Origin of the sequence: Actinomyces sp. HMSC075C01 (assembly GCF_001812965.1) — a bacterium.
Lineage (GTDB): Bacteria > Actinomycetota > Actinomycetes > Actinomycetales > Actinomycetaceae > Actinomyces > Actinomyces acetigenes.
The window spans coordinates 31240-85742 of the sequence record NZ_KV811010.1 but is presented as its reverse complement, the minus strand read 5'-3'; the positions used below and the strand labels follow the sequence as shown (position 1 = coordinate 85742).

At 68.8% G+C, this 54503-nt stretch carries 47 protein-coding genes; 22 read left to right on the top strand and 25 right to left on the bottom strand.

What is annotated here, in order from left to right; translation table 11 throughout:
- The first annotated feature begins 147 nt into the window (after positions 1-147).
- Both HMPREF2883_RS09105 and HMPREF2883_RS09100 read left to right on the top strand, forming a co-directional pair.
- Positions 148-1272 (top strand): GuaB3 family IMP dehydrogenase-related protein, encoded by a 1125-nt coding sequence (locus HMPREF2883_RS09105; RefSeq protein ID WP_070661344.1) that lies wholly within the window; start codon positions 148-150, stop codon positions 1270-1272.
- A gap of 166 nt (positions 1273-1438) precedes the next feature.
- Positions 1439-1705, top strand: coding sequence for an HPr family phosphocarrier protein (locus HMPREF2883_RS09100; RefSeq protein WP_010614584.1), 267 nt, complete (start codon positions 1439-1441; stop codon positions 1703-1705).
- Positions 1706-1863: 158 nt separating this feature from the next.
- On the opposite strand, the gene HMPREF2883_RS09095 is transcribed toward HMPREF2883_RS09100, so the two are convergent.
- The 3 genes from HMPREF2883_RS09095 to HMPREF2883_RS09085 all read right to left on the bottom strand — a co-directional run bounded on the left by HMPREF2883_RS09095 (position 1864) and on the right by HMPREF2883_RS09085 (position 4546).
- A complete protein-coding gene (locus HMPREF2883_RS09095; protein WP_070661341.1) occupies positions 1864-2553 on the bottom strand; it encodes a DUF6891 domain-containing protein in 690 nt (229 codons plus the stop codon).
- A 178-nt stretch (positions 2554-2731) separates the two neighbouring features.
- Positions 2732-2962 (bottom strand): hypothetical protein, encoded by a 231-nt coding sequence (locus HMPREF2883_RS09090; RefSeq protein WP_070661339.1) that lies wholly within the window; start codon positions 2960-2962, stop codon positions 2732-2734.
- Positions 2963-2992: 30 nt separating this feature from the next.
- Positions 2993-4546 carry a sodium:solute symporter family protein gene (locus HMPREF2883_RS09085; RefSeq protein WP_256277407.1) on the bottom strand — a complete coding sequence of 518 codons (1554 nt, stop codon included), beginning with the start codon at positions 4544-4546 and terminating at the stop codon, positions 2993-2995.
- A 324-nt stretch (positions 4547-4870) separates the two neighbouring features.
- Between HMPREF2883_RS09085 and HMPREF2883_RS09080 the strand changes: the two genes are divergently transcribed.
- On the top strand, positions 4871-5437 hold the full coding sequence (locus tag HMPREF2883_RS09080; RefSeq protein WP_070661542.1) for a ribonuclease H family protein: 567 nt from the start codon (positions 4871-4873) through the stop codon (positions 5435-5437).
- 109 nt (positions 5438-5546) lie between these two features.
- The gene (locus tag HMPREF2883_RS09075) at positions 5547-6029 is read left to right on the top strand and encodes a GtrA family protein (protein ID WP_070661338.1); all 483 of its coding nucleotides are present in this window, start codon (positions 5547-5549) and stop codon (positions 6027-6029) included.
- An 18-nt stretch (positions 6030-6047) separates the two neighbouring features.
- Here HMPREF2883_RS09075 and HMPREF2883_RS09070 read toward each other — a convergent pair whose 3' ends face one another.
- The 14 genes from HMPREF2883_RS09070 to HMPREF2883_RS09005 form a co-directional block, all read right to left on the bottom strand.
- Positions 6048-6797, bottom strand: a complete 750-nt coding sequence (locus HMPREF2883_RS09070) for a response regulator transcription factor (protein WP_176747186.1) — start codon at positions 6795-6797, stop codon at positions 6048-6050.
- Entirely contained in the window at positions 6794-8119 is a 1326-nt protein-coding gene (locus HMPREF2883_RS09065) for a sensor histidine kinase (RefSeq protein WP_070661335.1), read from the bottom strand. The genes HMPREF2883_RS09070 and HMPREF2883_RS09065 overlap by 4 nt, the downstream gene beginning before the upstream one ends.
- A complete protein-coding gene (locus HMPREF2883_RS09060; protein ID WP_070661334.1) occupies positions 8116-9006 on the bottom strand; it encodes an ABC transporter permease in 891 nt (296 codons plus the stop codon). Before HMPREF2883_RS09060 ends, HMPREF2883_RS09065 begins: the two co-directional genes overlap by 4 nt.
- Positions 9003-9824 carry an ABC transporter permease gene (locus HMPREF2883_RS09055; protein ID WP_256277406.1) on the bottom strand — a complete coding sequence of 274 codons (822 nt, stop codon included), beginning with the start codon at positions 9822-9824 and terminating at the stop codon, positions 9003-9005. Before HMPREF2883_RS09055 ends, HMPREF2883_RS09060 begins: the two co-directional genes overlap by 4 nt.
- Before the next feature lie 98 nt (positions 9825-9922).
- On the bottom strand, positions 9923-10849 hold the full coding sequence (locus tag HMPREF2883_RS09050; RefSeq protein ID WP_070661540.1) for an ABC transporter ATP-binding protein: 927 nt from the start codon (positions 10847-10849) through the stop codon (positions 9923-9925).
- Between the two features lie 524 nt (positions 10850-11373).
- Positions 11374-12558 carry an acetate/propionate family kinase gene (locus tag HMPREF2883_RS09045; RefSeq protein WP_070661328.1) on the bottom strand — a complete coding sequence of 395 codons (1185 nt, stop codon included), beginning with the start codon at positions 12556-12558 and terminating at the stop codon, positions 11374-11376.
- A gap of 117 nt (positions 12559-12675) precedes the next feature.
- Positions 12676-14730, bottom strand: a complete 2055-nt coding sequence (pta, locus tag HMPREF2883_RS09040) for a phosphate acetyltransferase (protein WP_070661325.1) — start codon at positions 14728-14730, stop codon at positions 12676-12678.
- 164 nt (positions 14731-14894) lie between these two features.
- Positions 14895-15938: a PepSY-associated TM helix domain-containing protein gene (locus HMPREF2883_RS09035; RefSeq protein WP_070661320.1), complete on the bottom strand. Its 1044-nt coding sequence runs from the start codon at positions 15936-15938 to the stop codon at positions 14895-14897.
- 21 nt (positions 15939-15959) lie between these two features.
- The gene (locus HMPREF2883_RS09030; protein ID WP_070661317.1) at positions 15960-16361 is read right to left on the bottom strand and encodes a hypothetical protein; all 402 of its coding nucleotides are present in this window, start codon (positions 16359-16361) and stop codon (positions 15960-15962) included.
- A gap of 179 nt (positions 16362-16540) precedes the next feature.
- Positions 16541-17314: a sulfite exporter TauE/SafE family protein gene (locus tag HMPREF2883_RS09025; RefSeq protein ID WP_070661314.1), complete on the bottom strand. Its 774-nt coding sequence runs from the start codon at positions 17312-17314 to the stop codon at positions 16541-16543.
- A gap of 207 nt (positions 17315-17521) precedes the next feature.
- Positions 17522-17719, bottom strand: a complete 198-nt coding sequence (locus HMPREF2883_RS09020) for a hypothetical protein (RefSeq protein ID WP_256277405.1) — start codon at positions 17717-17719, stop codon at positions 17522-17524.
- A gap of 127 nt (positions 17720-17846) precedes the next feature.
- Positions 17847-18773, bottom strand: a complete 927-nt coding sequence (gene iolE / locus HMPREF2883_RS09015) for a myo-inosose-2 dehydratase (protein WP_070661311.1) — start codon at positions 18771-18773, stop codon at positions 17847-17849.
- 243 nt (positions 18774-19016) lie between these two features.
- Positions 19017-20672 (bottom strand): MFS transporter, encoded by a 1656-nt coding sequence (locus HMPREF2883_RS09010; protein ID WP_070661308.1) that lies wholly within the window; start codon positions 20670-20672, stop codon positions 19017-19019.
- A 95-nt stretch (positions 20673-20767) separates the two neighbouring features.
- Positions 20768-21964 (bottom strand): Gfo/Idh/MocA family protein, encoded by a 1197-nt coding sequence (locus HMPREF2883_RS09005; RefSeq protein ID WP_070661305.1) that lies wholly within the window; start codon positions 21962-21964, stop codon positions 20768-20770.
- A gap of 277 nt (positions 21965-22241) precedes the next feature.
- Between HMPREF2883_RS09005 and HMPREF2883_RS09000 the strand changes: the two genes are divergently transcribed.
- On the top strand, positions 22242-23321 hold the full coding sequence (locus HMPREF2883_RS09000) for a LacI family DNA-binding transcriptional regulator (RefSeq protein WP_070661303.1): 1080 nt from the start codon (positions 22242-22244) through the stop codon (positions 23319-23321).
- Positions 23322-23401: 80 nt separating this feature from the next.
- Positions 23402-24364 carry an aldose 1-epimerase family protein gene (locus HMPREF2883_RS08995; protein ID WP_070661300.1) on the top strand — a complete coding sequence of 321 codons (963 nt, stop codon included), beginning with the start codon at positions 23402-23404 and terminating at the stop codon, positions 24362-24364.
- A gap of 768 nt (positions 24365-25132) precedes the next feature.
- Here HMPREF2883_RS08995 and iolG read toward each other — a convergent pair.
- The 3 genes from iolG to HMPREF2883_RS08980 all read right to left on the bottom strand — a co-directional run bounded on the left by iolG (position 25133) and on the right by HMPREF2883_RS08980 (position 28292).
- On the bottom strand, positions 25133-26122 hold the full coding sequence (gene iolG, locus HMPREF2883_RS08990; RefSeq protein WP_070661297.1) for an inositol 2-dehydrogenase: 990 nt from the start codon (positions 26120-26122) through the stop codon (positions 25133-25135).
- A gap of 188 nt (positions 26123-26310) precedes the next feature.
- Complete coding sequence (locus HMPREF2883_RS08985) at positions 26311-27387, bottom strand: transaldolase family protein (protein WP_070661294.1); 1077 nt, start codon at positions 27385-27387, stop codon at positions 26311-26313.
- Positions 27388-27539: 152 nt separating this feature from the next.
- The gene (locus tag HMPREF2883_RS08980; protein WP_070661291.1) at positions 27540-28292 is read right to left on the bottom strand and encodes a GntR family transcriptional regulator; all 753 of its coding nucleotides are present in this window, start codon (positions 28290-28292) and stop codon (positions 27540-27542) included.
- A gap of 252 nt (positions 28293-28544) precedes the next feature.
- Between HMPREF2883_RS08980 and iolC the strand changes: the two genes are divergently transcribed.
- The 8 genes from iolC to HMPREF2883_RS08940 all read left to right on the top strand — a co-directional run bounded on the left by iolC (position 28545) and on the right by HMPREF2883_RS08940 (position 40211).
- On the top strand, positions 28545-29582 hold the full coding sequence (gene iolC, locus HMPREF2883_RS08975; protein ID WP_070661288.1) for a 5-dehydro-2-deoxygluconokinase: 1038 nt from the start codon (positions 28545-28547) through the stop codon (positions 29580-29582).
- Positions 29583-29592: 10 nt separating this feature from the next.
- Entirely contained in the window at positions 29593-30507 is a 915-nt protein-coding gene (locus HMPREF2883_RS08970) for a Cgl0159 family (beta/alpha)8-fold protein (RefSeq protein WP_070661285.1), read from the top strand.
- Positions 30508-30632: 125 nt separating this feature from the next.
- Complete coding sequence (gene iolB, locus HMPREF2883_RS08965; protein WP_070661282.1) at positions 30633-31547, top strand: 5-deoxy-glucuronate isomerase; 915 nt, start codon at positions 30633-30635, stop codon at positions 31545-31547.
- Between the two features lie 53 nt (positions 31548-31600).
- On the top strand, positions 31601-33508 hold the full coding sequence (gene iolD / locus HMPREF2883_RS08960) for a 3D-(3,5/4)-trihydroxycyclohexane-1,2-dione acylhydrolase (decyclizing) (protein WP_070661279.1): 1908 nt from the start codon (positions 31601-31603) through the stop codon (positions 33506-33508).
- 290 nt (positions 33509-33798) lie between these two features.
- Positions 33799-35292: a CoA-acylating methylmalonate-semialdehyde dehydrogenase gene (locus HMPREF2883_RS08955; RefSeq protein ID WP_070661276.1), complete on the top strand. Its 1494-nt coding sequence runs from the start codon at positions 33799-33801 to the stop codon at positions 35290-35292.
- A 519-nt stretch (positions 35293-35811) separates the two neighbouring features.
- Complete coding sequence (locus HMPREF2883_RS08950) at positions 35812-37428, top strand: MFS transporter (RefSeq protein ID WP_070661273.1); 1617 nt, start codon at positions 35812-35814, stop codon at positions 37426-37428.
- A gap of 181 nt (positions 37429-37609) precedes the next feature.
- The gene (locus HMPREF2883_RS08945; RefSeq protein WP_070661271.1) at positions 37610-38887 is read left to right on the top strand and encodes an MFS transporter; all 1278 of its coding nucleotides are present in this window, start codon (positions 37610-37612) and stop codon (positions 38885-38887) included.
- A 157-nt stretch (positions 38888-39044) separates the two neighbouring features.
- Positions 39045-40211 carry a zinc-binding dehydrogenase gene (locus HMPREF2883_RS08940; RefSeq protein WP_070661268.1) on the top strand — a complete coding sequence of 389 codons (1167 nt, stop codon included), beginning with the start codon at positions 39045-39047 and terminating at the stop codon, positions 40209-40211.
- A 545-nt stretch (positions 40212-40756) separates the two neighbouring features.
- On the opposite strand, the gene HMPREF2883_RS08935 is transcribed toward HMPREF2883_RS08940, so the two are convergent.
- The gene (locus HMPREF2883_RS08935) at positions 40757-41026 is read right to left on the bottom strand and encodes a hypothetical protein (protein WP_070661265.1); all 270 of its coding nucleotides are present in this window, start codon (positions 41024-41026) and stop codon (positions 40757-40759) included.
- 447 nt (positions 41027-41473) lie between these two features.
- Between HMPREF2883_RS08935 and guaA the strand changes: the two genes are divergently transcribed.
- The gene (gene guaA, locus HMPREF2883_RS08930) at positions 41474-43060 is read left to right on the top strand and encodes a glutamine-hydrolyzing GMP synthase (protein ID WP_070661262.1); all 1587 of its coding nucleotides are present in this window, start codon (positions 41474-41476) and stop codon (positions 43058-43060) included.
- A 367-nt stretch (positions 43061-43427) separates the two neighbouring features.
- Here guaA and HMPREF2883_RS08925 read toward each other — a convergent pair whose 3' ends face one another.
- Genes HMPREF2883_RS08925 through HMPREF2883_RS08915 form a run of 3 tightly spaced genes read right to left on the bottom strand, consistent with a single transcriptional unit; the run spans position 43428 to position 46726 of the window.
- Entirely contained in the window at positions 43428-44612 is a 1185-nt protein-coding gene (locus HMPREF2883_RS08925; protein ID WP_256277404.1) for an ABC transporter permease, read from the bottom strand.
- Positions 44599-45741 (bottom strand): ABC transporter permease, encoded by a 1143-nt coding sequence (locus tag HMPREF2883_RS08920; protein ID WP_070661259.1) that lies wholly within the window; start codon positions 45739-45741, stop codon positions 44599-44601. The genes HMPREF2883_RS08925 and HMPREF2883_RS08920 overlap by 14 nt, the downstream gene beginning before the upstream one ends.
- Position 45742: 1 nt before the next feature.
- Entirely contained in the window at positions 45743-46726 is a 984-nt protein-coding gene (locus tag HMPREF2883_RS08915; protein WP_003789479.1) for an ABC transporter ATP-binding protein, read from the bottom strand.
- A 193-nt stretch (positions 46727-46919) separates the two neighbouring features.
- On the opposite strand from HMPREF2883_RS08915, the gene HMPREF2883_RS08910 reads away from it, so the two are divergent.
- The 5 genes from HMPREF2883_RS08910 to HMPREF2883_RS15550 all read left to right on the top strand — a co-directional run bounded on the left by HMPREF2883_RS08910 (position 46920) and on the right by HMPREF2883_RS15550 (position 50562).
- Positions 46920-48056, top strand: a complete 1137-nt coding sequence (locus HMPREF2883_RS08910) for a sensor histidine kinase (protein WP_070661255.1) — start codon at positions 46920-46922, stop codon at positions 48054-48056.
- Positions 48053-48733: a response regulator transcription factor gene (locus HMPREF2883_RS08905; RefSeq protein WP_070661252.1), complete on the top strand. Its 681-nt coding sequence runs from the start codon at positions 48053-48055 to the stop codon at positions 48731-48733. Before HMPREF2883_RS08910 ends, HMPREF2883_RS08905 begins: the two co-directional genes overlap by 4 nt.
- Before the next feature lie 66 nt (positions 48734-48799).
- A complete protein-coding gene (locus HMPREF2883_RS08900; RefSeq protein WP_070661249.1) occupies positions 48800-49081 on the top strand; it encodes a type II toxin-antitoxin system RelB/DinJ family antitoxin in 282 nt (93 codons plus the stop codon).
- Positions 49078-49356 carry a type II toxin-antitoxin system YafQ family toxin gene (locus HMPREF2883_RS08895; protein ID WP_010614629.1) on the top strand — a complete coding sequence of 93 codons (279 nt, stop codon included), beginning with the start codon at positions 49078-49080 and terminating at the stop codon, positions 49354-49356. The genes HMPREF2883_RS08900 and HMPREF2883_RS08895 overlap by 4 nt, the downstream gene beginning before the upstream one ends.
- A gap of 240 nt (positions 49357-49596) precedes the next feature.
- Complete coding sequence (locus HMPREF2883_RS15550; RefSeq protein ID WP_256277403.1) at positions 49597-50562, top strand: DUF6199 family natural product biosynthesis protein; 966 nt, start codon at positions 49597-49599, stop codon at positions 50560-50562.
- Here the strand turns inward: HMPREF2883_RS15550 and HMPREF2883_RS08885 are convergent.
- Positions 50559-51581: an alpha/beta hydrolase gene (locus HMPREF2883_RS08885; protein ID WP_070661243.1), complete on the bottom strand. Its 1023-nt coding sequence runs from the start codon at positions 51579-51581 to the stop codon at positions 50559-50561. The genes HMPREF2883_RS15550 and HMPREF2883_RS08885 overlap by 4 nt on opposite strands.
- A 178-nt stretch (positions 51582-51759) precedes the next feature.
- Here HMPREF2883_RS08885 and HMPREF2883_RS08880 point away from each other — a divergent pair, with 178 nt between their 5' ends.
- Together HMPREF2883_RS08880 and HMPREF2883_RS15545 are read left to right on the top strand one after the other, a co-directional pair.
- Positions 51760-54273, top strand: coding sequence for a glycoside hydrolase family 3 N-terminal domain-containing protein (locus HMPREF2883_RS08880; protein WP_176747185.1), 2514 nt, complete (start codon positions 51760-51762; stop codon positions 54271-54273).
- 47 nt (positions 54274-54320) lie between these two features.
- A partial coding sequence (locus HMPREF2883_RS15545; RefSeq protein WP_070661240.1) for a type II toxin-antitoxin system prevent-host-death family antitoxin occupies positions 54321-54503 on the top strand: 183 nt, incomplete at its 3' end.

Below are 54503 nucleotides of genomic sequence, written 5' to 3'. Positions count from 1 at the left end.
GTACGAACGCGCGACCTACCCTACGAACGCGAGGGTGGGGCTGAGATGGTTCAGAAGTCATGAGATGACTCAGAGGGCCCTACCTACCTGGAGTACCCCCGCCGGTCGCTCCGGTGGATACCGGGCCGGCCCCACTAGGATCGGGCCATGAGCACAGAGGTCGAGATCGGACGCTCCAAGCGTGCCCTGCGCGCCTACTCCTTCGACGACATCGCCCTGGTGCCGGCGCGTCGCACTCGGGACACCTCCGAGGTGCGCGTGGGCTGGCAGATTGACGCCTACCACGTGGACCTGCCGGTCATGGCCTCCCCCATGGACTCGGTGATGAGCCCCGAGACCGCCATCATGGTGGGACGTCTGGGCGGAATCGGCGTGCTGGACCTGGAGGGGCTGTGGACCCGCTACGAGGACCCCACCGAGGCCCTCGAGCGCATCCGCCAGGCCGATCCGTCCCGGGCCACCAGTGTCCTGCAGGAGGTCTACCGTGCTCCGGTCAGGCCCGAGCTCATCACTGAGCGGCTCACCCAGATCCGTGCCTCCGGCGTCGTCGTCGCCGGGCGGCTCAGCCCCGCCCAGACGCAGCGCCACTGGCGCACCGTGGTCGAGGCGGGTGTGGACCTCATGGTCATCCGTGGCTCCTTCGTGTCGGCCGAGCACGTGTCGGGATCCGTCGAGCCCCTCAACCTCAAGCGCTTCATCTACGAGCTCGACGTGCCCGTGGTCGTCGGCGGGGTCACCACCTACACCGCCGCCCTCCACCTCATGCGCACCGGCGCGGCCGGGGTCCTCGTGGGGCAGGGCGGCGGCGCCTCCTCCTCGGTGCGCCAGGTCCTGGGGCTGCACATGCCCATGGCCACCGCCGTGGCCGACGTCGCCGGGGCCCGGCGCGACTACCTCGACGAGTCCGGGGGCCGCTACGTCCACGTCATCGCCGACGGCTCGGTGGGCAACTCCGGCGACGTCGTCAAGGCCATCGCCTGCGGCGCGGACGCCGTCATGCTGGGGGCCGCCCTGGCTCGGGCCGAGGAGGCTCCCGGCGGCGGCTACCACTGGGGCGCTGAGGCCCGCCATGAGCGCCTGCCGCGGGGCTTCCGCAGCCACGTGGGCACGGTCGGCACCATGGCCGAGATCCTCAACGGTCCCTCCGACCGCGCCGACGGCACGCTCAACCTCATGGGCGCCCTGCGTCGCACCCTGGCCACCACCGGTTATGCGGACGTCAAGGAGCTCCAGCGGGTCGAGGTCGTCCTGGCGCCCTACACCGGTTCTTAAGAGTGTCTCCACGACAAACCGTGGTTTTGAGGGGTGGAACAGTGCAACTGAGCCGTGATCTCGGGTAGTCTCAGCCGGGACGGCAGCCATCGCGCTGCTCAGACCGGTGCGGGGGCACGATCCGGTTCCCGCACCGTTAGACCCCACATGTCACAAGGAGCTTCACATGGCCCAGGTCACCGCCACCATCGCTTCCAAGGTCGGTCTGCACGCCCGTCCGGCCGCTACCTTCGTCAAGGCCGTCGCCGAGAAGGGCGTCCCGGTCACCATCGCGAAAGAGGGTGGCGCTGCGGTTGACGCCTCCTCCATCCTCGGTGTGATGACCCTGGGTGCCGGCTTCGGAGACGTTGTCACCCTGGCCTCCGACGCCGACGGCGCCGAGGCGGCCCTCGAGGACCTCAAGGCCCTCCTGGAGACCGACCTGGACGCCTGAGAACAAGTCCAGCCGACGGGGCGCGCTCCACTGTGGGGCGCGCCCCGTTGTTCCTTCGCGGACAACGACGTCACCGGTGCACCACCCGGCCGCCGGCTCTGCCGCAGAAGCCTCGCCCCGAGCCCGTGGGCCCCTTCCCGGGCTGAGCGGTCCCGTCCTCAGCCCTGTCCCGCCGGGGGCAGCGGGACGTACCACTCGACGCCGGTCAGGAGGATACGGGTGTCCACGTCTCCCTCCCAGCTGACTCCGATGCCGTGTTCCTGGAGGATCGGGATGACGACGGTCTTCATCAGCGTGGCGGTCGTGGCGTCGTAGAGCTCCTCGCGCCGGGAGTCGTCCAGGGCCTTGTACGCCTTCCCGCTGAAGTGAGCGGGCCAGAAGATGCCGTAGCTGAGGTAGGTGCTGCCGCTCTCCACGAGGCGCTCGGTGTCCTGCTGGTGGAAGAACACGTACCCCAGGTCGTCCTGGCCGCCCTTGATCTCCGCGTGTCCGCAGTTGTTGCAGCAGGCGAAATCCTGCTCCGCGACGACGTGGGCCCTCCGCAGCGCCTCGAAGGCGCGGTCCAGCCTGGTGGCGGGCACGTCCCCGAATCCCGCCTGCTGGGCGCGGCGCGCATCGATGAGGTACTGGGCGATGGCGCGGCACTGCTCGTCGGACAGGGTGCCGTCACCCTCGTCCTCCACCGCGCAGGCGATCTCGAAGGCGTGGTCGTTGAGACAGTCGTTCCCGCGCACGAGCTGCATCCAGATGAGGTCGCGGATGTACTCCTCGAGCTCGGGGCCAACCACACCCCCGAGCATCTCATCGGGGATTCTCAGCCCGTCGGGCTGGGCGTTCAGATCGAGCATGGTCGAGACCCTAGCAACCACCACCGACGACAAGGGGCCTGGCGGCACTGCCCGGCCCTGGATGCGAGCGTGACGACGGCGCCGTCGCAGGAGGAGGCCGCGGCGACGCCGTCGATCGGATGGGATGTGATGGGCGGGATGCCCTCACTGGTGCGGGCCCAGTGCGGCCACGCCAGTCTCAGTCCTGCTCGCCCCCGGAGGGGTTCGGCTTGATCCACCACCACAGGCCCATGCCCGCGGCGATGGCCAGCAGGCCCAGGCCCGACCACAGGTTGGCGTTGATGCCACCGGTCTTGTCCATCTCCTCGGCACTGTTGAACAGGACCGAGCACACCACCAGGTAGAGGCCGATGAGCCCCAGAGCACCGGTGATGACCGCCCGGATGTCCGTGAGTGAACGATTGCTCATGAGTGTTCTCCTTCGTGTGTCCGGGCGGAACTAGTGGAAGATGCTGTTGAGGGCGATGACCAGGGCCCCGGCGATGATCCCCAGCGGGATCGGACGGCGGAACCAGGGCAGCTCGTGCAGATGCGGGTCGGTGCGCTCGCTCTTGGGGGTCAGGGCGTAGACGAAGCCCTTGAGCTCGGAGTCGGGCTTCGGCTTCGTGGCCAGGGAGACCAGCACCGTGATGACGACGTCGACGGTGAAGGCCACGCCCGCCGCCAGGAAGGCACCGCCCTGTCCTGGCATGACCAGGCGCTCGGTCCAGATGAGGATGTTGACCCCCAGGGCGCCCAGGGTTCCGCTGATGAGGCCGATCCAACCGGCGTGCGGGGTGGCCCGCTTCCAGAACATCCCGATGATGAAGGTCGCGAACAGCGGCGCGTTGAACATCGAGAACAGCGTCTGGAGGTAGTCCATGAGGTTGGAGTAGCTTGACGCGATGATCGCGGTGAGGATCGCGACCACGGAGGCCGTCAGGGTCGAGAGCTTGCCGACCATGAGGTAGTGGGCGTCGTCGGCGTCCTTCTTGAGGTAGTGCTGGTAGATGTCCACGCCCCACACGGTGTTGAAGGCGGAGATGTTCGCCGCCATACCCGCCATGAAGGAGGCCAGCAGACCCGTGATCGCCAGCCCCAGCAGACCGTTGGGCAGCAGGTCGCGCATGAGGTAGAGGACCGCGTCGTTGAACTGGTACCCAGCCCCGGAATCTGCCTTGAGCTGTTGGATCTCCGAGACCATGACACCGGCGACCATGCCCGGGACGATGACGAGGAAGGGCACGAACATCTTGACGAAGGTGCCGATGATCGGAGTCGACTGGGCCGAGGAGATCGAGTCCGAGGCCATGGCCCGCTGCACCTCGACGAAGTTCGTCGTCCAGTAGCCGAAGGACAGCACGAAGCCCAGACCGAAGACCAGGCCGATGACGGACAGCAGGTTGGAGTCGAAGCCGGAGATCGAGTTGCCGGGCCAGGAGTGCAGCTGCTGAGCCGCGACCTTGGCGGCCTCGGTGGCGTCGTTGGGGTGAGCGGCCGTCGCGGCTTCGGTGATCTTGCTGGTCAGGCCGTGCCAGCCGCCCACGCGGTGCAGGCCGATGAGGGTCAGGGGCAGCAGGGCCGCCACGATGACGAAGAACTGGAGGACCTCGTTGTAGATCGCTGCGGAGAGCCCGCCCATGGTGATGTAGGAGAAGACGATGACGGCGGCCACGATGAGCCCCACCCACAGGGGCCAGCCCAGCAGCCAGTTCATGATCTTGCCCAGCAGGTACAGGTTGATGCCGGCGATGAGCAGCTGGGCCAGGGCGAAGCTGAGCGCGTTGACCAGGTGCGCGGCGGTGCCGTAGCGCTTGAGCATGAACTCGGGCACCGAGCGCACCTTGGAGCCGTAGTAGAAGGGCATCATGACCAGACCCAGGAAGATCATGGCTGGGACCGCGCCGATCCAGAAGTAGTGGAAGGTCGGCATGCCGTACTGGGCTCCGTTGGCCGACATTCCCATGATCTCGACGGCGCCGAGGTTCGCCGAGACGAAGGCGATACCCGTCACCCAGGCAGGCAGGGACCGACCCGAGGTGAGGAAGCCGTCGGACGTGGCCGCCTTGGCGCGGGCGATGAGCCCGACGCCGATGACGAGGCGAAGTAGATCGCGATGGGGATGTAGTCGTACCAGCGTGCGGCGATGAGTGTGCCGGATGACGCTGACGAGGCTGACAAAGCGTTCAGCGTGGAGGACATCGGTGTACCTCTCAGGGGATATGTTCCAGGTGGCAAGATCATTCTTGCTGTGCGGCAGGTTAGCATGGCGCCGATCACGGCACGGGAGGTTGAACCTGTCCGGGGTGCACCGGGGAGGCTGGGTAGAGTGCCCTCCATGACGCTGACTGCTGCTGCCGACGGCTCCTCCCTGGGCAACCCGGGACCGGCCGGCTGGGCCTGGTACGTGGATGACGACTGCTGGGCCGCCGGAGGCTGGGAGAGCTCGACCAACAACCGCGGCGAGCTCACCGCCGTCCTGGAGCTCCTGCGGGCCACCGAGGCCGCCGGGCTCGCCGGCGAGGAGCTCCTCATCCAGTGCGACTCCCAGTACGTCATCAACTCCCTGACCAAGTGGCGTCACGGCTGGAAGAAGCGCGGCTGGCGCAAGGCCGACGGCAAACCCGTCCTCAACGCCGACCTCGTCAAGGACCTCGACGCCGCGCTCGCGGGTCGCACCGTGCGCTTCGAGTGGGTGCGCGGGCACGTCGGCCACCCCATGAACGAGGCCGCCGACTCCCGGGCCCGCGGCGCCGCCACCGCCTTCCAGCAGGGCCGCCCGGTGCCCGCAGGACCGGGCTGGACCCGCGGCGGCCTGGCACCGGGGAACCGGGAGGCGCAGCAGGCGCCGAGTGCGGCGTCGTCGAGCGCACCCGCCGAGCCACAGACCGACGCCCTGTTCTAAACGCCGAGGAACGGGCGCACAGCCCGCAGGGCCCCGGTGACCGTCTCTCACAGAAACGGCACAGGTCCGTCAAACACGTGGCATAAGGCCTCCGGCGAGGCTTGCTGCCATGACGACGACGAGCCCCGCCCTCCCCGCTGCCCGCCCGACGATCCTGGGCCGCCTGGCCTGCCTGCGCCGCCGGGTTCCCACGGTCGTCCTCTTCGCCGCCGTGTCCTTCACCGGCTGGAGCGTCGACTACGCGCTGGTCCTCATCCTCAACTCGTTGACCGGCTCGGTCCTCTACGCCGTCGTCGGAGCCCGGATCGTCTCCTGCACCCTGGGCTTTCTGCTCAACCGGCGTCTGTTCGGGGCCGCCCCGGAGACCTTCTGGCGCTCGGCCGGCGGCTACGCGACCGTCCAGGGCGGGGTCGCGGCGACCTCCTACGCCGGCATCTCAGTCCTCACCGGCGCCGGCGCTCCCCTGTGGCTGGCCAAGGGGCTGGGGGACTCCACGCTCTTTATCGTCAACTACCTGGCCCAGTCCCGCCTCGTCTACCGGGCCCCGGCGCCGCAGCCGGCTCTGGCCCCGGCCCTGGCCACTGCGGCCTGAGGAGGCGAGCGCGCAGGCTCAGGACTGGGCGTCGCGCATGAGGATGACGAGCTGGACTCGGTCACGCAGGTCCAGCTTGGTCAGGATCCGGGTGACGTTCTTCTTGACCGAGTCCGGGGCCAGGACGAGGCGCTGAGCGATCTCCGCGTTCGTCAGCCCCTGGGCCACCAGGTCGGCCACCTCGCGCTCGCGGGGGCTGAGATCGTCGAGGCGCTGGCGTGCCGCGCGCTGACGGGGTGAGGCCACGGGGCTGAGCATGTGCCGGTTGAGCAGCTCGCGGGTGATGCGCGGAGTGAGGATCGCGTCCCCGGAGCTGACCGCCCGCAGCGCCTGGTGGAGCTCGGCCGTGCGGGTGTCCTTGAGCAGGAAGCCGGAGGCGCCGGCCGACAGCGCCCCGAAGGCGAACTCGTCCTGGTCGTAGGTGGTCAGCACCAGAACCCGGATCGAGGGGTAGAGCTGGGAGATGCGGGCGGTGGCATCGATCCCGTTGAGTACCGGCATGCGCACGTCCATGAGGACGACGTCGGGAAGCGGCCGGCGTTCCTCAAGCAGGGCGGCGAGCTGGTCGAGGGCGTCCTGGCCGTGGACGGCCTCAGCTGTGACCTGCAGGTCGTCGGCCCGGTTGATGATGAGGGACAGGCCCATGCGGGTGGCTCGCTGGTCATCGACGATCATCACCGTGATCGGCCTGAGGGCGCTCGATGAGCTTCCGGCGTCCGGCCTGGAGGCGGTGGGGGAGGACGCGGGGCCGGAGGTGGACGGGCTCATCGCGGCGCGCCTTCCGGGAAGGGGACGAGGGCGCGCAGCACCCAGCCGGATGCGCCCTCATCGGTCGTGGGGCCGGCGGACAGTGTGCCGCCGTGCTCACCGACCGCGGCAGCCAGGTTGGCCAGTCCGTGGCCGGCCGCCGGCGGCGCCTGAGACGAGCCCGGGGAGCCGTCTGCGCGGCCTGGCTGAGCGCCGCGACCGTCGTCGGACACGGTGATCCGGGTGGCGGCCTGGTCGTGGTCCAGGGAGACGACGACGCGCGTGGCGCCCTCGGCGTGGCGCATGACGTTGGTCAGGGCCTCCCGGACGACGACATAGACGACCTCCCCGAGGGCCCGACTGCTTGCTGCGTCGAGGGGGCGCCTGCCGGTCTCGGTGAGGGCCGCACTGATGCCGGTGGCTCTCACCGTGGTCAGCAGGTCGGTGAGTCGGTCCCATCCGGGTGCGCCCCCGGGGGACTGCGGGTGTGCTGCGACCTGGCTGGTTGGGGGCTCGGTGGCGTCAACGGCGTCGTCGGGGGAGGGGCCCGGTGCCGTCTGAAGCGAGGCGACGGCGCGTCGGGTGTCGGCCAGACCCTCACGGGCCAGGGTGTTCATCATGTCGATGGCCTCATCGGTCTGCGGGCTGCCGCCGGCCCCCTGCATCCCCTCGGACAGGGCGATGATCGCGGTCAGGGCGTGGCCCACGGAGTCGTGGAGCTCGGCCGCCACCCGGGCCTGGTGGCGGGCGGCGTCGCGCTGAGCGACCAGCCGCTGCTCGGCGGACTGCGCCGCCAGCTGGGCGTCCCCGTGCTCCAGGGCCTCCCGGCGTGAGCGGGAGATCGAGGCCATCGCGAGCACGAGGACCAGGGCGAGGAAATCAGGGGTCAACGCGCTCACCTGCGGCCACTTGGCCAGTGCCGTGGGGACGAGGGTGCACAGCGCGCAGATACCGAAGCCGATGAGTCGGTCACGGGTGGGGGCGATCACGAGCAGGGCGTAGAGGGCCAGCATGGACAGCAGGTTGAGTCCACCGCGCGGCCCCCACAGGTCGACGGCGGCCGAGGCCAGGCTCGTGGCGGTGACGACGGCCAGGGGCCAGCGGCGTCGGGCCAGCAGCGATCCGGCGAGCAGCAGGGAGGCGATGACCCAGCCTCGCATAGGGAGGTACGGGTAGGTGTACGAGGCCACGTTGAGCACCATCAGCTGGAAGAGGCCCGCGGCCCCGGCCACCGCCCACAGGGTCAGGGTACTGGTGCGCCACCACTGAGCCACCCGGTCCAGGAGGGTTCGTGGGACCCGGGAGACGTGTGCCGGGTCGGGCGCTGCGGGAACCTGGCTCATGACTGGCGCCTCACTGCTCGGCGCAGAGCCAGGGCCAGCAGGACCACCCACACCAGGCAGATGACGCCCTCGAATGCTACGGCGCCCGGTGAGGTCACGTAGCCCGGGCTCAGGGCCGACGTGGCTCGGGTCAGTGAGGCTGCGGGGTTGAGGACGCTCAGCGGCCGTGCCACGAGAAGCATCGCCATCCCCGCGATGGTGCTCAGCAGCACCGTGGTCATCGTGGTGGCGAAGGACCTCATGATCGTACCCAGCCAGGTGACGAAGGTGAGGATGACCCACATTCCCAGCGCGACGACGGCGAAGCGCGGCAGGTAGGCGACCAGGCCCACCAGGCTGAAGCCCGAGGCGAGGCCCGCCACCGCGATGGTCAGGACCAGGACCGCGGTGGTGAGGACCGCGACCTGGAGGCCGTGCAGCAGCTTGCCCGCGACCATGGTGGTCTCCAGGCCGGTGGCGCTCATCCGCTGCCAGTTCTTTCCCTGGTGCTCACTGCTGGCGATCTGTGCGGCGAAGGCACCCAGCGCCAGCGGCATGAACACCATCGAGAGCAGGAGCGTGGACTGGGACCACGTGATCTCCCAGGTGACGCCCTGGGCCTCGAACTGGCTGCGGTAGGTGCGGTACTGCAGGTAGCCGGACAGAGAGCCCAGGGAGCACAGGATGGTGACGGCGACCCAGTACCACCGGTTGGGGGACTTGCGGTTCTCCCAGTACCAGGCGGCTCGCACCGACGGGCGGGACCGGGGAGCGGGCGGAGCAGACCGGCTCAGGCCGGCCGGCTGCGGCGTCGTGGACGGGCCGGAGGGGCCGGGGAGCGCTGACAGGTGCTGAGCGGGCCGGAGGGGCCGGCCTGCAGCGGGGCGTGCGGGGGCGGTGGTGCTCATCGGTGATTCTCCTGGTGGACGATAACGAGGTGGGCGGCGACGGTCCACCCGACCGCGACCAGCGCGGCGAGCGCCGCCAGGGTCCACGGGTGGGACACGAGCGTCATGTCGCCGTTCTCCCGCATGGACGTGCGGGAGGCGACCGTGTCAATGGGGGTGGCTGCGGGAACGATGCCCCAGGGCAGCAGCCATGAGAACTTCCCGAGGTAGGCGTAGGGCAGGCTCTCGGCGATGAGGCCGCCGATGGCTGCCGCACCCAGGCTGACGCTCTGCTTGTCGAAGCAGGTGGACAGCGTCAGCTGGACCGCGGAGATGGCCAGCGTTGAGCACGCCGCCACCGCGAGGGCGGGAGGCAGTGTGCTCCAGTAGGAGCCGGTGACGGTCAGCCCGATCGGGCCGGCCAGCACGGTGACAAGTGCGAAGAGGGTCATCTCTATGCACAGGACCGTGAGGATCACGACCACCAGCTTGCCTCGGTAGCGGGTCAGGGGGCTTTGCCCCAGCGCCGTCATCAGCTGGCCCATGCGCTCCTCGGTGTCCACGGTGACGATGCGTGAGGCCAGGATCGCGGTGATGAGGGGCATGAGGAAGGCGATGATCTGGATGAACTCGTCCAGGGCAAGCGTGGCGTGGCGTGCGCCAACCGGGCCGCTCGCCCGCTGGGTGATGAGCATACTGGACCATGCCAGGCACACGGCGGTGGCGCTGGCGGCGATGAGCCAGTAGCGCTTGCGGCGCAGCTTGCCCAGCTCGAGGGTCAGAGTGGTCCACGCCCGGCGGAGCGGGGAGAGGGGGAGTGTGCGCGGCTGTGCCGACATCGTCGGAGACTGTGTCGGGTGCTGCGTCAGGTGCTGTGTCGGTAGTGCTGGCTGCGCGACCATGGTGGCCGCCGGGCCGGCTGTGCTCACGGGGGTGCTCATCGGTTCATCTCCTGGGAGGCGAAGGGAGGCTGGGCGGCCAGGACCGGCTCGGTCAGCTCCAGGAAGGCCTGCTCGAGGGTCTTGCGCACGGTCTGGACCCGGTAGACGGTTGTCCCGGAGGAGACGATGCGGGTGATGAGCTCGCCGACGACGTCGTCGGGCATCATGGGGGTGCGCACGGCGCCGTCCCGCACCTCGTGGGCCACCCCGAGGGAGGTCAGGAGCGCGGCGACGGCCGTGGGCGAGGAGACGAGCAGCTCGATGACCCCCTCGTCGCGCAGCCCGGCCAGGGTGCCCTGATAGCGCAGGCGTCCGGCGCAGATGATGCCGACGGTGTCGGCCATCTGCTCGATCTCGGACAGGATGTGGGAGGAGACGATGATCGTCACGCCCTCCTGGCGGGCCAGGGTGACGATGAGCTGGCGGATCTCGGCCACCCCGGCGGGGTCGAGCCCGTTGGTCGGCTCGTCCAGGAGCATGAGGGCCGGGTTCGACAACAGCGCCATGGCCAGTCCCAGGCGCTGCTTCATGCCCATGGAGTAGTGCTTGACCTGCTTGTTCTCCTGCCCGATGAGGTTAACGGTGGCCAGGGCGTGCTGGACGCGGTTGGAGGCCAGCCCCAGGTAGGAGGCCACCATGGCCAGGTTCTCCTTGCCGGTCAGGCTCGGGTAGTAGGAGGGGCCCTCGATGAGGGAGCCGATGGTTCCCGGCGGCAGGGGGTGGCGCTGGCTGACCGGGCGTCCCAGGACGCTCATGCTGCCTGACGTCGGGCGGGTCAGTCCCAGCAGGAGCTTCATCGTGGTGGACTTGCCGGCGCCGTTGGGGCCCAGAAAGCCGTAGATACCGCCGGCGGGCACGGACAGGTTCAAGCCGTCGACGGCGTTGACGCCGTTGTAGGTGCGGGTCAGCCCCTCAGTGACCACGACGAGCCCCTCGGCGGGAGAGGGGACGGCTGGGGCGGGCACGGCGCCGGGCGCAGCTGGGGCGGGCACGGCGCCGGGGGCTGCCGGGGCCGGAACGAAGGGCGCGGCCGGCTGCTGAGCCGGTACGAGGATCGGCGCGCCCCCGTTCATGGCTGCGGTCTGGGGCAGGGGTGTTGTTGGTGGGGCGGAGGGCCTTGGTGTGCTGGTGACAGGTGCGTTGCTCATGACTCCATGGAAGCCCCCGGTAGGAGGCGCGCGCACCGCCGTCGGCCCGTTTGTCCCCCCTGGGGGACGGTCTCCCGTGTCTGCCCGCTTCGGAAGCGCCGAGGGGGGGCCGGAGCTGGGGCCGGCGTTGAACGATGGCCTCCGGGCTCGCCCTTGGGTGAGCGCCTCGCGTTCGTAGGGTAGCCCTCGCGTTCGTACCCTGAACCCCCGAACGCGCGGCACAAGGTACGAACTCGACGACGGTGTCCGGGTCCGGCAGTGCTGGGCGTCAGACTCTTGTGCGCACTACCGGGAGCGGCTCAGATGAGGGTGAGTGCCTGGCGCGCGATGGCGAGCTCCTCGTTGGTGGGCACCACGAGCACCGTGACCTTCGAGTCCGGGGTGGAGATGACGCGCGGCTCGCGGGAGCGGGTCTCGTTGACCCCCTGGTCGATCTTGACACCCATGAAGCTCAGGCGCTCGCCGAGCTCACGGCGCAGGTCGGCGTCGTTCTCACCGATACCTGCGGTGAAGGTCAGGGCGTCCAGGCCGCCCATGACGGCGGTGTAGGCGCCCACGTACTTCACGAGGCGGTGCAGGTAGATGTCCATGGCCTCGCGGGCCTCCTGCTCACCGGCACCGATGCGCTTCCACACCTCGCGCATGTCGTTGTCCCCGGCCAGGCCCTTCATGCCCGAGCCGCGGTTGAACAGGTGGTCGATCTCGTCGATGGACATGCCGGCCACCCGCGCCAGGTGGAAGACGGCGGCCGGGTCGATGTCGCCGGTGCGCCCACCCATGACCAGGCCCTCCAGCGGGGTCAGGCCCATGGAGGTGTCCACGGCGTGCCCGGCCACGACCGCCGAGGCCGAGGCCCCGTTGCCCAGGTGCAGGACGACCTGCTTGAGGTCATCGCGCCCCAGGAGCTGCGAGACCGCCCCGGAGACGAACTGGTGGCTGGTGCCGTGAGCCCCGTAGCGGCGGATGGAGTAGGTGTCGGCGACCTCGCGGTCCAGGGCGTAGCGGGCGGCCTCCTCGGGCAGGTCCTGGAAGAAGGCGGTGTCGAAGACGGCCACGTGCGGCACGTCGGACAGGAGGCGGCGCCCCACCTCGATGCCCTTGAGGTGGGCGGGGTTGTGCAGCGGGCCCAGCGGTACGAGCTGCTCGATACGGGCCACGACCTCGTCGTCGATGAGGGCCGGGCCGGAGAAGTAGCGCCCGCCCTGGACGACCCGGTGGCCCACGGCCACGATGTGGGCGTCGGCCAGCGAGGGGCCCTGCTCCTCGAACAGGCGCAGCACCTCGGACAGGCCGAAGCCGTGGTCGGGGACCGGCTCGGTGATCTCGGTGCGTTCCTCGCCGTGCTTGTGGGTGATGGCGCCGGTCTCCTCACCGATGCGCTCCACCAGGCCGGAGGCGAGCGAGGCGCCCGAGTCGGGGTCAACCAGCTGGTACTTGATGGAGGAGGAGCCGGAGTTGATAACGAGGACGGTGCGCTGAGTCACGGGGTGCCTTTCAAGAACGGTCGGGGATGAACGCGGGGACGACTGGATGACTGATGCCGGTCTCGGGTGAGCCTCGGCGGCGTGGGACCGGGTCCCGGTCCCACGCCGCTGGAGGGCTCAGCCCTGGGCCTGGACGGCGGTGATGGCGACGGTGTTGATGATGTCCTCCACCAGGGCGCCGCGCGAGAGGTCGTTGACCGGCTTGTTGAGACCCTGGAGGACCGGGCCGATGGCGATGGCGCCCGAGGAGCGCTGGACCGCCTTGTAGCCGATGTTGCCGCTGGACAGGTCCGGGAAGATGAAGACGTTGGCCCGCCCGGCCACGAGCGAGTCCGGGGCCTTCTTGGCGGCCACGGTCGGGTCGATGGCGGCGTCGTACTGGATGGGGCCCTCGACGGCGAGGTCGGGCTCCTTGGCCCGCACCAGCTCGGTGGCCTCACGGACCTTGTCCACGTCCGCGCCCTTGCCGGAGGTCCCGGTGGAGAAGGACAGCATCGCCACGCGCGGCTCGACGCCGAACTGGCGGGCCGTGGCGGCCGAGGAGATGGCGATGTCGGCCAGCTCGGCGGCGTTGGGCTCGGGGTTGACGGCGCAGTCGCCGTAGACGAGCACCCGGTCCTGCAGGAGCATGAGGAAGACCGAGGAGACGATGGAGGTCCCCGGCTTGGTCTTGATGATCTGGAAGGAGGGGACGATCGTGTGGGCGGTGGTGTGGGCGGCGCCCGAGACCATGCCGTCGGCGTCTCCCATGTGGACCATCATCGTGCCGAAGTAGGACACGTCCTGGACCTTCTCGCGGGCCTGCTCCAGGGTGACGCCCTTCTTGGCGCGCAGACGGGCGAACTCCTCGGCGTACTTCTCCAGCAGCTCGGGGTCGTCCGTGGCGACAACCCGGGCGGCGGCGATGTCCAGGCCCAGCTCGGTGGCGCGGGCCCGCACCGTGGTCTCGTCGCCCAGCAGCACCAGGTCGGCGATGCCGCGGCGCAGGATGGCGTCGGCGGCCCGCAGGACCCGGTCGTCGTCGGGCTCGGGCAGGACGATCGTCTTGCGGTTGGCGCGCGAGCGCTCCACCAGCTCGGCCTGGAACATGATGGGGGTGACGACCTCGGAGGGCTCGACCTCCAGGGCCGACAGGAGGGCCTCGACGTCGGCCTCCTGCTCGAAGGTGGTCACGGCGACGTCGATCTTGCGCTCGGAGCCGTGGGCGAGCAGGCCCTGCAGGGAGCCGGCCGCGGAGGCGGCGGTGAAGGTGTCCAGCGGGGAGGTGATGACCGGGATGTTGACGTCCAGCCCCTCCAGGAGGCGCAGCGCGTGGGGCGCCACCTCGAAGCCGCCGTTGAGGATGAGACCCGACAGGATCGGGAAGCTCGAGGAGGCCTGGGCCGCCATGAGGGAGATGAGCATGGCGGAGCGGTCGGCCGGGACGATGGCGAGCTGGCCCGCGGTCAGGCGCTCCAGGACGTGGGAGACGTCCATGGCGCACACGAGGACGGACTCGGCCTCGCGGTCGAGCAGCGTCTCGTCACCGGCGATGAGAGTGCCCTCGACGGCGTCGAGCACCTCGCGCACCACCGGGGCCGCCAGCAGCGGCACCTCGGGCAGGGTAGTGGAGGTGATGCCCTCGATGGCGGTCAGTGCCTCGCTGACGGCCTGGCGGGTCTCGGGCAGGCACTTGTTGGCCACGACCGCGACGGTGCGGGCGTGGTTGTCGGCGATCTCGGCCATGGAGACCTCCACGGAGGCGACGACGTCCTCCACGTCATTCTGCCCGGAGACCACCAGCAGCACCGGGACGCCGATGTTGGCGGCCACCCGGGCGTTGAGGGCCAGCTCGGGGTTGCCGGCGACGTCGGTGAAGTCCGAGCCGTCGATGATGACGACGTCGTGCTCGCGCGCCAGGGCCCGGTAGGCGTCGACGATGCGTGCCAGGGCCTCCTCGGGGTCGGCGTGGAACTCGTCCCAGGTCGCGCCGACGCACTGTTCGGGGGGCGTGGCGGAGCCGGCACGGTTCAGCAGGAGGCTGAGGAAGGCATCGCCCTCACGGCTCTCCACGAAGGGGCGGAAGACGCCGACCTTGGCGACCACCTTGGTCAGGCAGGAGACCAGCCCGAGGGCCACCGTTGACTTCCCGGTTCCGGCGTTGGGTGAGGCGATGTAGATACTGCGCGCCACGTTAGGTCCTTCTCGCGTTGTCTTGGAGTCAGGGGCGCCGGCTCATTCCGGTGCCGTACGGGTCCGATTGTGCCCCCACCTGCGGGTCATCTGCGACTAAAGGCCCGATCTCAGTGTGTCTTGTGATGTGGGAACGGGCACATACTCAGAGGCTGGTACGGGTGTCATAGGTACTTGCCCGTCCGAGCGGTCGGCCGGCGGCCGGGCGTGGAGGGGACCGTCGCCCGCCCGGTGCCGGGGTCGACGGTTACCGTGACGTTGCTGTGGGACTGTCGGGGGGTGAGCCCCTCTTCCTGCGAGACCCAGATCGTGTAGGTCGACGACGGGTCTCCCGGCTGGGGAAGGAACAGGGCGACGGCCTGCCCGCCACCGGCCTCCTGAGCGGCGGCGATGGCGCGCTGCGGCCCGATGTCCTGAGCCCGGCCCGTGCTGGTCGGCTCCGCCGGGAACTGGTATCCGCTCATGGGCACGGAGGCGGCCGGTTGGGTGGGGCGGATGCTGAACACGCTGGCGTAGTAACCCCACAGGAACAGCAGGGGAAGGAGGACCAGCCCAGCCGCCTTGAGCAGATCGGTGTCCCTGGAGAGGCGCCGGGCGCGCCAACGGGCGGACAGGGCGGTGCGCCGATGGCGCTGCAACGGCCACCACGTGCGCAGCCCGCTGACGGTCAGGACCGCGAGGACCACGCCAGAGGTGGCCACGACCAGCCCCCCGACGGTCAGACCCCGGCGGCCGGCCCACCAGCTGGTGTGGGGGATCTCCTGGGACATCCAGTGCACGTGGCCGGGACCCTGGCAGGACAGCAGGCAGTGGTGCAGATTGTCCAGGACGGAGACCCAGGTCGGGGTCGCCGACGCCTTGCTGATCTCGTGCCCGGTGGAGGAATCGACCGCGTAGATGGCCTGCTCGGTCCGCACCTCGACGACGTCGGTGTTCTGCGTCGCCGACAGGACGGGCTCGTCGGGATGGCCGTTCTTGATCGTCTCGACCGCCTGGGGCAACGAGACCTGGCCGGGACTGGCGTTGGGGGTGGAGGCGGTTGGGTTCAACGAGCGCAGGATCTCCGCCTGGTGCGGCAGGAGTACACCGCTGAGAGTAATGACCAGCATCCCCAGGCCGGTTGCCGCTGACAGCCAACGGCGCACGAGCGCCATCGCCCGGCAGGTGCGGGAGGGTGGGGAGGGGAGGGGGTCGGCCGTGGGATCCATGGCAGTCTTCATCGGGGTGGGTTAGGACCCCGCGGGGGCCAGCAGGGCGGCCACGGCGCACAGGCAGGCGAGGACCGCGATGAGGGCGTAGACGCAGTATCCACGCTCGCGCCGCCGCCACAGGGAACGGGCGCCGCTGACGCTGATGGCGGCGCCGGCGACCTGAATGACCAGGGCGGTGCCGACGGCGAGGGGGCTGGCGGCGCCTATGGCGGGAGCCAGGGCGTAGACGATGACGCACCTGAGGCCCGAGGCCCACAGTCCCAGCATGACGGCGTGGATATCGGCGCTGACCAGGAGGGGAGAGGCTGCGTCGTCCTGAACGAGAGGGGCGGGCGTTGCGGGTGCGACAGTGTCGACGTCGTCTCCGGTCTCCCCACCGGACGAAACGTCAACATAATCAATACTCGCAGTACTCTTCATACTGACCAATACGGTAACGGTCAGGATAAATTACGTCAACGCTCCGTCGTAGGCGGGTGATGTGATGTCAGACAGGCGCCTTTGAAGGAAATAACTGCTGGGAGGGCCCTGTACTGTAGGTCGGAGAAATAGATGGCTGCTTGGCTGTGTGCCGGACGCGGCCTGGCAGCCGGACCGGGCTAGCGCAGCAGGGGCAGTGCGGAGATGATGGTCAGGACGACGATGATCGGCTCGAAGACCCGCTGATCCATGTGCTCGGCGAGGCGTCGACCGGCCAGGGCCGAGGCGATGACGACCGGGGCGGCGGCCGCCGCCAGTGACAGAGTCGTGGGGTTGACCAGGCCGGCTGAGACGGAGAAGGGCAGCTTGACCAGGTTGACCAGGAAGAAGAACCAGGCCGTCGTCCCCAGGAAGGCCTTGACCGGATAGCGGCAGGCCAGGAAGTACATGGAGGTCACCGGGCCGCCGGCGTTGGCAACCATCGTGGTGAAGCCGGCCAGGCTGCCGTAGACCAGGCGGGCCAGGCGGCTGCCGGCTGGGGGAGGGAGGGCCGCCTCGGGCGTGCCGGCGGACCTGTTCCTGGCGGCCGAGCGGCGCTGGTACAGCGTGATGGCGGCCAGGATCAGCAGGATGGCGCCGATGAGGCGGCGAGTGGAGTCGTTGGAGGCCAGGTGCAGGAACAGGGCGCCGGCGCCGACGCCGGCCAGCACCGCCGGGACGAGCCTGCGCAGCATGCGGAAGTCCGCGTCGCTGCGATAGCTCCACACGGCCAGCAGGTCGCCGGTCATGAGCATGAGCAGGATGGCGCCGGTGGACTCCTTGGCGGGCAGCGCCGCGGTGCACAGGGCCACGGCGATGGTGGCCGCCCCGGGCAGGGCGGTCTTGGCGATGCCGCACAGGGCCGCCACGACCACGAGCAGGATCCAGGCAGTGGCGGTCAAGGTGGGGAGCACGGGACCTCTCAGCGGTGAGAAGAGTCGGGGGTCTGGTGTGAACTTTGTCCAGACTAATGCATGGCCGTCGACGGCGAGGACCGATGGGGTCTGCTCAGAGCCGAGTGGCGGCGAAGCGGGAGGACTTCACTGCTTCGGGGCTGTCCAGCTGGGGCGTGCTCGCATCGGTGCCCGAGTACCGCGCAGGCTACAGGTTGACCGGCAGTGTCAACGGTGCGTCGCAGGGGTGCGCAGCAGTGCGGCGAGCCCGACGATGCCGAGGACGATGAGCCCCGCCGCGGGCAGGGTCGCGGTGAGCAGGTGGTCCGCAAACGCGGTGCGCTGGGTCGTCAGTCCGATCCCGTGAAGCAGCCCCAGGGCCGCGGCTCCGGTGCCAAACGACAGGATCGAGACCGCGGCTCGCACCGGCCGGTGTCCTTCGGCACCCCGAGAACGACTACGCTCCCAACCATCACTGGTCGGGAGCGTCGAGGTGAGGCGTCAGTTGGTGGGGCCCGCACGGAGGGGGAGTCCGTGCGAGCCCCGTGACGTCTCAGGCTTTGAAGAGGGTTCCCTCAAGGTAGGCGCGCGCCTTGCGGGCGTACTCCAGCGGGTTGGCGATGGCCGGGTCCTGCTCGGCCTCCACCAGGATCCAGTCGGAGTAGCCGTGGTCCACGAGGAACTTGTAGGGGACGGTGAAGTCGATCGTGCCGTCACCGGGGACGGTGAACATGCCGGCCAAGAAGGAGTCGAGGAAGGAGCGCTCGGCGGCCTTGGACTCCGCCATCTTCTCGGGGCGCACGTCCTTGAAGTGGACGTGCTTGACGCGGTCGATAGTGGCCTCCAGCAGGCCCATGACGTCGCCGTCGCCCACGTAGGCGTGGCCGGTGTCGAACAGGAGGGAGACCTTGGCCGGGTCGGTCAGCTCCATGAGGCGGATGGTCTCCTCCTTGGTCTGGATGACCGTGCCCAGGTGGTGGTGGTAGACGAGCTCCAGGCCGTGGGCGTGGGCGACGTCGCCCAGGCGGTTCAGGCCCTCGGCCAGCACCGGCCACTGTTCCTCGGTGAGCACCGGCTTGTTGGTGAAGATGCAGACGTCGCGGATGCCCTGGACCGAGCCGGTCTGCTCGGAGACGACGACGCGAGTGGCACCCAGGTACTCCAGGTAGGCGCAGGTGGCCTCGAAGTCGGGGATGACGGCCTCGACGCCGTCACGCAGGATGAAGGAGGAGAACCACTGGGCGACGATCTTGATGCCGCGGGCCTCGGCGGAGGCCTTGACCTCCTCCTTGGGCGGGAAGAAGCCGGCGCACTCGGTGCCCGCGTAGCCGGTGTCGGCCAGGTCCAGGAGCATGTCCTCCAGGGTGTTGAAGGCGCCGACCTCGGGGATGTCGTCGTTGCGCCAGGTGATCGGGTGCATGCCCCAGGAGATGCCGTGGGGGTCGGAGATGGCGGTTGCGGGGTCGAGGGTGAAGGGCATCGTTGCTCCGTGTTCTCGCTCGGGTGGTGGTGGGCGGTGGTCAGTGGAATGAGTGCGGTGAGACGGCGGTGAAGTGCTGGCGGCTGCTGCGCCGTCGGCTGGGGTCCGCCAGTGGTGCGCTCCCGGGAGGAGGGTGCCGGCGTCGGTGCCGGGCGGTGGGCCCGTGCCTCGAACCTAGCAACAGGACTTTGTCCTGACAAGTCCTTCTCGGGTCCTCCCGGGAGCGCGTGTGGTGGGGAGGGGTCAGGAGTAGAGCTTCTCCATCTCGACCTCGATCTCCTCCAGGGACTTGTCCTTGGTCTCCGGCATGATCTTGAACAGGACGACGGCGACGACCAGGTTGAGCACGCCGTAGATGGTGTAGGTGATGCCGCCGCCCAGGGTCTCCATCATGGGCGGGAAGGTCCAGGTGATGATGGCGTTGGCGGTCCACATGCAGAAGATCGCCGTGCCGTTCATGATGCCGCGGACGTTGGCCGGGAAGATCTCACCCATCATCGTCCACACGATCGTGCCGTTGGAGGACTGCACGATGAGCATGAAGACCGACATGAGCCCCAGGATGAGGTAGGCGGCCCAGGCGGGCGGAGTGGTGTGGTTGGCCATGTGCGGGGCGATGAAGAACTGGAAGGTCGCCGCGATGCCCAGCAGGGTGACGCCCACGCCGATGACGTCGCCGATGAGGACCTGGCGGCGCCGGAACTTCAGGATGAGCCAGATGCCGATGGCCGAGCCGATGACCGACATGACGCCGTTGGCCACCTGTGCGGTGATGGAGGCCGAGGTGGACATGCCGGCGTACTCCAGTACCTTGGGGGCGTAGTACATGACGGTGTTGACGCCGGTGGTCTGGTTGACCACGGCCAGGAAGATGCCGACCAGCAGCAGCTTGCGCAGCCAGGGCGTGGCCATGACGTGGCTGAAGCCCTTGCGCTGGGACTCCTCGTCCTTCTCGTGCTGGCGAGCCTCGACCATCTCCATGATCTCGTCCTCGATGGCGCCGTCCTTCTCCGGGACGCGCACGCGCTTGAGGGCGCCGATGGCGTCGTAGAGACGCTCCTTGGCCAGGTACCAGCGTGAGGACTCGGGCATGAGGCGGATACCGATCCACAGGGCCACCGCCGGGATGGAGCACAGGACCAGCATGTAGCGCCAGGCCTCGCCGTTACCGGCGCTGATGCTGAGCTGGTCGAGGAAGGCGTGGTACTGCTCCGCGTTCATCGGGCCGCCCTTGGAGGACTGGAGCTTGGCGATCTCGTCGAAGACGTACTGGCCCGGGGTGAAGTGCCCGCTGGGGTCCTCGGCGATGGTGATCCTTGGGCCGCCCTGGAGGGAGTTGATGATGGCGTTCATCGAGAAGGCGAGCAGCTGGCCGGTGACGATCATGAGCTGGTCGATGGCCACGATGGAGCCGCGGATGCGTTTGGGGGCAGTCTCCGCCAGGTAGACGGGGACCGTTGCGGAGGCGGCTCCGACGGCGAAGCCCAGGACGATACGGAAGGGGTACATGACCCAGACGTTGGGGGCGATGGTGGTGCCGATCGCGCCGGCGAAGAACAGGAAGGCCAGGACGGTGATGTTGTGGCGCCGGCCCCAGCGGTCCGACATGAGACCGCCCAGCAGTGCGCCCAGCGCGGCACCGGCCAGCAGGGTTCCGCCGATGGCGCCCTCCTGGAAGGAGGTCAGCTGGAGGCCCCTGGCGTCGAAGGGCATGTACATGTACGGCAGGGCGCCGGAGATGACGCCGGTGTCGTAGCCGAAGAGCAGTGAGCCGAGCGTGGCCACGGCGGCGATGGCGACGACGCCGCGGTGCTTGCCCGAAGGCGGCGTCTCGGCCACCGCCTTGGTGAGCTCTTCCCTGGTGAGTCCACGCAGGGACGTCGTGACTCCCTGAGACATAGGGGGTCTCCTCTCAGTCCTGCGGCAACGATGCCGCAGGGATCATTGTGGTGGGTGGGTGGTGGAGTGAAGAGAAAAGTGAGGTGTGAGACGGCTCAGGCGTCGAAGGTGGTGCGTCCCTCGACGCGGGGGACCTCGTGCCACTGGCCGTCGGCCGCTGAGGCGACGACGGCCTCGTCGACCTCCGCGGCGCACCAGGCGTCGGCGGCCGAGGGGGCCACCTGCTTGCCGGTGAGGATCGACTCGATGAACTGCGCGGCCTCAATGGCCTTCATGTCGTCAAAGCCCATGGAGGTGCCGATGGCGGGCTGGAAGCGCTGCCACTGACCCCACTGGGGGCCGGCCATGGCGCGGGTGTAGCCGTGGGAGGCACCGCCGTCGAGCACGGGGCAGATCTCCAGCTCGTTGAGGCGCTCGAAGTTCCAGCGGGCCGAGCCCTTCGTACCGTAGACCTCGACGACGTACTCGGCGCGCGGTCCCACGCTGACGCGGGAGGACTCCATGGTGCCCACGGTGCCGTTCTCGAAGCGCACGAGCATGGAGACGTAGTCCTCGTTCTCCACCGGGCCGACCTCGTCTCCGATCTCGAAGCCCGAGTGGCCGATGCCCATCTTGGTGGGGATGGGGCGCTCGGTGATGAAGGTGTCGGTGATCGCGGTGACCGAGGCGATGCGCCCCACGATGTACTGGGCCAGGTCCGCCCCGTGGCTCATGAGATCGGGCACAACGCCGGCCCCGGCCTTCTCCTTCGAGGCCCGCCAGGTCAGGGGCCCCATGGGGGAGGAGTTGTAGTCGGCGATGAACCACACGCGCACGTTCGTGATCCGGCCCAGCTCGCCTCCGCGCACCAGGGAGCGCAGGTACTCGATGGCCGGGGTATGGCGGTAGTTGAAGCCGACGGCGGTGACGAGGTCCGCCTTCTCGGCGGCCTGGGCGATCTGCCGGGACTGCTCGGCGCTGACCCCCATGGGCTTCTCGATCCAGAAGGGTTTGCCGGCCTCGACGGCCGCCAGGGCCATCTCGTGGTGGAGGAAGTTGGGGGCACAGATGGAGACGGCCTCCACCTCGGGGTCGGCCAGCAGGTCGCGGTAGTCGGCGTAGGCGCGCTCGAAGCTCAGGTTGTCCACTGCCTCCTGGCGCACCTCGTCCACGGGGTCCGCGGCCGCGACCAGGCGCGGAGCCACGCCCAGCTCGGGGAAGCGCTCAGCGATGGCACGGTAGCTGCGGGCATGAAGCCGTCCCATCCACCCCAGGGAGATGACTCCGATACCCAGTACTTTCTTGTCGGTCATTACGGTCCTTTCCGACGACACTGTCGGCTGCTGCGTGTGTGGAGGTGTGTCCGGAAGCCCCGGGATACACTCGTCGCTAATGACGTCACAGGAAGATAGCAGAGCAACTTTGTCCTGACAAGAGGAGGTGAGGTCAGATGACCGCAGTGGCCGGGTCTACATGCTCACCGGTGTGGTCGGATAGGATGCGCTCAACCGGTGTCCAAGGATGGACTCCGGCTCCCGCGGATCATACCGGTCCGTGAGGCACAACGGTGTGGAAAGGGAGACGTCTGCCGTGAAAGGAGCTCGAGGACGAGGCGGGCGGGTCACGATCAGGACTGTCGCCGAGCGCGCCGGCCGCTCCATCTCCACCGTATCGGCGGCTCTCAACGGCTCCGACGGCGTCGCCGAGAAGACCCGTGGCGAGATCCTGAGCATCGCCACCGAGCTCGGCTACCAGGCGGATCCGCGTGCCCAGTTCCTGCGCCGCAGCCACACCGGGCTCATCGGCGCCAGCTTCGCCATCGGGCAGGCCTACCAGGGGCTCATCGTGGACGGGCTCTTCCAGGCGGCCTCCGCCCTGGATCACGCGCTGGTGCTGGCCACCTCCACCCCGCACCGCGATGTGGCCGACGGGCTGCGCTCGCTGCTGCTCCAGCGCTGCGAGGGCCTCATCCTGGTCGACCCCGACCTCTCCGTGGGCGCCCTGGCCGGAATCGCGGACCGTCCCCCGGCGGTCCTCATCGGCACCAGTACCGATCTGGGGGACGTTGATGAGGTCCACTCCCGTGACGACGTCGGCTTCCAGCTGCTCGTCGATCACCTGGTCGACACCGGGCGCCGTCGCATCACCCATGTGGACGGCGGAGGAGAGACCGCCGCAGGGCGACGGATTGAGCGCTTCGGTCAGGCCATGGAGCGGCGCGGGCTGACGGACAGTGCCCGGGTGGTGCCCGGGGGAGGCGACGAGGACAGCGGGGCCAGGGCGGTCCACCGCCTCATCGAGGCCGACGAGCTGCCCGAGGCGCTCCTGTGCTTCAACGACCACTGCGCCGTCGGAGCCCTCATGGAGCTGCGCCGCCAGGGGCTGAGGGTGCCGCAGGACCTGGCCGTCACCGGTTACGACGACATCCCGGTCACGGCGGCCTCGGCCTTCTCCCTGACCACGGTGCGCCAGAACGCCGGCCTCATCGCCGAGGTCGCGGTACGGGCGCTGCTGGCCCGGATGCACCCGGACCAGGACGGCCATATCCCGGCGGAGGTCGCCGGTGAGGACCGGCCTCTGGGAGGCCGTCTCTACCGGGTGGTCCCCGAGCTTGTCGTCCGCGACACAACGGCCCCGCCGGGCGAGCGCCGGGACACGGCCCGGGCCTGATGCGGCGCGAGGCCTACGGTGAACCTCACCGAGGAAGCCACAACCGAGGGGCGCACGCCCCGCACACTGGGACAGGAACCATGATTAACGGAGAACTCATCGACCTGGTCGCCGGCGACTACGAGGCGCGTATCGCCTCGTCGGGCGCCATGCTCGTCCACCTGCGCCGCCAGGGGCGTGACCTCATCATGCCCTTCGACGCCGAGGCGACGCTGCCCGCCGGCTGGCAGGGCAAGACCCTGCTGCCGTGGGCCAACCGCATCGCCGGGTCCCGCTACGATTACGCGGGCACCGAGTTCCTCGTGGGCTGCAACGAGCCGGCCAGCGGCTCGGCCCTCCACGGCCTGGCCGGTTGGATGGATTGGCAGGTCGCTGATGACGACCCCTCCGGCCCCGACGACGGCGCCCCCCGCCGCCGGGTCGTCCTGGAGCTGAGCCTGCTGGCCTCCTACGGCTACCCCTGGAGCCTGGAGGCCAGTGCCTGCTTCGAGCTCGACGCCGAGCGCGGGCTGAGCGTCACGGTGACTGCCACCAACGTCGGTGCGGCCCGGCCCGCCCCGCCGGTGCCCGGTGCGCCGGAGGTCGAGGGTGAGCCCGCCCCCGCTCCCTACGGCGTGTCCTGCCACCCCTACCTGACGCGCTCGGTGCCCCTGGACGACTGCGTCCTGACGATCCCGGCTGCCGAGGTCCTCGACGTCGACGAGCACATGGCGCCCACGCGCCGGCGCAGCGTGGAGGGCACCGACTGGGACTGGCGGGGCGGTCGGCTCGTCGGGGCCATCCAGACGGATAACGCCTACACCGCCCTGCCCGGGGGCACCTGGGAGGTGAGCCTGCGCGGCGGGCAGGGCAACCGCGCCGTCGTCATGAGCTCGGACGTCCCCTGGGTGCAGGCCTACACCGCCGATGAGCTCTCCCGGCCCGGCGTGGCCATTGAGCCCATGACCTGCCCGCCCAACGCCTTCAACAGCGGGGAGGACCTCATCGCCCTGGCAGTGGGGCAGTCCCACTCCTTCACCTACCGCCTCTACGAGCAGGACTGAGCACGCAAGCGTTCTGGGCCGAGGACGCCTTGTCTCTCCTCACGTCTGAGGCGCTCGCTCAGGTGGGAGCGCGGGGCCGGGACGGTTGTCCCGGAGCTGACGGCGGGCCGAAGGGGTCTGGTGGGGTTGGGGGTGTCCATGGTGCTGACATCAACCCCGCGCCGCCGCCGCACGCCGAGGAGAAATCGCAGTATTCCAACGATCTCCGCTGGGCGCGTCGACGTCGGGCTCGTTAATGTCAGCGCTGTGGACACTGGGCTGCCGGCGCGGGGCCTTGGCGGTCGTGCCGAACGCTCTCACCCCGATGCTGGCTTCACCTTCCCCAGCCAGACCTCTTCCGACTCCCGTCCGGGGGCCGGTGGCGCCGACGCACACCGGCTCCGGCCTGCACCCGCCCTGAGCCGGTCTACTCCACGAGGGTCGGGATCTACTGGTCGGGGGTTGTGCGTACTGCACGAAGGCCCCACCTACCTGGAGTGCCCCCGACCCTCCTCCAGTGGATCCCGACCCTCGTGCAGTACAGGCCGGGCGCCAGTCCAGCGACTGTGAGCAGCCGAACCAGCCCGGCCAGCACGGTGAGCAACGGTCATCGGGCCCGCCGCGCCGGTGTCGTGAGGTGTCATGGCCCCGAGGCTCTCGGAGACCATGAGACAACACAGCGGCCTGCCGGGCCCGCAACGGCCCTGCAGGCGCTGAGAACGCAGGTGGGTGTCGTCGAGGCGGAATGCTCGACGACGCCCACCGCGTGTCAGAGTGGTGAACCGGCGCTCAACTCAGGCGCACCGGCTGCCCGGAGTGGGCCGACTCCGTGGCGGCCTCGGCCAGGCGCAGAGCCGCGATGGCGTCCCCGATACCGGTGGGAGGCGTGGTGCCGGCCTCGACGGCCTCGATGAAGGCGCTCAGCTCGATGCGGTAGGCGTCGGCGTAGCGCTCCAGGAAGAAGTCGAGGTAGGGCTCCTGGGCGTCGGTGACCTCGCTGTTGGACAGGCGCACCGTGGTGGCGCGGATGTTCTCGGCGAACAGGGCGCCCTCGCGGCCCGAGGCCTCGAGGCGCTGGTCGTAGCCGGAGGAGCAGTGACGGTTGTTGATGATCGTGGCCACGGCGCCCGAGGCGGCCTTGAGGGTGACGACGGCGGCGTCGAAGTCGCCGGTGTCCTTCAGGGCCGGGTCGAGGTTCTGCCCGGCGGCGTAGACCTCCTCGATCTCACCCAGGAAGAAGCGGGCGGTGTCGAAGTCGTGAATGGTCATGTCGCGGAAGATGCCGCCGGAGACCTTGATGTACTCCGCAGGCGGGGCCGCCGGGTCGCGGCTGATAATGGTCAGCTGCTCGATGTCACCGATCTTGCCGGCCTCGACCGCGGCGCGGGCGGCAGCGAAGCTGGGGTCGAAACGGCGGTTGAAGCCGAACATGACGGGGACCTTGACGGCGTCGAGCTCGGCCTGGGCGGCCTCGACGTCCTTCATGTCCAGGGCGATCGGCTTCTCGCACAGCACCGCCTTGCCCGCCTTGGCGGCGGCCAGCAGGTGGGGGATGTGCAGCGGCGTGGGGGAGCCGACGATGACGGCGTCGATCTCGGGGTCGGCGAAGACCTCCTCGGCGTCCTTGCAGGACCGGGCGCCGTAGGTGGCGGCGAGCTTCTCGGCCGCGTCCTCGAAGGGGTCGCAGACCAGGGCGAGCTCGGCCTGGGGGTGGGCGGCGATGGTCTTGGCGTGGACGTGGCCGATGCGGCCGGCGCCGATGACGGCGATGGAGAGCATCCTTGCTCCTTCTGCGTGTGAGTGGGGGTGTGAATCGGTGTCTGAACTGCGGAAAGTGGTGGGGTGGGCGGCTCGACAACGCGGAACGTGTAGACGTGTCCGAACATGCCGTGGACCCGCCCGGCGGCGGGTGCCGCCGCGGGCGTCCGGGCCCCCACCGGGACCCGGACGGGCCTGAGCGGAGCCGATCAGGGCTGGGGCATGATGACGTCGCGCACCAGGGCGTCCAGGTCGGCGTCGGCCTGGAGGAAGCCGCGCAGGGTGCGGCGGGTCGCACCGAAGGTGTCGAACTCCTCGGGCGTCATGCCATCGGGCTCGTAGGCGCGTACGAACTCCGGGATCGACAGGAGCGTCTCCATGATCTCAGGGGCCACGGGCTCGTTGATGCGCTCGACGACCTTGTAGCCGGAGTCGTTGATGAGCTTCTGCCAGGCGAAGGGCGGGGAGACGACCAGGTCGCCGCCGACCAGCTCGGACCACTGCAGCACGTTGCGGAAGGCGGCCGACAGCACGCGGGCGCGCAGGCCGCGGGCCTGGAACTCCTGGTAGGCGCGCTTGAGGGCGGCCACGCCACCCCACTCCAGGTGGCCGGGGTCGATGAAGAGCTTGTCCCGCTTGGCCACGATCTTGAGCCAGTCGTCCAGGCGGCCGCCCATGAGGGTGACGACCGGGCCCATGGTGGAGACGTCCTTGCCCTCGGCCTCGCGGCGCTTGAGACCGCGCTCGATGGCCTCACCGGTGGCCACGGCCTGGGGCACGGAGAAGGAGACGGTGACGTTGACCGACACGCCCCGGTAGGTGGCGTCCTCAATGGCCTTGACGCCCACCGAGGTGGCGGGGATCTTGACGATGATGTTCTTGGCCAGGTTGGAGAACTCCTCGGCCTGGTCGGCCAGGGCCTTGGCGCTGCGGACCAGGCGCGGGTCGGTCTGCATCGACAGGCGGCCGTTGCGCCCCTTGTGCTCCTCGAAGATGGGCTCGAGCAGCTTGGCGGCCTCGACGCTCATCTCTCGCACGACCTGCCAGCCAATCTCGGACTCGGTGGCCTCGGGCATCTCCTCAGCCAGCTCGGCGATGCGGGGGAGCCACACGTCCTTGCGCTGGTTGATGCAGGTGTAGGCGATGGTGGGGTTGCAGGTGGCGCCCACACCGCCGAAGGAGATGGACTGACGCAGCTCGTCGGGGTCGGCCGAGTCGTTCCACAGTGCGGTGGGCGTGTTACGGGCGGCGTCGAGGAGGGGGCCGGGGGTGTAGTCGATGCTCATCGGTTCTGTGCTCTCTTTCGGGTTCATCCGCGCAGGCGTCCTTGCAGCCGCGGTCCGGTAGCCCCTATTGAAGTGTGCTCGACGGCATCTGTCAATAAAATGTCAGGACAAAGATTCCTGGGAACGGTGGTGACCCCGTGCCGGGGCGAGGGCTAGCTGGAGAACAGCGAGGTCTCGAAGGTGTAGCGCGAGGCGCGGTAGATGTGCTGCCCGTACTCGATGACGCGGCCCGACTGGTCGTAGGTGATACGGGTGGCGGTCATGAGGGCGGCGCGGCGTCGCTCGTGGAGGAGCTCGGCCTCGCGGGCGGTGGCGTTGCGGGCCCCGATGGTCTGCTTGGCCGTGGTGGGGACGGCGTCCTGGGCGCGCAGCAGGTCGTAAAGGCCCCCGGACTCCAGCTCCTCGCGGGTGGGGGCGATGGTCGCCGGCATGAGGTTGGACAGCACTGCGATCGGCTCGCCGTCGGCACAGCGAATGCGGGTGCAGGTCACGACAGCGGTGCCCTCCTCGACCTCGAGGTGCTCGGCGTCGTCGGCGTCGGCCTCGTGCTCGACGTAGTCCAGCACGCTCGTGGAGGTCGTGTGGCCGGCCGCGGACAGGTCCGACAGCAGGCTGGTCAGCTGCATCGGTCGGTGGACGTGCATGGGCGAGACGATCGTGCCCACGCCCCGACGGCGCTTGACCAGGCCGCGGTCCACCAGGTACTGAAGGGCCTGGCGTGCCGTGGGGCGGGAGACCTTCAGTCGCTTGGCCATCGAGAGCTCGTCCTCCAGGCGGCTGCCGGCAGGCAGTGTGCCGTCAAGGATGAGTGCGGCCAGCGGCTCGGAAATTTGCGTGTGCAGCGGCGTCTTGGAATCGCGGTCGATCGTGATGTCGAGGGCGAAAGGGGCTGGTGAATCGGGCATGAGGTGAGCCTGTGTCGGACGTGATAATGCCTTGAGCATACGGATGCTGTGTGCCGATGTCACGTACTGTCGTCATCCTGGCGCCGATCTGCGGAGGGGTGGGCCCTCAAATGTTCTGACAAATGCTTGACCTGGAGCGGTCCTGTGGGGCAGGCTTCGCAGTGACGTCCGACGCAGACCGCACTCCCGCAGGCCTGCAGGCCCCAAGGATGTGGAGACGCGATCACCGTGACGACAGCAACGACAGCAACGATGGCAACGACTAAGACGTCTGAGGCGGTTGCGCCCGAGAGCCTGCCCGCAGACGCCGGAGACACCGATCGGCTCGACGTGCTCACCATCGGGCGCTGCGGCATCGACATCTACCCCCTCCAGGTCGGCGTCGGGCTGGAGGACGTGGAGAGCTTCGGCAAGTTCCTGGGCGGCAGCCCCACCAACGTGGCCGTCGCCGCCGCCCGCTACGGGCACCGCTCCGCCGTCGTCACCGGCGTGGGCAACGACCCCTTCGGGCGCTTCGTGCACACCGAGATGCGCCGCCTGGGGGTCGACGACCGCCACGTCGTGACCAAGGCCGCCTACAACACCCCGGTCACCTTCTGCGAGATCTTCCCGCCGGACAACTTCCCCCTCTACTTCTACCGCGAGCCCTCGGCCCCCGACCTGGAGCTGACCTGGGAGGGCCTGCCGCTGGAGGCCATTCGCGACGCCTCCATCTTCTGGATCTCGGTGACCGGACTGAGCAAGGAGCCCTCGCGCTCGGCCCACCACGCCGCCCTGGGCACCCGCGACCGGCGGCGCTTCACGATCGCCGACCTCGACTACCGCCCCATGTTCTGGAAGGACAAGGAGACGGCCCACCGGGAGGTCGCCAAGATCCTGCCCAAGGTCACCGTCGCCATCGGCAACCGGGAGGAGTGCGAGGTCGCCGTCGGCGAGCGCGACCCCGAGCGGGCCGCCGACGCCCTCCTGGAGACCGGCGTCGAGCTGGCCATCGTCAAGCAGGGCCTGGAGGGGACGCTGGCCAAGACCCGCACCGAACGGGTGGAGATGCCCGTGACCTCGGTGGAGACGAAGAACGGCCTGGGAGCCGGGGACGCCTTCGGCGGGGCCATCTGCCATGGCCTGCTGTCGGGCTGGTCCCTGGAGAAGACCATCTTCGCCGCCTCCACCGCAGGAGCGATCGTCTCCTCGCGACTGGAGTGCTCCACCGCCATGCCCACCGAGCCCGAGCTGCTCGAGCTCATGCGTGCCCGCCGCGACGAGGTCGCTCCGGGGCTGACGGACCTGTGAGGAGCCCCCGATGAGCGCAACACCCACCTCTGCCGCCTCCACCTCAGGGCCGCGGCCGCTGACCGACGCCGTCACCGAGATCCGAGCCACTAACCCCGGCCGTATCCGTCAAGCCCTGGCCCAGCGTCCCCGCGCCGACCTGGCCGGGGCCGGGCGCCTCATGGTCATCGCCTGCGACCACCCGGCCCGTGGAGCCCTGGGAGCGGGGGCGAGGCCACTGGCGATGGCCGACCGCGAGGACCTCCTCCAGCGCTGTATGACGGCCCTGTCCCGCTCCGGCGTCAACGGGTTCCTGGGAACCGCCGAGATCATCGAGGACCTGACCCTCCTGGGCGCCCTGGACGGCAAGTTCGTGTGGGGCTCCATGAACCGGGTCGGCCTCCAGGGGGCCTCCTTCGAGATGGACGACCGCTTCGGCGCCTACGACGCCCTGGGCATCGAGGCCTCCCACCTCGACGGCGGCAAGATGCTCACCCGCATCAACTACGCCGACCCCGCCAGCGCTACCACCCTCGAGGCCAGCGCCAAGGCCATCGACTCCCTGTCCCAGCGTGGCCTGAACGCGATGATCGAGCCCTTCATCTCACGGTGGGAGGATGGCCGGATCGTCAACGACCTCAGCGAGGAGGCCGTCATCCGCTCGATCTGCATCGCCCAGGCGCTGGGGCGCAGTTCGGCGCACACCTGGCTCAAGCTGCCCTGCGTCAGCGATCCCGCCTCGATGCGACGCGTCATGGCCTCCACCTCCCTGCCCAGCCTCATCCTGGGCGGCGAGGTCTCCACCGACCCCGAGGCCACCCGCGCCTCCTGGGCGGCGGCCCTGGAGCTGCCCAATGTCAGGGGACTGGTCGTGGGCCGCTCCCTGCTCTACCCGGGCAATGACGACGTTGAGGCCGCCGTCGACGCCGCCGTCGCCCTGCTGTGAGCACCTGATACGCCCGCAAGCGAACCGACCGCCCCGGCCCGCAACCGCCGTCAATCGGCCCCGGCCGGGCCACCCCATACGAGACAATCCCCACGAGTACCACCAGGAGCTGAAGGAGCATCACCATGGGCCACACCGACCGCACCGCCCCGTCCGAGGCGTCGGACCAGTCCCGCTACGTCATCCGCGCCGGCGAGCTCGCCCACGACAGCTACGAGCTGGACCTCACCCCGGAGCGGGCCGGCTGGGAGTGGTCCTCCCTGCGAGTGGTGGAGCTCGCCCCCGGGAAGCCCCTGACCGTGCCCGCCGGCGAGCACGAGTACCTCGTCCTGCCCCTGTCGGGGGGCTGCACCGTCCAGGCCGGCGGTGAGCGCTTCGAGGTGGCCGGACGCGAGTCGATCTTCACTGACATCACCGACTACGTCTACGTCCCCCGCCGCACCGAGGTGACCCTCACCAGCGCCGACGGCGCCCGCATCGCCCTGCCCGGGGCCAAGGCCACCACCGACAAGCCGCTGCGCTACTGCCCGCGCTCCGAGGTCGGAACCGGTCTGCGGGGGGCCGGCCCCTCCTCGCGCCAGGTCAACAACTACGCCCTGGGCAACGACGTCGAGACCTCCCACCTGCTGGCCTGCGAGGTCCTGACCCCCGGAGGCAACTGGTCCTCCTACCCGCCCCACAAGCACGACGAGCACACCGAGGTCGAGCGGGTCCTGGAGGAGATCTACTACTACCAGGTCCGCGCCGGTGAGGGCGACGCCGAGGGCTTCGCGCTCCAGCGCATCTACCCCTCGCCCGGCCACGACATCGACGTGTGCACCGAGGTGCGCGGCGGCGACGTCGTCGTCATGCCATACGGCTACCACGGCCCCTCCGTGGCCGCCCCCGGCTACGACCTCTACTACCTCAACGTCATGGCCGGCCCCGCCGAGGACTCCGTGTGGCTCATGACCGACGACCCCCACCACACCTGGGTGCGCCAGACCTGGGAGGACCAGGAGGTCGACCCGCGCCTGCCCATGACCCCCATGAACGACTAGCCGATCCGCCTTTCGACCGCCCCACCACCTGAGAAGAGCAGAGAAGAACCACGATGAGCAACGAAGCCTACGCCGGCACGATCCGCCTGACGGTCGCCCAGGCCACCATCCGTTTCCTGTCCAACCAGTACTCCGAGCGCGACGGCGTCGAGCAGCGCCTCATCGCCGGGGCCTTCGGGATCTTCGGCCACGGCAACGTGGCCGGCATCGGCCAGGCCCTCCTGCAGAACGAGATCGCCCGCGCCGACGGCGAGCAGGAGATGCCCTACATCATGCCCCGCAACGAGCAGGGGCAGGTGCACGCGGCCGCCGCCTTCGCCAAGACCACCAACCGCCTCCAGACCTACATGTGCACGGCCTCCATCGGCCCGGGCTCCCTCAACATGGTCACCGGGGCCGCCCTGGCCACCACCAACCGCCTGCCGGTGCTGCTCTTCCCCTCCGACCAGTTCGCCACCCGCGTCCCCGACCCCGTGCTCCAGCAGCTGGAGGACCCCACCAGCCTGGACGTCTCGGTCAACGACGCCTTCCGGCCCGTCTCGCGCTTCTTCGACCGCATCAACCGGCCCGAGCAGCTCATCCCCTCGCTGCTCAACGCCATGCGCGTACTCACCGACCCCGCCGAGACCGGCGCGGTCACCATCGCCATGCCCCAGGACGTCCAGGCCGAGGTCTTCGACTGGCCCGTGGAGCTGTTCGGCAAGCGCGTGTGGCACGTGCGCCGCCCGGTGCCCGAGCCCGCCGCCCTTCAGCGCGCCGTCGCCCTCATCAAGGCCGCCAAGCGGCCCCTCATCATCGCCGGCGGCGGCACCATCTACGCCGGCGCCAGCGAGGAGCTGCGCGCCCTGGCCACCGCCACCGGCATCCCGGTGGGCGACACCCAGGCCGGCAAGGGCGCCATCAACTTCGACCACCCCAGCGCCGTGGGCGGCGTGGGCTCCACCGGCTGCGACTCCGGCAACCACATCGCCGACAAGGCCGACCTCATCATCGGCGTGGGCACCCGCTACTCCGACTTCACCACGGCCTCCAAGACCCAGTTCAAGAACCCCGACGTGAAGTTCGTGAACATCAACGTCACCCCCTTCGACGCCGCCAAGGAGAGCGCCGAGATGGTGGTGGCCGACGCCCGCGAGGCCCTGGCCGCCCTGACCGAGGCGCTCGCGGACTACCACGTCGAGGCGGCCTACTCCGAGGAGATCACCGCGGAGAAGGAGGCCTGGCTCAAGGCCACCGAGCGCTGCTACCACCTGGACCACGGGCCCCTGCCCGCCCAGACCGAGGTCTTCGGCGCCCTCAACGAGCTCATGGGGGAGGAGGACGTGGTCATCAACGCCGCCGGCTCCATGCCCGGTGACCTCCAGGCCCTGTGGCAGGCCCGCAGTCCGCTGCAGTACCACGTGGAGTACGCCTTCTCCTGCATGGGCTACGAGGTGCCCGCCGCCATGGGTGTCAAGCTCGCCCGCCCCGAGGCTGAGGTGGTCGCCATCGTGGGTGACGGCACCTACCAGATGCTCCCCATGGAGCTGGCCACCGTGGTCCAGGAGAACATCAAGGTCATCTACGTCCTGCTGCAGAACTACGGCTTCTGCTCCATCGGTGCCCTCTCGGAGTCCCACGGCTCCCAGCGCTTCGGCACCAAGTACCGCAGGCGCGGCGAGGGCAGCCACCTGGCCGACGAGCAGGTCATCGACGGCGTCGACATCGCCGCCAACGCCCGCTCCTGGGGTCTGGACGTCCTCGAGGTCCACACCATCGCCGAGTTCAAGGAGGCTTACCGCCAGGCCGAGGCCTCCGACCGTCCCACGATGATCCACATCGAGACCGACCTCTACGGCCCCAACCCGCCTGGGTCGAGTTGGTGGGACGTGCCGGTCTCGGGTGTCTCCGAGCTGGAGTCCACGCAGCGCGCCTACGAGGAGTACCTGCGTGACCGCAAGCCTCAGCGTCACTACCTGTAAGGCCACTACCTGGAGGGATCGCAGGTAGGCCGCGGTCAACGGCGCGCTCCCCTCCGGGGCGGGCGCCCCTTGACCACGGCCCAGCGGGACGCCAGGATCACGATGTGGTCAACGCCCCCATTATGTTCTGACAAAATCGCACCGTTGGCCGTCTAGGACGTTAGGCTGGGGGCACATGCAAGGCGCTGGGCGCCCGGCCGGTCCGTCGCTGAGACCTTGGTCTAAGTCCGGCCCTACCCACCCCATAGGCGGGGCGGGTCCGCGAAACCGACAATCAGGAGTCGATAACGATGAGAACCATTGCGCACTGGGTTGACGGAAAGTACTACGAGGGAAACCCGATCGGCCGCTTCGCCGTCGAGAACCCGGGAACCGGTGAGGTCGAGGCCGAGCTGCTCCAGGCCTCCGACGCCGACCTCGACCACGCCGTCGAGGTGGCCCGCCGCGCCCAGAAGGAGTGGGCGAAGGTCTCGCTGGCCAAGCGCACCGCCATCATGTTCCGCATGCGCCAGCTGGTCCTGGACCACTCCGACGAGATGGCCAAGATGATCGTGGCCGAGCACGGCAAGAACTACTCCGACGCCATCGGTGAGATCCAGCGCGGGCGCGAGACCCTCGACTTCGCCACAGCCATCAACCTGGCCCTCAAGGGCGAGCACTCCTTCGACATCTCCACCGGCGTGGACATCCACACCCTGCGCCAGCCGGTCGGCGTCGTCGCCGGCATCTGCCCCTTCAACTTCCCGGCCATGGTGCCCATGTGGATGCACCCCATCGCCATCGCCACCGGCAACGCCTTCATCCTCAAGCCGGCCTCGGCCACGCCGTCGGCGGCACTGCTGACGGCCGAGCTCTACAAGGAGGCCGGCCTGCCCGACGGCGTCTTCAACGTCGTCTCCGGCAACCGCACCATGGTCTCCAAGGTCCTTGAGCACCCCGGCATCGACGCGATCTCCTTCGTGGGCTCCACCCCGGTGGCCCACATCGTCCAGAACACCGGCATCACCCACGGCAAGCGCGTCCAGGCCCTGGGCGGGGCGAACAACCACGCCATCGTCATGCCCGACTCCGACCTGGACTTCGCCGCCCAGCACATCTCCGCTGCCGCCTTCGGGGCCGCCGGCGAGCGCTGCATGGCCCTGCCCGTCGTCGTGGCCGTGGGCGGCTGCGGACCGGACCTGGCCCGCCGCGTCAAGGCCCACGCCGAGAAGATCAAGGTCGGCTACGGCATGGACGAGGGTGTTGAGATGGGTCCGGTCATCGACGCCAAGTCCAAGGAGTTCATCACCGGACTCATCGACGACGCCGAGGCCAAGGGCGCCGAGGTCGTCCTCGACGGCCGCTCCCTGGTCATCCCCGGACACGAGAAGGGCCACTTCCTCGGCCCGACCATCGTCGACAACGTCCCCCTGGAGTCCTCGCTCTACACCGAGGAGGTCTTCGGGCCGGTGCTCGCCATCGTCCACGCCGACACCTATGAGGAGGCCATCAAGCAGGTCAATTCCTCGCCCTTCGGCAACGGCGCGGCCATCTTCACCAACGACGGCGGCGTGGCCCGTCGCTTCGAGCTCGACGTCGAGGCCGGCATGGTGGGCATCAATGTGCCGATCCCAACACCGGTGGCCTACTACTCCTTCGGCGGATGGAAGGAGTCGCTCCTGGGCGACACCCACATCCACGGCCCCGAGGGCGTGCGGTTCTACACCCGCGCCAAGGCCGTGACCACCCGCTGGCCCTCGGAGAAGACCTACGCCGCCACCATGTCCTTCCAGCGCGAGGAGTAGGCCTGGCGGCTCCGCCGCCCATCGCTGCGGACGCACCGTAGACCTCAAGGACGGATCCTTCAGGATGAGTTCGCGAGCCCTATGGTGCGTCCGTGCCTTGATGGGGTAAGGAGCGCCCTACTTCCAGAGCCCTGTCACCGGGTGCCGGCGGAGCGTGGACGCCTGCTGGGGGCCTTGAGGCTGCTGCGTGCTCGCAGGCGTTCAGGTGGTGTCATCGGGAGAGTGGTGACTGAAGTCGCCCGCCATATTCGTCCTGGTGGGCCTGCGCCTCATCCCCGCGGATGATGACTTTTCGGTGGCAGAACAGCATATTCCCGGGGTGTCGTCCAAGGGTCTGAAAATGCCTGACGTCACCACTTCCCCAGAGGCTATTGTCATGACATTATGTGTATGTCGACGTGGATGTCGGTGCCGCCCCTGCGCTGCGGGGCGGTGACCGGCGGACCGGACAACCGCTCCACCCAGCAGCGCTCTCTTTCGCCTCCGCCAACGATGGCGGACGACCCAAGGAGTTCCTTCATGTCCACATCGCCCACTTCTGCGGCGCAGTACACGCCGGAGAGGATCCAGGAGCTGGTTGACCAGACCCCCGCGTCGGGTCCGAAGCGCTCGCTGGGACTCATCGCCCTGGTCGCCACCCTCGGCTCGCTGCTCTTCGGCTATGACACCGGAGTGATCTCGGCCGCGCTGCCGTACATGTATCTGCCGCACGACGCCAGTGGCCTTCAGATCAACTCACTGGAGGAGGGTCTCGTAGGGACCTTCCTGTGCCTGGGTGCCGCGCTGGGGGCCTCAGTCGGCGGCAAGCTCTCCGACAAGTACGGGCGTCGTCACAACATCACGCTCCTGGCAGCGGTCTTCTTCTTCGGCGCGCTGGGGTGCACCTTCTCCCCGAACATCTGGGTCCTCTATTTCTTCCGCATCGTCCTGGGCTTCGCCGTCGGTGGCGCCTCGGCGACGGTTCCGGTCTTCCTCGGTGAGACGGCTCCCAAGCGCATCCGTGGAACGCTCGTGGCCGTGGACCAGATGATGATCGTCTTCGGTCAGTTCCTCGCCTTCTCGATGAACGCGGTCCTGACCCAGATCCACGGCGGACCGGAGGTCACGGTCGCCAACGACGTCGTCAACAGCTCCGGTGAGGTTGTCGCCAAGGCTGGCGAGACCGTTTCCTGGGAGTCGGTCCAGCACCTGGCCAACGTCGTCGTCGAGTCCGGTAACGGCACGACCTGGCGCTACATGCTTGTGCTGGCCTCACTGCCGGCCATAGCGCTGTGGATCGGCATCCGCCTCATGCCGGAGTCCTCACGCTGGTACGTCGCCAACCTGCGCATCGCCGAGGCCATCGGCTCCCTCAAACGGGTGCGTGACGAGTCCAAGGATGGCTCCATCGCCGACGAGGTCGACGAGATGCTCGAGGTCCAGCGCAAGGAGGCCGGCCAGGAGAAGTGGGGCCTGGCGCAGATCATGGGCGTCAAGTGGACCCGGCACCTGCTCATCATCGGCATCATCCTGGGCCTGGCCGACCAGCTCACCGGCATCAACACGGCCATGTACTACACGCCCAAGGTGCTCTCCGCGGCCGGCCTGCCCATGAGCGACGCGATCTCCCTCAATGTCGTCTCCGGATTCATCTCCTTCGTGGGGTCGGCCGTGGGGCTGTGGCTGGTCACCAAGTTCGCCCGGCGGCACGTGGGCATCTACCAGGAGGCCAGCATCGTGGTCTCACTGGGTCTCCTGGCCGCGGTCTTCTTCTTCCTCATCCAGCCCTACCAGGACGCCGACGGCAACATCAAGGGTGCCCCCGCCTTCGCCCCTTACCTGGTGCTGCTCATCGTCTCCCTGTTCGTCTTCGCCAAGCAGTCCGGAACGGTCACCTGGGTCCTCGTGGCGGAGATCTTCCCCGCCAAGGTTCGCGGCACGGCCATGGGGCTGGCGGTCGGCGCTCTGTGGATCGCCAACGCGATCGTCGCCCTGGTCTTCCCCATCATGATGGAGAAGCTCGGGGGAGCGGGCACCTACCTCATCTTCTGCCTCATCAACGTGTTCTCCCTCGTCTTCTACATGAAGTACGTGCCCGAGACGAAGTACCACTCCCTGGAGGAGCTCGAGGAGCGCTTCGAGAAGGAGTACAGCTGAGGCCTTGGAGTGAGAGGCTGCGGCAGTGGCTGGTGGAGCCGAACCGAACGGATTGAATCGACTGTCAGGCTCTGACGCACTGTTGCAGTTCCCCTCCCGGCCTTTCCCTGATCAGGCAACTCCCCTTCCCAACTGAGCCCAACACATTTCTGCCGCCCATGACGTACACGGTGACCGGTCCATGAACCCGCATCCGCCGCGCAGCGCGCCACCCGCTCCGCTCCGCCTCAGCCTGTACGCCTGGGCGGCAGGCCTGTTCCTCGGCGCCCTGGAAGGGGTGCTGGCCATCGGGGTCGCCGGCGCGCGTGGCAGCGCTCTGCCCCTGGTCGGCGCCGTTGCTGCGGCGATGGTGCTGGGGACCGTCACCGGCCGCCCTCTTGCCCGGTACCTGGGGCGACGGCGAATGGGACTGCTCATGGGCGCTCTGGCAGTGCTGGGCGCCGGGGTCGCAGCCGGGCTCGGCGGCGTCGGCCTGATCGGGGCGGGCCTGGTGGGCCTAGCGGTGGGCGGGGTGCTCGTCGTGGCGCCACTGGTCTGCCACGAGCTCTCCCTGAGGGGGCACAAGCGACTCATGCCGCAGGCCATGGCCCTCGGCCCGGCCGGGGCCGGCGTCGTGGTTCTGGCGGCCTGGTGGAGTCCCTCGCGGCTCCTCATCGCCTGGGTGGTGGTCGCCGTCGCCTCGCTGGCGTACCTGGTCTGCGCCCTGCTCCTGCCCGAGAGCCCGGTCTGGATGGTGCGGCAGGGACGCGACGTCGAGGCCTTCGAGGCGCTGCGCCGCCTGCACGGGACCCTGGAGGCCTCCGTGGCCATCGACTGGACCCGCCTGGATGCGGAGATGATGGCCGAGCAGCAGGCCATGTCTCCCAGCGAGCTGCGGGTGCCCGAGGTGCGTGCCGCCGTGCTCACTGGCGCCGTCCTCATCATCGCCCAGGAGGCGCCCCTGGGGGCGGCGGCCCTGGTCCTCGCCCCGCTGATCGCCACCGATCTCGGGCTCGCACCCGCTGCGATCGCCATAAGCGCCGCGACCTGGATAGGGCTGGCACTCCTCGCCCTGGCGCTGGTGACCCGGGTCGAGCAGCTGCGCTTCCTGCGGGTGGTGCTGGGGGCGGTCGTCGCCGTCCTGGGGGCCACCTTCCTGGTGACCGGCATGACTCTCGGGGGCGTGGGCGGCGCCCGGACGATCATCGTCTCCCTGACGATCCTGGTCGCCAGCCAGTCGGTGCTGGTCCTGCCGGCCTGTCAGGGGGCGATCGACCCGCGGATCCCGCCCTGGCTGGTGGAGGCGCAGCGGCGCGCCTCGGCGACCGGAGGGGGCCTGGCGCGTGCCGGAGTCCTCCTGGCCTCACTGCTCATCGTGAGCTGCCTTGGGACCCGCGCCCTGTTCTGGGTGGTCTTCACGCTGTCGGTGCTCAGCGTCGCCGTCGTGCTCCTGCGCCTGCCGCGCGAGCTGAAAGTCTAGGGGTGTGCGAGCGCGGGGCGTCTCTGAGGGCAGCGTCAGCGCATCCGACTTCAGGCCTATGATTTGTCAGGACAAATATCGTATGGTGGGGGCGTGGCCTTGAGGAGGCCACTCGGCGGCCCGACGTCGTCGACACCTGACAGAGAGGCACCTGAGCATGACGAGCAATGAGGCGGTCCAGGCCTCACAGACAACCGTGTCCATCCCTGAGACCATGAAGGCCGCGGTCCTGCGGGACCACGAGGTCGGCCTGCAGATCGAGACCCTGCGCACCCCCCGGCCCAAGGCAGGCGAGGTCCTCATCAAGGTGGCCGCCTGCGGGCTGTGCCACTCCGACCTCCACGTCATCGGCGGCGCCATTGCCTTCCCTCTGCCGGCGGTGCTCGGCCACGAGGTCTCCGGCACCATCGTGGAGCTCGGCCCCGGCAACGAGCACACCGGCTTGACGGTCGGGCAGAAGGTGGCCGGCGGCTTCCTCATGCCCTGCGGCCAGTGCGACGCCTGCGCCTCGGGGCGCGACGAGCTGTGTGGCCCCTTCTTCGACCTCAACCGCCTCAAGGGTGTCCTCTACGACGGCACCACCCGCCTGGCGACCCTCGACGGCGAGCCGGTGGCCATGTACTCCATGGGCGGTCTGGCCGAGTATGCGGTCATCCCCTCCACCGCCGTGGCCCCCGTACCCGACACCATCGACATGGTGCCGGCGGCCATCCTGGGCTGCGCCGCCATGACCGGTTACGGGGCCGTGCGCCGCGGCGCCGACCTGCGCTACGGGGAGACCGTCGCCGTGGTCGCCACCGGCGGCGTGGGCACCAACATCGTCCAGATCGCCCGGGCCTTCGGCGCCAGCCAGGTCATCGCCATCGACGTCGATGACGACAAGCTCGCCCCCATGCTCGACTACGGGGCCACGGCCGTGGTCAACTCCGTCACCCAGGACGCCCGCGAGGAGGTCTTCCGGCTTACCGGCGGCAAGGGTGTGGACGTCTCCTTCGAGGCGCTGGGTATCCCCGCCACCTGGACCACCGCCCTGGACGTGCTGGCCGACGGTGGCCGCATGGTGCCGATCGGCCTGGGGGCCGGCGTGCAGACCGCCGGGGTGGAGATCAACCGTACGGTGCGCCGCTCGCAGTCGATCCTCGGCTCCTACGGGGCGCGCACCCGCCAGGACCTGCCGGCCGTCGTCGACCTGGCCGACAAGGGCGTCATCAACTACCGCGATGTCGTCTCGCGCCGTCTGCCCCTGGAGGAGGCCGGCGCCGGCTACACCGCGCTGCGCAACCGCGAGATCCAGGGGCGCGCCGTCGTCGACATGTCGCTGTGATCCCAGGCGGTCAGCCCCAGTTGTCGGGGCTTGACCGCGCCCCCTCATCCTCGCGCCTCCTGCTCGGGCCCTGCCGGCTTGAGCAGGAGGCGCAATGCTACTCCGAGCCGAGGTCGGACATGCTCCGTGTCCAAATCGGTGACAAAGGAGCCCGTGGTCCGATCGGACCGTCGACGGAACCGCGGAATCATGCGGTTTCTTATTGGCGCTGTGAGCCTGGGGCCCTCCTTTGTATCCGATTTGGACATCGTGGCCGCTTTTACATCGTTCGGGAGGGTGATGTCCGCTGCGGGGAGGGATGCGCCGGCAGTGAGTGGGGCCGGCACGAGAGTTGGTTCCGTCTGCGTTGCGGGGAGGGGTAGGTATGAGAAGAGGGGCGCCGCCTGTGCGGTGCCCCTCGGTGTGCCATGGCTGCGCGGGCTTCCTTGGCCGCGCAGCCTCGTTTTTTCTGTGCCCTTGCTGGGCTGGGTCCGGGTCCTGCGTTGCTTGTGGTGCGTGGTCCGGATCCGGTGGAGCTCCAGTGAGCTCGTTGGAATCGTCTACGCTCAGCGGGCCTCGAGGAGGTTGATGCCGGTGTAGATGCCCACGCCCATGGTGATCGCGGCCAGGACGGAGGAAGCGAACATGAGGGTCGGGATGCCGGTGACGGCGCCGACAACGGCCATGACCATGACGGCGACCATGACGGCGATCATGGCGACGGTGAAGGTGAGGCGGTTGGCGTCGGTCTGCGTGCCGGTGGTCGCCTGGGTAGCGGTGGTGGAAGCGGCGGTCTCGACGGTCTGGGTGGGGCGCTCGGTGGTGGTGGCGGTCATGTGAGTGTTCCTCTCGGTGCGTGTCGAGCAGGTCCGCCTGACCGTGAGTCGTGCGTCCCTGCACGACGGTGTGCAGCCCGTGGGCTGGACGGAGGTTTCTCCGTCACGTAGAACTCTAGGAAGCCGCCACCTAATTGTCTAGACAAAGGATCGTGACGTGTGTTGCGCCGATGGATCGTGGAACACAGGGCGTCGCGGGGAGAGGGGGGCGCATTTAGAGGGGCGTGTCCGAACGCGGCGTCATGGAGGGGATTCCCCGTCCTGGTAGGGCGTTGAGGATACCAACGTCACGCTGGTTTTGATACGGGAGCGCGACCTGTGCGGCAGGAGTGCGGCATCAACCGCTGGTCTAGTCATTCTGTGGTGGCGGGTAGCGCCGAGAGGCGGCGTCGTTGCCGGCCGGCAGGGCGGAAGGCGGCGGGATGCCGCCCCGGCTATTCTGTTCCGGTGACGACCAGCCAGACTTCTTCCAGCGCCGTCGGCCCCGTCCTCGTGGTGGACTTCGGCGCCCAGTACGCCCAGCTCATCGCCCGCCGCGTGCGCGAGGCCGGTGTCTACTCCGAGATCGTGCCCCACTCCATGGATGCTGCCGCCATGCTGGACAAGCAGCCGTCGGCCATCATCCTCTCCGGTGGCCCCTCCTCGGTCTACGCTGACGGCGCCCCTTCCGTTGACCCGGCCCTCTTCGACGCCGGAGTGCCGGTCCTGGGGATCTGCTACGGATTCCAGGCCATGGCTCAGGCTCTGGGCGGAACGGTCGGACGCACTGGCACCCGCGAGTACGGGCACACCCCCGCCCGCGTGGAGGAGGGCTCCTGCCTGTTCGACGGCACCCCGGACGACCAGGTGGTGTGGATGAGTCACGGTGACGCGGTCCAGGCCGCCCCCGAGGGCTTCACGGTCACCGCCTCCACCTCCCAAACTCCCGTGGCCGCCTTCGAGAACCCGGGCCGCCGCCTCTACGGGTTGCAGTGGCACCCCGAGGTCCTCCACTCCGAGCACGGGCAGGCGGCCCTGGTCAACTTCCTGCACAAGGAGGCGGGACTGCCGGCCACCTGGACGCCGGACAACATCATCGACGAGCAGGTGGCCCGTATCCGCGAGCAGGTGGGCGACGCCCACGTCATCTGCGGCCTGAGCGGGGGAGTGGATTCCTCCGTGGCCGCCGCCCTCGTCCACCGTGCCATCGGTGACCAGCTCACCTGCATCTTCGTCGACCACGGCCTGCTGCGCGCCGGCGAGCGCGAACAGGTCGAGCACGACTACGCCGAGGGCATGGGCATTCGCGTCATCACGGTTGACGAGACCGAGCGCTTCCTGAGCGCCCTGGCCGGCGTCACCGAGCCGGAGGCCAAGCGCAAGATCATCGGCCGGGAGTTCATCCGCTCCTTCGAGGCCGCCCAGCGCCGGGTCATCGAGGCCGTCGGGGCCGAGGGCGGCGAGATCCGCTTCCTGGTCCAGGGGACCCTGTATCCCGACGTCGTCGAGTCCGGTGGGGGAGAGGGTGCCGCTAACATCAAGAGCCACCACAACGTGGGCGGCCTGCCCGAGGACCTCGACTTCGAGCTCATCGAGCCGCTGCGCGAGCTCTTCAAGGACGAGGTTCGCGCCATCGGCCGCGAGCTGGGCGTGCCGGAGAAGATCGTCGCTCGTCAGCCCTTCCCTGGGCCGGGGCTGGGCATTCGCGTCATCGGCGAGGTGACGGCCGAGAACCTGCGTGTGCTGCGGGCCGCCGACGCCATCGCCCGTGAGGAGCTCACCGCCGCCGGGCTCGACGACGAGATCTGGCAGTGCCCGGTGGTGCTGCTGGCCGACGTGCGCTCCGTGGGGGTGCAGGGCGACGGGCGTACCTACGGTCACCCCATCGTTCTGCGGCCGGTCAGCAGCGAGGACGCCATGACCGCGGACTGGACCCGCCTGCCCTACGACGTCCTGGCGCGCATCTCCAACCGGATCACCAACTCCGTGCCGGAGGTCAACCGGGTGGTGCTCGACTGCACGAGCAAGCCCCCGGGCACCATCGAGTGGGAGTGACGGGCGAGTCGGAGCGATAGCCCGCCGCCTGCTGTGGGCCCCGCCGGTGCAATGCGCCGGCGGGGCCTTGCCGTGCCCGTGGGTGAGCGCGATCCGACGTGCCTGCCGGCCCTGGTGGGGCCGGGGCCGGCCGCAGGGTGGGGTGGTGGGCTGGGCCTGCGGATCGAGGACTGCGATTCTCGCCGAAGACGTACGTATCCTCCAGATCACTGGGATTTCCCCGCAGTAGTCTGGAAGAAAAGTCAGTCCCCGTGCAGGAAGGACGTCCCCGATCCGGTAAGGCGCTGTGCAACATGACCGTGGGGCCGGTTACCAGGTGGTGACCGGCCCCACGGTCGTGTTGGCGGGTGCTCCGCGCCCCTGCGTCCTACAGGGCCGAGCGGGCTCGGGCGCGCCCCACGGCCACGGCGACGGAGAAGACCGCGACGGCGAACAGGGCGCAGATGCCGCAGTCCACCAGCAGGGGCCCAATGACGGCGGCGGACATGGAGGTCGCCTCATACGCCCCGGAGATCGCTCGGTCCGCCCAGTAGCCGGGCGTGAGCCTCGCCGCCCGGGCGAGCGAGTCGGGCAACCACTCGATGGGCACCCACGCCCCACCCAGGAAGGACAGGGCCATGCCGCCGATGTTGGCGACCGCGTTGGCCGCGTGCTGTCCCAGACCGATCTGCCCCATGAGGAATCCGATCGAGACCGCCACGAGCGTGTAGCTGCCCACGGCCGCAGCGACCACCCCCAGAAGCGGAGCCGACGTCGCCACGCTGCCCAGGCCGAAGGCCGCCACTCCCAGCCCGAAGACCCATAGCCATCCGGCGAGCCCCACCACGAGGCACGCGCCCAGCAGCCCAAGGCTGCGGGAAGTGCCGCTGACCGGGGTGGCCTCGAGGCGGGCGCGCACCTCCCGGCGCCCCAGCGCCGCCATCAGTGTGGAGATCGTGACGACCGCGAAGGCCATGAGCGGGTAGAAGGAGAACCTGGCGTAGGTGACGAAGCTGTGAGACAGGGGCGTGGCGTCCGGGGTGATCCGTTTCGCGGGGGCGGAGTGGTTCATCGTCTCCTTGGCAAGTGCCACGGCCCGGACCGGGTCGTCCGTGGTGGTCGACAGGTAGTCGCTGACCTGCCCCACGTAGGAGTCGGCGCGCACATTCATAAGCGCGCCGGACGCCGACTCGTACCCGATGACCGTGTCCATGCGGGGCGGCTCGGTGCCCTCGCGAGCCGCCTGCTGCAGCCTCTGCCCGTAACCGGCGGGAATGATGAGGATGTAGCTGATGCGGTTCTGCGCGGTGGCGTCCTGGAGGGCCTGCCTGGAGTCCTCAAGCGGCTGAGCCTCGCCGACGGACTCGACATAGCCCTTGACCCCGCGGGAGATCGTGGAGCCGTCGCGGTCGATGACGGCCACACTCGCCGTGGCGGCCGTGACCTCATCGGAGCTGTCCTCGGACTTGGCCATCCCGGTGAACAGACCGAACAGGCTCAGCACCACCAGGTAGATGAGGATGTACAGCCGGTGAGCGGCCACAACTCTCACACATGTCTTAAAGGTGCTCATGGGTCATCCTCCTGGCGCGGATCAGGGCGATAGTCAGGAACAGGCACGTCATGCCCAGCAGGACTGCGCAGCTGCGGGCGAAGGGCGCCAGGGAGTCGTAGTACAGGAGCCCGTAGAAGCAGCGGGCCGTCTGCCACAGGGGATTAGCCTGCGCCAGCAGTGGTGCGTGCTCCTCAATAGAGCTGGCCAGGGACTGGGCCGCGGGCCCGTACATGCCGGTGAACAAGGACAGCAGGGCCGGGAAGCCGGAGACTATCCCGGTCTCCAGGCGACCCAGCGTCCCCAGGGCGGCTCCAGCTGCGCTCGCCATGAGGCTGCAGACCCCGATCGCCATGAGGCACAGCAGCACATGGGGCCCGAAGTCCACGCCCACGACCGAGGCCATGAAGGCGAAGGCGATGAGCAGGCAGGCGAACACGCACACCCAGGAGGCCGCGAGCGTGGCCGTCAGGACCTTCCACCGGGGCAGGCCCGCCAGGGTCTGCCTGGCGCCCACCGGTGAGACGGCCATGATTCCCTTCACGGCCACCATGGCCACGGTCGTTCCCATGCCGCAGGCGAAGGCCAGCAGCGCGAAGTAGTAGTGGGTCTCCGGCTTGACGGGGGAGGGCGTCACCGAGATCGAGTGGGTGAAGGACTGGTCGGTCTCCAGCGCGGCCAGCTTCTCGGGAGCCGCCCCCGCCTTGGCTAGGGCCTCGTACTCGGCCTGCCTCTGGGTGTAGGAGTCCATGACCACTCGCAGGACCCGAGTCGTCTCGGCCTCGTTGCCCTGCTGAGTCACGTGCAGCACGGGCTCGCTGCCCTCGACGGCGAGGTACCCGTTGGTCTCTCCCCGCTTCGCGGCGGTCTCGGCCTGCGCGACCGTGGAGTGGGTGACCTTCGTGATGAGGTGATGATCGGCGTCGTCGGCGGAGATGCGCTTCACGACGGCGTCCAGCCCCGGAGCTGTCCGGTAGGCCTCGTCCTGGACGACGCCGAAGTTCATGGGGGTGGCTTCGAAGGCTTTCTCCAGGTTGGAGAACATCGCCATGAAGATGAGGGACAGGACGACGGGGATGCCGAGTGTCCACACGAGCAGGACCCGGTCTCGCAGGAGCCTGAGTACTTGATACAGGAAGACGGTCAACATCTCAGGCCGCCTCGTCTCGTAGGGCCCGCCCGGTGATCTCCAGGAAGACGTCGTTGAGGGTCGGGGGCTCGGAGGTCACCCGGCCGCAGGTCGCCCCCGCGGCATCCAGTGCCCTCATGACATCGGTGAGGTTGTGAGCCCCGGGGGAGCACTCGATGAGCACCTCACCGTCCTGGTAGGCGGCCGTGCGCACATGCTCCAGGCGGCGCAGGCCCTCCAGGGCCTCCTCGCCCAGCGGGGCGGGGTCGACGACCTCCACTCGGATGCGCTCACCGGTGCCGATCATGGCCTTGAGCTCGTCGGAGGTGCCGGAGGCCACCTGACGGCCGCGGTCCATAATGACGATCCGGTCGCACAGCTGCTCCACCTCCTCCATGTAGTGGCTCGTGTAGATGACGGTGGCACCGCGCTCGTTGAGACGCTTGATGCCCTCGAGGATGGCGCCCCGGCTCTGCGGGTCGACGGCGACTGTGGGCTCATCGAGGAAGATGAGGTCGGGGCCGTGGGCGATGCCGCAGGCGATGTTGAGGCGGCGCAGCAGGCCGCCGGAGAGCTTCTTGGGCTTGAACCTCACGAACTTCTCCAGGCCGACGAAGGCGATCGCCTCGGCCACCAGGCGGCGCCTCTCGGCGCGGTCACGCACGTAGAGGGCGCAGAAGGCGTTGACGTTCTCCGCCACCGTGAGCTCATCGAAGACGGCGACATCCTGAGGCACCACGCCGATGCGACGCTTGAGACCGTAGGAGGTGGGCGTCATCGGCTCACCGAAGACGCGGATCGAGCCCTTGTCGTAGGTGAGCAGCTGAAGGATGCAGCTGATCGTCGTCGTCTTGCCCGAGCCGTTGGGGCCGAGCAGCCCCAGGACCTGGCCGCGCGGGATCGTCAGAGACAGTCCGTCCACCGCGACCAGCTCCCCATAGCGCTTGACCAGGGAGTCGACCTCCACCGCCAGGCCCGCCTCGTGGCTCTCATCCTCGCCGTCCATCTCGGCTCCTTCCTTTGTTCCGCCGGTGGTCTCCGGCTCATGGCATCCATGGTCGCGGGGCGCGGTGGCGGCCAGAAGTGCCTGGTGTCATGACTGCGGCCGGCCCCCATGACTTCTGTCATGAGATGCCGGAACGAGTTCCCTAACGGCATGCCGGGCCCACGAGCGCCGGCCACCGACCGATAATCGAGGGGTGAAGGTTCTGGCCGACAAAGGCGTGCTGCTGTGCGGTTGCCTCCTGCTGGTCCTGCTCGTGGGGCAGGTGAAGACGGCCGCCGTGATCTGGCTGATCGCGGCCGTGACCGTCGCCGGCCTGAGCATGACCGTCGATCAGCGACGGTGGGGCATCGCCGTCCCGGCTGCCTACCTCCTGGTGGGAGCCCTCTCGGTGGACTCCGTGGCTGGGGTTCCGCTGGTCGTCTACGCCCTGGCCCGCCTCGGCGCGCTCGGGACCCGGCACGAGCGAATGGCGGCCGTGGCCGTCTGCATCCCCTTCGCGGCCGTCATGGTCACGCGGGTTCGGGACATGCCCGTGCTGGCCCTGGCCCTGGTGTTCTGTGCGCTCGCGGCCCTCCTGGCGCTGCGCACCGTCCAGGAGGAGGTGGCGCGAAGGAGCCTGCACGTGGTGCGCGATGACCTGCGTGAGAAGGTCCTCACCCTTCAGGACACGAACGCCCGGCTGCTCCAGGCCCAGGACTACGAGCTGCGCGCCGCCGCCCTGGCCGAGCGCACCCGCATCGCCCGCGAGATCCACGACGGCGTCGGCCACCTCCTGACCCGCCTCCTGCTGCAGGTCAAGGCCCTCCAGGTCGTCCACCGCGAGGAGCCCGGCGTCGTCGCCGACCTCACTACCCTGGACGGTGGCCTGGATGAGGCCCTCGACTCCATGCGCCGCTCCGTCCACGCCCTGTCCGACGACGGTGAGGAGCTGGCCACCTCCCTCAACTTGCTGGGCTCGCGCTGCGGCATCGAGTCGGTACGTGTGGACTGCTCCACCGAGGCCGAGCCGCCGGCAGTGGTGGCGCGCTGCGTCGTCGCCGTGGTGCGCGAGGCCCTGACCAACGCCGCCCGCCACGGTGGGGCTCGCTCGGCCCGTGTGGCCGTCACCGACTACCCTGCGTTCTGGCAGGTCACGGTCGACAATGACGGCATCGTTCCCGCCGAGGGGGAGCCGGCCGCCGCTGGCCGCGGCGGCTCGGGCCTGGGCTTGCGCTCCATGACGGAGCGGGTCGAGGCCCTGGGTGGCCGGGTGCGCATCACCCCGCGGCCACGGTTCACGGTCTTCGTCACGATCCCCAAGGACGGACAAGGGAAAGAAGGAACATCATGAGGGTCCTCATCGTCGACGACGACGCGCTCGTCGCTCAGTCCCTGTCCACGATCCTGTCGGTTGAGGACGACGTCGACGTCGTCGGCCTGGGCCGCTCAGGGCCCGAGGCCACCGAGCGCTACCGGGAGCTGACCCCCGACATCCTCCTCATGGACATCCAGATGCCCGGCGGGGACGGGATCAGTGCGGCCGAGCGTATTCTGGCCGAGGACGCCGGGGCGCGCATCGTCTTCCTGACCACCTTCTCCGATGACGAGTACATCGTGCGGGCCCTCAAGATGGGGGCGCGCGGCTACCTCATCAAGCAGGACGTCGCCCAGGTCGCCCCGGCGCTGCGCTCCGTCATGGCCGGGGTCTGCGTCCTGGAGGGGGAGGTGCTCGAGCGCAGCACCACCATGGGGCTCGGCGGGCCCGCCGGAGGGCGGGAGCAGGCCGAGGAGGGCCCGGGAACGTCCGACAAGGACCTGCGGAGCACCGCCTTCGCGGCCCTGACCGACCGCGAGTACGAGGTCGTCGAGGCCGTGGCCGAAGGACTGGACAACGCCGAGGCCGCGGCGCGGCTGTTCATGAGTGAGGGCACGGTGCGCAACCACATCAGTGCGATCCTGGCCAAGCTCGGCCTGCGCAACCGCACCCAGGTCGCGGTCATGTACTACCGCTGCGCGCAGGCCGGGTGATCCTGGCGCAGCCGTACCCCAGCGTGACACATCGTGTTACCCTCGATGGGAGACGAGGAGGAAGCGATGTCGACCGCCATGGAGAATCTCAACGTCAAGATCGATGCCGAGGACAAGCGTCTGTTCGTTGAGCTTGCTCGCCAGATGGGAACGACTCCGTCCAATGCTGTACGCATGTTCGTCCGTGCGTTCAATGACTTCAGGGGTTTCCCTTTCGACACCTCACGTCCCTATGGCATGACTGCCGAAGCGCGACGGGCTTACGAGGAGGCCGATGCGGCGATCACCGCAGGAACGGCCAAGCGTTACCGGAGTGTAGCTGACCTGCGCGACGACCTGGGCCTGTGATGCTCCAGATCGTCATCTCGAACAAGTGCAAGAAGGACCTCAAGCGGGCTAAGAAGCGCGGTCTCGACCTGGATGAGTTCTTCGCCGTCGTCGACATGCTTCAGCGTCAAGAGGCGTTGCCCGCTCGCTACCGCGACCATGCGCTCACGGCGGACCGAGCAGGTTTGAGGGACTGCCACATCCGGCCCGACTGGGTGCTGATCTATGAGGTTCGAGAGGCGGAGCTCGTGTTGCTCCTGGTGGAAACTGGCAGTCATTCCGATCTTCGGATGTGAATGGCATCAACAATCCAATCGTGGCCAAGTGAGTGTTTGTGAAATCACGCGCAGATGGATCTGCTCCAGCTGGGAGCGGTGCCCGCTACTCGGGTGCACACCGCGTCTGACGACTCCAGACGCCTTCGATGACTCTGTTTGAGCGCGGTTGATGGTGGTAGTATTAATACGAGCGGTCGGTGTGGTCGCAATCTGCGAAAGTGGGAATCTGTGGGAGCGCTTGCTTTAATCCTGTTCGTTGTGGTGATTATTCCCATGCTGCTGTGGGGCATTATAGATCCTCGCGGCATGTGGGAGGCGACTTCCTCCTGGCAGTTCCGTGACCCTGAGGCTAATGAGCCGTCTGATAGTGCCTTCGCTATGCAGCGGTTCTCTGCCTTTGTCAGTCTTCTGGTGATAGTGGGAGCTTTCTTCTTTGTCATGTCGGCATCACACAGGAATGCGAGTGACCGCGCAACGGATGATGTCACTCCTCATGTGTACCCAAACATTTATTCGTCGAGTGACGGTGAGGATAGTGATGGATATGCCGAGACGACCGTGACTCCGTCTCCGGTTGATCCTTTCCCGTCATCTTCGATGACTGCCGTGGGATCTGGTGATCCGGTTGTCCTTTTCAAGCCGGTTCTCGAGGGTGCGGCTGGTGAGCAGAAATCGGACTCCTCGGTCAGCATCGGCGTCGACGCCTTCTATTACTCGTGGCTGCCCGGAGACCATCCGAGTGCCTTCGCCGCGGCAAGCGTCGTTGACTCCAAGGTCGCCTTGGGGACGCTCGATCCTGCCCAAGCGACCACGGCCAGTGGTGGAGAATCGGCACTGGGCGAGGGGTCTGCGATTATTGTCCGGATGACAAAGGCGGTGTGCGCCGTCACGTCGGTATCGGTCGAAGAGTATGAACAGGGCATTCAGATCGCTGTCTATGGGGTCACCGATCCGGCCCGCTGCGGGCAGACAACCGAGGGTGCTTATGTCGCCATCCCGCTCACCGATGAGCAGGTGGCGAAGGCGCGCAGCTACGAGGCTCCCGCCTACCATCCTCTGGACGACTCCGAGCTGAAGTACGGGTGGCAGAGCTCCTCCAAGGGGAAGTACAGCCCGACCATCTTCCAGGCTCGTAGCCGTGCCGAGCTCTCCGAGGTGTGGCAGTCAGAGGAGACAGACCGCCAGCTGACGCCTCATGTGCTTCTGCCTCGCAGTGCCGGCTAAAGAGTGCCGGCTGGTCGGGCGAGCTCGCCGGTGACGATGCGGACCAGATCGCGGCGTGCCCGGCGCCCCTCCGGGGTGGGGAACATCGGGTAGACGTGGTTGAGGTTCTCGCCGACGTGCAGCGTCGAGTCCACCCCGGCCTCCAGGAGCTTGGCGTGGAAGAGCGCATTGTCCGGCAGGAGGATCTCCCGGGTCCCCACGAAGGTCGTCACCTTCCTCAAACCCGACAGCTCGCCGTAGATGGGGGAGAGGTGCCAGTCGGTTACCGGGGTGCTGCCCGCCCAGGAACGGCCGATTTCGGCGAGGGGCTCGGGAGCCATGAGCGGGTCGGCGTCGACGTAGTCGGCGATATCCGGGTTGGTGTTGGTGATGTCGACCCACGGCGAGATGAGGGCGAGCTCGTCGGGCTGGGCGTCTCCGGCCTCGGCCAGGGACAGGGCGATAACCGCTGCCAGGCCCCCGCCCGCGCTGTCACCCATGAGGATGATCCGTTTCCCCGGGTTCTCCGCCACCGTGCGCCGATAGAGGTCCAGCACCAACCGGTGCGCCTCCTGCCAGGTGTGGTGGGGCGTCAGCGGGTAGAGCGGCATGACGACGTCGGCCCCCGCCCTGCGGGCGAGATGATCGACCAGGTGGGCGTGCGCCGAGTTGGCCGTTGAGATGTAGCCGCCACCGTGCAGGTAGACGATAACGGCCTTTGACGGCGTCCGCGGGCGGAGGTAGTAGACGGGCATGCCGGAGTCCTCGCGCCGCTCCAGGTCGTAGAAGAAGCGCCCCCAGGCCGGGAAGGTGACGGTGCGGGCAGGCTCGGGGCGGTCAGCCAGACGCGCGATCCGCTCGGTCATCGGAATGCGGGCCGCCAGTGTCTTGATCGGCCGGGTGCCGTACTCCGCCAGGCTCGCCGCGGCCGAGCGGCCATAGCGCCTGTGGGAGTACAGGCTGAAGGCCCCCACCGTCAGACCCACACTGGCCGCGCCGACGGCGATCCTGCTCCCGCTGACTCTCCTGGGTGCCTTCATGATTTCCTCCACTCCACAGAGCCCCGAGTGTGCTCTCCGACAACATCTCCGGATCCGGTGTCTGCTCCGTTATCGTAGGCATCAGAACGCCGCGATGATGGGGTGAATCCAGCTCGTTCACTCAGTGCGGAGGCCGGCACGTGGTTGAGCCGTCGGCATGACAACAGGAGACTGCGATATGGAAACCTACGAGATCGACCATCTTGCCGCCGTCTGTGCTCTCGCCCCCGAGTGCATGGTGCTGCTGCGTTCCGACGGTGCCTTCCCCTTGGCTGAGCCGGGCGAGATCGCCCTGTTCGGCTCCGGTGCGCGACACACCATCAAGGGCGGAACCGGCAGCGGAGACGTCAACTCCCGCCACGTCACCACCATCGAGGAGGGTCTGGAGGCGGGCGGCTTCACGATCGTCTCCCGGCCCTGGCTGGAGGCCTACGATCGTGTCCGAGCTCAGGCCCACGAGGACTTCGTCGCCGGTATCAGGGCCGAGGCCGCCGAGCGCGGCGTCCCCGCCATCATGGTCGGCATGGGCTCGGTCATGCCCGAGCCGGAGTACACGATCCCCCTCGATATCCCGGCCGGCACCGACCCGCACGTAGCCGTCTACGTCCTGTCCCGAACCTCCGGGGAAGGCAGCGACCGCACCCCCGAGGCCGGTGACCTCAGGCTCACCGACACCGAGATCCGCGACATCCTCGCCCTGAACGGGCGCTTCGAGCGGTTCCTCCTCGTGCTCAACGTGGGTGGTGTCGTCGACCTCAGCCCGCTCGATGACGTTGCCAACATCCTCCTGCTCTCCCAGCTCGGCGCGACCGTCGGTGACGCCTTCGCCGACGTCCTCCTGGGCAGGGCCTACCCCTCCGGCAAGCTCGCCACCACCTGGGCCGCCTGGGACGAGGACGACCAGATCGGCGACTTCGGCGACCCGGACGACACCCACTACCGCGAGGGCGTCTACGTCGGCTACCGCTTCTACGACTCGGTCGGCAAGGAGCCGCTCCTCCCCTTCGGATTCGGCCTGGGCTACACGACCTTCGACGTCCAGACCCGCCAGGTGAGCCTCGACGGCGCCCGCGTGAGCATCGACGTCGACGTCACCAACACCGGCGGTTACCCTGGCAAGGAGACCATCCAGGTCTACGCCAGTGTGCCGGCCGGACGCCTCGACCAGCCGCTCCAGGCGCTCGCAGGTTTCACCAAGACCGACGAGATCGCCCCCGGCGCCACGGCACGGATCACCGTCGACGTCGACCTGACCGACCTGGCCACCTACGACGAGGCCTCCCATGCCACGACCCTGGAGGCCGGGCGCTACCTGTTGCGGGCGGGAACCTCCAGCCGGCACCTCAGTCCCGTCGCCGTCGTCGAGCTCGCCCAGGACGCAACCGTGTGGCACCTGACCGGTGACCTGGGGGAGCCCGGCTTCACCGACTGGAGGCCCGAGGCGCCGATCCTCCTCGACATCCCGGCCGGCCTGCCGGTGCTCGCCGTCGACCCGGCCCACCTGCGCCGGCCGGACCACGCCGAGCCCAATGAGCAGGCAGTGCCGGAGGACGTCAGTGAGGCCCTCACCCTGGCCAGAGGGCTCTGCGACGACGAGCTCACCTACACCGTTCTGGGCGACTACCGCAGCGGTGAGGAGTCCGGCTCCATCGTCGGGGCCGCCTCCACCATTGTCATCGGCGCGGCGGGCCAGACCACCTCCCGGATCCCCGGCCTGCCCAGCATCATCATGGCCGACGGGCCCGCCGGCCTGCGCCTGGCCCCCACCTACGGGGTCGACGCCGAGGGCCCCTTCTCCCTGGGCGACTCCAGCCTGCCCGCCGCCTTCCTCGAGCTCATGGACGACGCCGGACGTGAGGCCCTCGGCATCGCCGACGAGCCAGACCCCCGCGAACCCGCCGAGATCCGCGAGCAGTACACCACCGCCATCCCCATCGGCACCGCGCTCGCCCAGTCCTGGAACCCTGCGCTGGTCGAGCGCCTCGGCGACGTCGTCGGGGTCGAGATGGAGCGCTTCGGCATCCACCTCTGGCTCGCCCCCGCCGTCAACCTGCACCGCAGCGTCCTGTGCGGACGCAACTTCGAGTACCTCTCCGAGGACCCGCTGCTGGCCGGACGCCTCGCCGCCGCCATCACCCGCGGGGTCCAGTCCCACCCGGGGCGGGGTGTGACCATCAAGCACCTGGCCTGCAACAACCAGGAGACCAACCGCCTCAACTCCAACAGCAGGGTCAGCCCCCGGGCCCTGCGCGACCTCTACCTGCGCGCCTTCGAGATCTGCGTGCGCCAGGCCCGGCCCGCCGCCGTCATGACCTCCTACAACCTCATCAACGGTGTCCACACATCCGAGTCGGCCCAGCTGCTCGAGGTGATCCTGCGCCGGGAGTGGGGCTTCGACGGACTGGTCATGACCGACTGGGTCGTTGACGGCATGACCCGCAGCGACATGAAGCACCCGCGTGCCACCGCGGCCGCCGCCATCAAGGCAGGCAACGAGCTCTTCATGCCCGGAGGCGAGACGGACCGGGAGGACCTCCTGGCGGCCCTGGAGCGGGGGAGCGCAGGGCGTGGCACGGGAGACCGGAGCGCGGCGGAAGACGGAGGTGCGGCCCTGACGCGCGACGAGCTCGAGAAACAGGCCGCCCGCGTTATCCGCGCGGCCTGGAGGATAGCCACGATCTCGACATCCTGATGCTCGTGCTGTAGAATTAATCGAAGGATTCAGCAGCGGGGGGTGTGATGCCGACGATCAAGCCAGTATCAGATCTGAGGAGCTACACCGACGTTCTCAAGGATGTTGCGGAGGGTGCGCCTGTTTTCCTCACCAAGAATGGTCATGGGAGGTACGTCCTTCTCGATATGAAGGACTATGACCGCATTAAGGCGGGTGGTCGTCTCCTCCGAGAGGTCGAGGCGGGTCGG

Excerpts from the sequence above, each read along its gene's own strand:
- HMPREF2883_RS09055 (WP_256277406.1), bottom strand. The coding sequence starts at position 9,824 with ATGTCGGCACAGCCGCGCACACTCCCCCTCTCCCCGCTCCGCCGGGCG.
- HMPREF2883_RS08945 (WP_070661271.1), top strand. The coding sequence starts at position 37,610 with ATGAACCCGCATCCGCCGCGCAGCGCGCCACCCGCTCCGCTCCGCCTC.
- HMPREF2883_RS08885 (WP_070661243.1), bottom strand. The coding sequence starts at position 51,581 with ATGAAGGCACCCAGGAGAGTCAGCGGGAGCAGGATCGCCGTCGGCGCG.
- iolD (WP_070661279.1), top strand. The coding sequence starts at position 31,601 with ATGAGCAACGAAGCCTACGCCGGCACGATCCGCCTGACGGTCGCCCAG.
- HMPREF2883_RS09005 (WP_070661305.1), bottom strand. The coding sequence starts at position 21,964 with ATGACCGACAAGAAAGTACTGGGTATCGGAGTCATCTCCCTGGGGTGG.
- iolG (WP_070661297.1), bottom strand. The coding sequence starts at position 26,122 with ATGCTCTCCATCGCCGTCATCGGCGCCGGCCGCATCGGCCACGTCCAC.
- HMPREF2883_RS08920 (WP_070661259.1), bottom strand. The coding sequence starts at position 45,741 with ATGTTGACCGTCTTCCTGTATCAAGTACTCAGGCTCCTGCGAGACCGG.
- HMPREF2883_RS08915 (WP_003789479.1), bottom strand. The coding sequence starts at position 46,726 with ATGGACGGCGAGGATGAGAGCCACGAGGCGGGCCTGGCGGTGGAGGTC.
- HMPREF2883_RS09060 (WP_070661334.1), bottom strand. The coding sequence starts at position 9,006 with ATGAGCACCACCGCCCCCGCACGCCCCGCTGCAGGCCGGCCCCTCCGG.
- HMPREF2883_RS08900 (WP_070661249.1), top strand. The coding sequence starts at position 48,800 with ATGTCGACCGCCATGGAGAATCTCAACGTCAAGATCGATGCCGAGGAC.
- HMPREF2883_RS08925 (WP_256277404.1), bottom strand. The coding sequence starts at position 44,612 with ATGAGCACCTTTAAGACATGTGTGAGAGTTGTGGCCGCTCACCGGCTG.
- HMPREF2883_RS08935 (WP_070661265.1), bottom strand. The coding sequence starts at position 41,026 with ATGACCGCCACCACCACCGAGCGCCCCACCCAGACCGTCGAGACCGCC.
- iolC (WP_070661288.1), top strand. The coding sequence starts at position 28,545 with ATGGCAACGACTAAGACGTCTGAGGCGGTTGCGCCCGAGAGCCTGCCC.
- HMPREF2883_RS08995 (WP_070661300.1), top strand. The coding sequence starts at position 23,402 with ATGATTAACGGAGAACTCATCGACCTGGTCGCCGGCGACTACGAGGCG.
- HMPREF2883_RS09065 (WP_070661335.1), bottom strand. The coding sequence starts at position 8,119 with ATGAGCCAGGTTCCCGCAGCGCCCGACCCGGCACACGTCTCCCGGGTC.
- HMPREF2883_RS09030 (WP_070661317.1), bottom strand. The coding sequence starts at position 16,361 with ATGAAGAGTACTGCGAGTATTGATTATGTTGACGTTTCGTCCGGTGGG.
- HMPREF2883_RS09080 (WP_070661542.1), top strand. The coding sequence starts at position 4,871 with ATGACGCTGACTGCTGCTGCCGACGGCTCCTCCCTGGGCAACCCGGGA.
- HMPREF2883_RS08940 (WP_070661268.1), top strand. The coding sequence starts at position 39,045 with ATGACGAGCAATGAGGCGGTCCAGGCCTCACAGACAACCGTGTCCATC.
- HMPREF2883_RS08980 (WP_070661291.1), bottom strand. The coding sequence starts at position 28,292 with ATGCCCGATTCACCAGCCCCTTTCGCCCTCGACATCACGATCGACCGC.
- HMPREF2883_RS09075 (WP_070661338.1), top strand. The coding sequence starts at position 5,547 with ATGACGACGACGAGCCCCGCCCTCCCCGCTGCCCGCCCGACGATCCTG.
- HMPREF2883_RS09035 (WP_070661320.1), bottom strand. The coding sequence starts at position 15,938 with ATGGATCCCACGGCCGACCCCCTCCCCTCCCCACCCTCCCGCACCTGC.
- HMPREF2883_RS09010 (WP_070661308.1), bottom strand. The coding sequence starts at position 20,672 with ATGTCTCAGGGAGTCACGACGTCCCTGCGTGGACTCACCAGGGAAGAG.
- HMPREF2883_RS09100 (WP_010614584.1), top strand. The coding sequence starts at position 1,439 with ATGGCCCAGGTCACCGCCACCATCGCTTCCAAGGTCGGTCTGCACGCC.
- HMPREF2883_RS08950 (WP_070661273.1), top strand. The coding sequence starts at position 35,812 with ATGTCCACATCGCCCACTTCTGCGGCGCAGTACACGCCGGAGAGGATC.
- HMPREF2883_RS09105 (WP_070661344.1), top strand. The coding sequence starts at position 148 with ATGAGCACAGAGGTCGAGATCGGACGCTCCAAGCGTGCCCTGCGCGCC.
- HMPREF2883_RS08955 (WP_070661276.1), top strand. The coding sequence starts at position 33,799 with ATGAGAACCATTGCGCACTGGGTTGACGGAAAGTACTACGAGGGAAAC.
- HMPREF2883_RS09070 (WP_176747186.1), bottom strand. The coding sequence starts at position 6,797 with ATGAGCCCGTCCACCTCCGGCCCCGCGTCCTCCCCCACCGCCTCCAGG.
- HMPREF2883_RS08905 (WP_070661252.1), top strand. The coding sequence starts at position 48,053 with ATGAGGGTCCTCATCGTCGACGACGACGCGCTCGTCGCTCAGTCCCTG.
- HMPREF2883_RS09095 (WP_070661341.1), bottom strand. The coding sequence starts at position 2,553 with ATGCTCGATCTGAACGCCCAGCCCGACGGGCTGAGAATCCCCGATGAG.
- HMPREF2883_RS09090 (WP_070661339.1), bottom strand. The coding sequence starts at position 2,962 with ATGAGCAATCGTTCACTCACGGACATCCGGGCGGTCATCACCGGTGCT.
- iolE (WP_070661311.1), bottom strand. The coding sequence starts at position 18,773 with ATGCCCTTCACCCTCGACCCCGCAACCGCCATCTCCGACCCCCACGGC.
- HMPREF2883_RS08985 (WP_070661294.1), bottom strand. The coding sequence starts at position 27,387 with ATGAGCATCGACTACACCCCCGGCCCCCTCCTCGACGCCGCCCGTAAC.
- iolB (WP_070661282.1), top strand. The coding sequence starts at position 30,633 with ATGGGCCACACCGACCGCACCGCCCCGTCCGAGGCGTCGGACCAGTCC.
- HMPREF2883_RS08970 (WP_070661285.1), top strand. The coding sequence starts at position 29,593 with ATGAGCGCAACACCCACCTCTGCCGCCTCCACCTCAGGGCCGCGGCCG.
- HMPREF2883_RS08880 (WP_176747185.1), top strand. The coding sequence starts at position 51,760 with ATGGAAACCTACGAGATCGACCATCTTGCCGCCGTCTGTGCTCTCGCC.